This is a genomic window from Desulfosporosinus sp. OT, from assembly GCF_000224515.1.
GTDB lineage: Bacteria > Bacillota > Desulfitobacteriia > Desulfitobacteriales > Desulfitobacteriaceae > Desulfosporosinus.
Genome location: NZ_AGAF01000214.1, coordinates 1 through 57671 on the forward strand (window position 1 = coordinate 1; position 57671 = coordinate 57671).

Annotated in this window: 53 protein-coding genes (1 of these 53 running past the window's edge); 13 read left to right on the forward strand and 40 right to left on the reverse strand. The window is 43.0% G+C overall.

Annotation, left to right across the window (positions count from 1 at the left end):
- Positions 1–185 (forward strand): hypothetical protein (locus DOT_RS31460; protein WP_207637058.1); only part of this gene is annotated, 185 nt, incomplete at its 5' end.
- A gap of 197 nt (positions 186–382) precedes the next feature.
- Here DOT_RS31460 and DOT_RS19870 read toward each other — a convergent pair.
- Positions 383–631: a hypothetical protein gene (locus DOT_RS19870; protein ID WP_157998500.1), complete on the reverse strand. Its 249-nt coding sequence runs from the start codon at positions 629–631 to the stop codon at positions 383–385.
- A gap of 216 nt (positions 632–847) precedes the next feature.
- Between DOT_RS19870 and DOT_RS19875 the strand changes: the two genes are divergently transcribed.
- On the forward strand, positions 848–2047 hold the full coding sequence (locus DOT_RS19875; protein WP_009622704.1) for an N-acetylmuramoyl-L-alanine amidase: 1200 nt from the start codon (positions 848–850) through the stop codon (positions 2045–2047).
- Positions 2048–2495: 448 nt separating this feature from the next.
- Here the strand turns inward: DOT_RS19875 and DOT_RS19880 are convergent, their stop codons facing one another.
- Positions 2496–4109: a peptide chain release factor 3 gene (locus DOT_RS19880; RefSeq protein ID WP_009622705.1), complete on the reverse strand. Its 1614-nt coding sequence runs from the start codon at positions 4107–4109 to the stop codon at positions 2496–2498.
- 358 nt (positions 4110–4467) lie between these two features.
- On the opposite strand from DOT_RS19880, the gene DOT_RS19885 reads away from it, so the two are divergent.
- The gene (locus tag DOT_RS19885; protein ID WP_009622706.1) at positions 4468–4926 is read left to right on the forward strand and encodes a YbjN domain-containing protein; all 459 of its coding nucleotides are present in this window, start codon (positions 4468–4470) and stop codon (positions 4924–4926) included.
- 9 nt (positions 4927–4935) lie between these two features.
- On the opposite strand, the gene DOT_RS19890 is transcribed toward DOT_RS19885, so the two are convergent.
- Entirely contained in the window at positions 4936–5583 is a 648-nt protein-coding gene (locus DOT_RS19890) for a hemolysin III family protein (RefSeq protein WP_009622707.1), read from the reverse strand.
- Positions 5584–5914: 331 nt separating this feature from the next.
- Here DOT_RS19890 and DOT_RS19895 point away from each other — a divergent pair, with 331 nt between their 5' ends.
- A complete protein-coding gene (locus tag DOT_RS19895) occupies positions 5915–6121 on the forward strand; it encodes an alpha/beta-type small acid-soluble spore protein (RefSeq protein WP_009622708.1) in 207 nt (68 codons plus the stop codon).
- 98 nt (positions 6122–6219) lie between these two features.
- On the opposite strand, the gene DOT_RS19900 is transcribed toward DOT_RS19895, so the two are convergent.
- The 7 genes from DOT_RS19900 to DOT_RS19930 all read right to left on the reverse strand — a co-directional run bounded on the left by DOT_RS19900 (position 6220) and on the right by DOT_RS19930 (position 11749).
- On the reverse strand, positions 6220–6678 hold the full coding sequence (locus tag DOT_RS19900; RefSeq protein WP_009622709.1) for an aromatic acid exporter family protein: 459 nt from the start codon (positions 6676–6678) through the stop codon (positions 6220–6222).
- A gap of 90 nt (positions 6679–6768) precedes the next feature.
- Positions 6769–6966: a hypothetical protein gene (locus DOT_RS19905; RefSeq protein ID WP_009622710.1), complete on the reverse strand. Its 198-nt coding sequence runs from the start codon at positions 6964–6966 to the stop codon at positions 6769–6771.
- Between the two features lie 157 nt (positions 6967–7123).
- Positions 7124–7324 carry a cation transporter gene (locus DOT_RS19910; protein WP_009622711.1) on the reverse strand — a complete coding sequence of 67 codons (201 nt, stop codon included), beginning with the start codon at positions 7322–7324 and terminating at the stop codon, positions 7124–7126.
- A gap of 183 nt (positions 7325–7507) precedes the next feature.
- A complete protein-coding gene (locus tag DOT_RS19915; RefSeq protein WP_009622712.1) occupies positions 7508–10261 on the reverse strand; it encodes a heavy metal translocating P-type ATPase in 2754 nt (917 codons plus the stop codon).
- Positions 10262–10304: 43 nt separating this feature from the next.
- Positions 10305–10646, reverse strand: a complete 342-nt coding sequence (locus DOT_RS19920; protein WP_009622713.1) for a metal-sensitive transcriptional regulator — start codon at positions 10644–10646, stop codon at positions 10305–10307.
- Positions 10647–10902: 256 nt separating this feature from the next.
- Entirely contained in the window at positions 10903–11250 is a 348-nt protein-coding gene (locus tag DOT_RS19925; protein WP_009622714.1) for a cupin domain-containing protein, read from the reverse strand.
- Between the two features lie 181 nt (positions 11251–11431).
- On the reverse strand, positions 11432–11749 hold the full coding sequence (locus DOT_RS19930) for a YmaF family protein (RefSeq protein ID WP_040413038.1): 318 nt from the start codon (positions 11747–11749) through the stop codon (positions 11432–11434).
- Positions 11750–12025: 276 nt separating this feature from the next.
- On the opposite strand from DOT_RS19930, the gene DOT_RS19935 reads away from it, so the two are divergent.
- The gene (locus tag DOT_RS19935; protein ID WP_009622716.1) at positions 12026–13204 is read left to right on the forward strand and encodes an iron-containing alcohol dehydrogenase; all 1179 of its coding nucleotides are present in this window, start codon (positions 12026–12028) and stop codon (positions 13202–13204) included.
- 211 nt (positions 13205–13415) lie between these two features.
- The gene (locus DOT_RS19940; protein ID WP_040413040.1) at positions 13416–14486 is read left to right on the forward strand and encodes a CAP domain-containing protein; all 1071 of its coding nucleotides are present in this window, start codon (positions 13416–13418) and stop codon (positions 14484–14486) included.
- Positions 14487–14511: 25 nt separating this feature from the next.
- On the opposite strand, the gene DOT_RS19945 is transcribed toward DOT_RS19940, so the two are convergent.
- The 3 genes from DOT_RS19945 to DOT_RS19955 form a co-directional block, all read right to left on the reverse strand.
- A complete protein-coding gene (locus DOT_RS19945) occupies positions 14512–16782 on the reverse strand; it encodes a heavy metal translocating P-type ATPase (protein WP_009622719.1) in 2271 nt (756 codons plus the stop codon).
- A gap of 21 nt (positions 16783–16803) precedes the next feature.
- Positions 16804–17220: a metalloregulator ArsR/SmtB family transcription factor gene (locus DOT_RS19950; RefSeq protein ID WP_009622720.1), complete on the reverse strand. Its 417-nt coding sequence runs from the start codon at positions 17218–17220 to the stop codon at positions 16804–16806.
- Positions 17221–17369: 149 nt separating this feature from the next.
- A complete protein-coding gene (locus DOT_RS19955) occupies positions 17370–17669 on the reverse strand; it encodes an SHOCT domain-containing protein (protein WP_009622721.1) in 300 nt (99 codons plus the stop codon).
- Between the two features lie 412 nt (positions 17670–18081).
- Here DOT_RS19955 and DOT_RS31135 point away from each other — a divergent pair, with 412 nt between their 5' ends.
- The 4 genes from DOT_RS31135 (at position 18082) to DOT_RS19970 (ending at position 21318) form a co-directional block, all read left to right on the forward strand.
- Positions 18082–18252: a hypothetical protein gene (locus DOT_RS31135; protein WP_009622725.1), complete on the forward strand. Its 171-nt coding sequence runs from the start codon at positions 18082–18084 to the stop codon at positions 18250–18252.
- A gap of 188 nt (positions 18253–18440) precedes the next feature.
- Entirely contained in the window at positions 18441–19169 is a 729-nt protein-coding gene (locus DOT_RS19960; RefSeq protein ID WP_009622727.1) for a (Fe-S)-binding protein, read from the forward strand.
- Positions 19166–20608 carry a LutB/LldF family L-lactate oxidation iron-sulfur protein gene (locus DOT_RS19965; RefSeq protein WP_009622729.1) on the forward strand — a complete coding sequence of 481 codons (1443 nt, stop codon included), beginning with the start codon at positions 19166–19168 and terminating at the stop codon, positions 20606–20608. Before DOT_RS19960 ends, DOT_RS19965 begins: the two co-directional genes overlap by 4 nt.
- 14 nt (positions 20609–20622) lie before the next feature.
- On the forward strand, positions 20623–21318 hold the full coding sequence (locus DOT_RS19970; protein ID WP_009622730.1) for a lactate utilization protein: 696 nt from the start codon (positions 20623–20625) through the stop codon (positions 21316–21318).
- A 25-nt stretch (positions 21319–21343) separates the two neighbouring features.
- On the opposite strand, the gene DOT_RS19975 is transcribed toward DOT_RS19970, so the two are convergent.
- The 4 genes from DOT_RS19975 to DOT_RS19990 form a co-directional block, all read right to left on the reverse strand.
- Positions 21344–30028, reverse strand: a complete 8685-nt coding sequence (locus DOT_RS19975) for a glucoamylase family protein (protein ID WP_009622732.1) — start codon at positions 30026–30028, stop codon at positions 21344–21346.
- A 340-nt stretch (positions 30029–30368) separates the two neighbouring features.
- The gene (gene splB, locus DOT_RS19980; RefSeq protein ID WP_009622734.1) at positions 30369–31412 is read right to left on the reverse strand and encodes a spore photoproduct lyase; all 1044 of its coding nucleotides are present in this window, start codon (positions 31410–31412) and stop codon (positions 30369–30371) included.
- Positions 31413–31452: 40 nt separating this feature from the next.
- Positions 31453–33129 (reverse strand): AarF/UbiB family protein, encoded by a 1677-nt coding sequence (locus DOT_RS19985; protein WP_009622736.1) that lies wholly within the window; start codon positions 33127–33129, stop codon positions 31453–31455.
- A 93-nt stretch (positions 33130–33222) separates the two neighbouring features.
- Positions 33223–33513, reverse strand: a complete 291-nt coding sequence (locus DOT_RS19990) for an ATP synthase subunit B (RefSeq protein WP_009622738.1) — start codon at positions 33511–33513, stop codon at positions 33223–33225.
- A gap of 310 nt (positions 33514–33823) precedes the next feature.
- Between DOT_RS19990 and DOT_RS19995 the strand changes: the two genes are divergently transcribed.
- Positions 33824–34567, forward strand: a complete 744-nt coding sequence (locus DOT_RS19995) for a C40 family peptidase (RefSeq protein ID WP_009622740.1) — start codon at positions 33824–33826, stop codon at positions 34565–34567.
- Positions 34568–35024: 457 nt separating this feature from the next.
- Here DOT_RS19995 and def read toward each other — a convergent pair whose 3' ends face one another.
- The 16 genes from def to DOT_RS20070 form a co-directional block, all read right to left on the reverse strand.
- Complete coding sequence (gene def, locus DOT_RS20000; RefSeq protein WP_009622742.1) at positions 35025–35474, reverse strand: peptide deformylase; 450 nt, start codon at positions 35472–35474, stop codon at positions 35025–35027.
- Complete coding sequence (locus DOT_RS20005) at positions 35475–35711, reverse strand: helix-turn-helix transcriptional regulator (RefSeq protein ID WP_009622744.1); 237 nt, start codon at positions 35709–35711, stop codon at positions 35475–35477. It abuts the gene before it with no gap.
- 362 nt (positions 35712–36073) lie between these two features.
- Positions 36074–38302 carry a UvrD-helicase domain-containing protein gene (locus DOT_RS20010; RefSeq protein ID WP_009622746.1) on the reverse strand — a complete coding sequence of 743 codons (2229 nt, stop codon included), beginning with the start codon at positions 38300–38302 and terminating at the stop codon, positions 36074–36076.
- A 188-nt stretch (positions 38303–38490) separates the two neighbouring features.
- On the reverse strand, positions 38491–38823 hold the full coding sequence (locus tag DOT_RS20015) for a hypothetical protein (protein WP_139024258.1): 333 nt from the start codon (positions 38821–38823) through the stop codon (positions 38491–38493).
- Positions 38765–40276: a hypothetical protein gene (locus DOT_RS20020; RefSeq protein WP_009622750.1), complete on the reverse strand. Its 1512-nt coding sequence runs from the start codon at positions 40274–40276 to the stop codon at positions 38765–38767. The genes DOT_RS20015 and DOT_RS20020 overlap by 59 nt, the downstream gene beginning before the upstream one ends.
- Positions 40277–40642, reverse strand: a complete 366-nt coding sequence (locus DOT_RS20025; RefSeq protein ID WP_009622752.1) for a hypothetical protein — start codon at positions 40640–40642, stop codon at positions 40277–40279.
- Positions 40643–40655: 13 nt separating this feature from the next.
- Positions 40656–41279: a cytochrome b N-terminal domain-containing protein gene (locus DOT_RS20030; RefSeq protein ID WP_009622754.1), complete on the reverse strand. Its 624-nt coding sequence runs from the start codon at positions 41277–41279 to the stop codon at positions 40656–40658.
- Positions 41276–41728 carry a ubiquinol-cytochrome c reductase iron-sulfur subunit gene (locus tag DOT_RS20035; protein ID WP_009622756.1) on the reverse strand — a complete coding sequence of 151 codons (453 nt, stop codon included), beginning with the start codon at positions 41726–41728 and terminating at the stop codon, positions 41276–41278. Before DOT_RS20035 ends, DOT_RS20030 begins: the two co-directional genes overlap by 4 nt.
- 18 nt (positions 41729–41746) lie before the next feature.
- Positions 41747–42643: an NrfD/PsrC family molybdoenzyme membrane anchor subunit gene (gene nrfD / locus DOT_RS20040; protein WP_009622758.1), complete on the reverse strand. Its 897-nt coding sequence runs from the start codon at positions 42641–42643 to the stop codon at positions 41747–41749.
- Positions 42644–42787: 144 nt separating this feature from the next.
- Positions 42788–43363 carry a 4Fe-4S dicluster domain-containing protein gene (locus DOT_RS20045; protein ID WP_009622760.1) on the reverse strand — a complete coding sequence of 192 codons (576 nt, stop codon included), beginning with the start codon at positions 43361–43363 and terminating at the stop codon, positions 42788–42790.
- A 22-nt stretch (positions 43364–43385) separates the two neighbouring features.
- A complete protein-coding gene (locus DOT_RS20050) occupies positions 43386–45602 on the reverse strand; it encodes a molybdopterin-dependent oxidoreductase (RefSeq protein ID WP_009622763.1) in 2217 nt (738 codons plus the stop codon).
- A 33-nt stretch (positions 45603–45635) separates the two neighbouring features.
- Positions 45636–46205 carry a YeeE/YedE thiosulfate transporter family protein gene (locus DOT_RS20055; RefSeq protein ID WP_157998501.1) on the reverse strand — a complete coding sequence of 190 codons (570 nt, stop codon included), beginning with the start codon at positions 46203–46205 and terminating at the stop codon, positions 45636–45638.
- A 1-nt stretch (position 46206) separates the two neighbouring features.
- The gene (locus DOT_RS20060) at positions 46207–46737 is read right to left on the reverse strand and encodes a YeeE/YedE thiosulfate transporter family protein (RefSeq protein ID WP_009622768.1); all 531 of its coding nucleotides are present in this window, start codon (positions 46735–46737) and stop codon (positions 46207–46209) included.
- On the reverse strand, positions 46727–47647 hold the full coding sequence (locus DOT_RS20065; RefSeq protein ID WP_009622769.1) for a hypothetical protein: 921 nt from the start codon (positions 47645–47647) through the stop codon (positions 46727–46729). Before DOT_RS20065 ends, DOT_RS20060 begins: the two co-directional genes overlap by 11 nt.
- A 417-nt stretch (positions 47648–48064) precedes the next feature.
- Positions 48065–48247: a 4Fe-4S binding protein gene (locus DOT_RS32780; protein WP_083824206.1), complete on the reverse strand. Its 183-nt coding sequence runs from the start codon at positions 48245–48247 to the stop codon at positions 48065–48067.
- A gap of 260 nt (positions 48248–48507) precedes the next feature.
- Entirely contained in the window at positions 48508–51645 is a 3138-nt protein-coding gene (locus DOT_RS20070) for an FAD-binding and (Fe-S)-binding domain-containing protein (protein WP_009622776.1), read from the reverse strand.
- Positions 51646–52093: 448 nt separating this feature from the next.
- Between DOT_RS20070 and DOT_RS20075 the strand changes: the two genes are divergently transcribed.
- Positions 52094–52318, forward strand: a complete 225-nt coding sequence (locus DOT_RS20075) for a hypothetical protein (protein WP_040413055.1) — start codon at positions 52094–52096, stop codon at positions 52316–52318.
- A 78-nt stretch (positions 52319–52396) separates the two neighbouring features.
- Here the strand turns inward: DOT_RS20075 and DOT_RS20080 are convergent, their stop codons facing one another.
- From DOT_RS20080 to DOT_RS20105, 6 genes are all read right to left on the reverse strand, one after another.
- The gene (locus DOT_RS20080; RefSeq protein ID WP_009622781.1) at positions 52397–53251 is read right to left on the reverse strand and encodes an Mrp/NBP35 family ATP-binding protein; all 855 of its coding nucleotides are present in this window, start codon (positions 53249–53251) and stop codon (positions 52397–52399) included.
- 18 nt (positions 53252–53269) lie between these two features.
- Entirely contained in the window at positions 53270–53632 is a 363-nt protein-coding gene (locus DOT_RS20085; RefSeq protein ID WP_009622782.1) for a NifB/NifX family molybdenum-iron cluster-binding protein, read from the reverse strand.
- A gap of 66 nt (positions 53633–53698) precedes the next feature.
- Positions 53699–54622, reverse strand: a complete 924-nt coding sequence (locus DOT_RS20090) for an ATP-binding protein (protein WP_009622784.1) — start codon at positions 54620–54622, stop codon at positions 53699–53701.
- A complete protein-coding gene (locus DOT_RS20095) occupies positions 54619–55494 on the reverse strand; it encodes an ATP-binding protein (RefSeq protein WP_009622786.1) in 876 nt (291 codons plus the stop codon). The genes DOT_RS20090 and DOT_RS20095 overlap by 4 nt, the downstream gene beginning before the upstream one ends.
- Positions 55495–55536: 42 nt before the next feature.
- A complete protein-coding gene (locus tag DOT_RS20100) occupies positions 55537–55908 on the reverse strand; it encodes a NifB/NifX family molybdenum-iron cluster-binding protein (protein ID WP_009622788.1) in 372 nt (123 codons plus the stop codon).
- An 86-nt stretch (positions 55909–55994) separates the two neighbouring features.
- Positions 55995–56411, reverse strand: coding sequence for a MerR family transcriptional regulator (locus DOT_RS20105; RefSeq protein WP_009622791.1), 417 nt, complete (start codon positions 56409–56411; stop codon positions 55995–55997).
- Between the two features lie 351 nt (positions 56412–56762).
- Here DOT_RS20105 and DOT_RS20110 point away from each other — a divergent pair, with 351 nt between their 5' ends.
- Entirely contained in the window at positions 56763–57233 is a 471-nt protein-coding gene (locus DOT_RS20110; protein WP_009622792.1) for an HAD hydrolase family protein, read from the forward strand.
- Between the two features lie 95 nt (positions 57234–57328).
- Here DOT_RS20110 and DOT_RS20115 read toward each other — a convergent pair whose 3' ends face one another.
- Positions 57329–57671 carry the 3' end of an Mrp/NBP35 family ATP-binding protein gene (locus DOT_RS20115; RefSeq protein ID WP_009622794.1) on the reverse strand. 512 nt of this gene lie beyond the right edge of the window, so 343 of the gene's 855 nt are visible here — the last part of the coding sequence; its start codon lies beyond the right edge, outside the window — the gene reads right to left on this strand; the stop codon is at positions 57329–57331.

Genomic DNA, 57671 nt, shown 5'->3' on the forward strand with positions numbered 1-57671 from the left:
ATGGATGTCCAGGAGCGACCAAAGACCATGACTTGAACAGGGATGTTCAAGGTCAGAGCAGCGCCCGAAGACACTGTCTTCGACACGTATTAACCATCTTGCAGGATGGCTGGCTGCAGGTTTTTCTTAGCCACTTGGACCGGATCTTTATCTTAGCATTTTCAACTTGCGCTGTCAATGACTAATTTGCCTGATCCAGATTGACTAGCTCGAGGTTTCTACCCCTTACTTGTTCAATCGTTGTGCGTCTTTGTGGCGCTCAGTTATAGTACCATTTTCACTATATGATGTCAACTATTATTTCATAAGATCCTGCTTTTTATTCACCTTTTCTACTTAATTTTAAAAAACTTTTCTAAAAAAATGATTTGTTAGCAATATATTATACAGATACCATGTTTAGCGAGATATTAAAATAATCCATCGACACCGTACTATATCGTAAGGCAAACAACCACTTACCCTCATCGACTTCCTCCAAAGTCGCTGCCACTTTGCTCCTATTAATTGCCCACAAAAGTAAGCTCCAACTAGTATGGGAAATGTCGTCCAGTGCCATCCAAGGCCTAGCCAGATACGTAGAAAAACAATTACAGGCACCGAAAAATGAACGGCTAGAAGCCATTGCCATGAGAACTTGTTAACATTCTCTCGCCAATATCCAAATGGAATATTCAACAAAACTACCACCATAGAAACAACAATCCAAACTAAAACCATATGCACCCAACCCTCCATCACAAAGTATTCTTGGTGTAAAACAATTTCTTTTCTAAATTTATGTTTACTATGCACCTTCACACAATATACATAAGTGATAAACTTCGCGAGAGGAGCGTGCTGCAGAATGTTCCAGCGGCCGATCGTTCTATTTATTCGAAAAACCTGGTTTTTAGGCGCTATCATAACATTACTTATTTTATTAATTGGAGCCGGGTCACTTAGATTAAACTCTGTATTCTCTTCCGACCTAAAGAATAAAATTATTGTCATCGATCCTGGACACGGAGGAGCCGACCCAGGAGCACAGAATTCAGGACTCAAAGAAAAAGACATAAATTTAGATATTTCTCTACGTTTACGTAAGGTTTTGGAATCTAAAGGCTGCAAAGTTATTCTGACTCGCGAAGTGGATAAGGATTTTTTTCTTCCGGGATTTGTCCAAGGACGTATGGCAAAACGAGCAGAATTGAACCAAAGAATTAATTTAGCTTCGAAAAATAACGCCGATTTATTTATTAGTGTGCATACTAATAGTTTTCCTCGACGAAATACCTATGGGATGGAAACCTATTACCATTTAAAATCTGCAACGGGCAAAGCATTGGCAGAACTTATTCAAGAGCAGCTCACTCGCCTTCAATCTGATAACAAACGCAAAGCTAAAGCGGGTGACTATTACCTTATCAACCAAACGAAAATGCCGGCTGTGATCGTAGAAGTCGGATTCATCTCCAATCCCCGGGAAAGAAAACTATTGTTATCGAACAGCTACCGAGACTTGATAGCTGAAGCTATTGGGACAGGAATTGATCAATACTTCAAGGACTTCCCGCTAGGAGTACGCGAAATCGTGCAAACAGTATCATCACAAGAAGGTCCCCCCTCTGCTGGCAACGATACCTATAAACTCTACTTTTTAAACTCTGATCTAGAAAGCCTCGTTCCAGAAGATCGCCAAATTTGTCAATCAGTATGGGCAAAACTAAACCTTACCCAAAAAGCAAACCTCATTTTGGGTGAACTCCTTAAAGGCCCTCAGGGGGTCACAAATACGCGCACGCTTGCCCTAAAAACAAAAATCCTTTCTTTAACTATTCAAAAGGGTATAGCAACTATTAATTTAAGTAAGGATATCCAGGACGATTTCCCTGGGGGAGCTTTAGAAGAAGATATGACTATCAAGTCTATCGTCTGGTCGATGACGCAAATTCCTGGAATTAATGGCGTGCGTATACTGATCAATGGTGAATTTGGAGACACCATTGGCGGGCACATCTTCTTAGATCATACATTTAGTACTCAACCATTAAATGAAGTTAACTGAAGACTCTTGAGTATCCCCATTTTAAGCATTGTTGTTGTTATATTAATTTCTTAAGTTATTATAATCTTCAGAACAAATGTTGTCTTTTGACTCAACTGTAGTATAATACTACTAAGATATTATAGAGTGTAAGAAGTAGCAGCATCTAAATATGCAACCTACTTAATTATAGGATTTCAAGTAGCTCAGTTTCATATCCCCCAACCTACTTTCAGTGCCCAGATTGTGGTATTGCGCTTAATGCTTTACCTTCTAAACGCTTCCGACTCCACTTAATCCCCCTTCATTCCCTTTGTCTACGCCAGCACACCGTGGATTTGTGCTTTGGCGTAGATTTTTTAATTAAATTACTTCATGAAAACACGAAAGCCCGGGATTATCCCGGGCTTTCGTGTTAAAAGCAAAATATTTCAAAAGGTAATACTTGGAAATCAGAGAGCACTGATCGTTATTTTGCAGTCGATACATAATCTTGTGGTTGGATATAGAATTCGATTTCATAACGTTCACTTAACCATTTCGCCTTCCATTCATCCAATAACAAAACGGCATAATTTTCATCTTTATCCATTACTACCGTACTCATGCTGGACTCTGTAAGAAGCTTAATCGTCTTTTCGTTTTTCTCAACCCAACGCACAATTTCAAAAGGAAGCTGTTGAATATTAACCTGAACACCATATTCTTCACGCAATCGATATTCTAGCACTTCAAACTGTAATTGTCCGACAACACCGATAATCGGAGCCTCTACTCCCACATGGAGATCACGAAAAACATGGATAGCTCCCTCTTCTTGTAGTTCTTGAATCCCTTTGATAAATTGTTTGCGCTTTAAGGCATTCGAGATATTGATGCGAGCAAAGTTTTCCGGACTGAAGAAAGGCATGGCTTCAAACTGAAGTCCGTCTTTTTCAGTGAGAACATCCCCAATTCGTAATAGTCCACTATCATGAACTCCTATAATATCGCCAGCATACGCCTCATCGAGAATAGTTCGTTCTTGGGCAAACAACTGCTGAGGCTGGGCGAGCCGGAGCCGACGATGGGAACGCGTATGAATCACATTCATGCCTCGTTCATAGCGACCTGAACAAATCCGGATAAACGCAATGCGATCGCGGTGCTGAGCATTCATGTTAGCTTGAATTTTGAAGATATACCCAGAAAAACTTGGGGTCGCTGGATCTAACTCGCCCATATTCGTACTGCGAGGTTGTGGGGCGGGTGCGAGCTCTAGAAAACTGTGCAAAAAGTTGGGGACACCAAAGTTATTGAGTGCACTCCCAAAAAAGACTGGCGTCACCTCTCCATGATCTACTCGTTCCTGAGAGAAAGCATTTCCAGCCAAATCTAAAAGTTCTATTTCATCATTAAGCTGGTTAAGAAGGACCTCTCCAATACCCTCCTGTACATTTGGATTACTGAGGGCCCCGGATACAAGTGGTTTAGCGCTGGCTATGGACTTTTTATTTCCTTCAATAAATCGCTCGACCTGCCCTGTACGTCGGTCATAAATCCCTTTAAAATCTGGACCCATACCAATCGGCCAATTCATGGCATACGATTCAATCCCAAGAACCTTTTCCACTTCATCCATCAAATCCAGAGGATCTTTCGCATTACGATCAAATTTATTAATAAATGTAAAAATCGGAATCCCTCGTTTACGGCAGACGTGAAACAATTTTTTCGTCTGAGTTTCAACCCCTTTGGCGGCGTCAATCAACATGACTGCACTGTCGGCTGCCGTCAGAGTACGGTAGGTGTCTTCACTGAAATCTTGGTGACCGGGTGTATCCAAGATGTTAATGACGTACCCCTGATAATTGAATTGGAGAGCGCTAGATGTAATAGAAATACCCCGCTGCCGTTCAAGCTCCATCCAATCCGACGTAGCATAACGTTCCGCTTTTCTAGCTTTGACCGAACCAGCTTCTCGAATTGCGCCTCCAAAGAGAAGCAGTTTTTCCGTTAATGTCGTCTTTCCTGCATCAGGATGAGAGATGATAGCAAATGTTTTGCGGGAATTAATTTCTAAATTTAAATCCGTCTGGTTCAATTTGTTTAACTCCTTAACTTATCTTTTGCATACATCCTATTCGCAATATACACATTAGACTTCAAATATTGTAAGAATTTATTATACCATGTCTCAATGTATCTCCTCAATCGATTTCGTATTTTTCTACAAGACTATTAAACACTTCTTAAGTGAATAGTCAAAAAGACCCGAACTATCATTTTGCAAACCAATCTCAAAAATGGAAAAGCGCTCAGATAGTTGATCTGAACGCATTACAAAATATCCCTCTTTTGTTAAGCAATTTTATGGCGTCCACTTCCAAATATCAGAAGGAATTGATCATCTCACGTAGAATTTGTTAACTTAGCTAACGCAGATAAAGGAGGATGGGGCCATGTCTTTATTTGAGGCGCTGTTTGATATTCTAAGCCAAGACGGCTGGGAATTTGATTTTGACCAAAAGAATGAAATCATCAAACTTGAGATTTCTGGCGTTAACACTGACTTCCATGTATTTCTGCTTGTTGATGAGGAACAAGAGTCATTACTATGTAACACACACATCAAAAGGAAAATCCCACATGCCAAGCGTCTTGAAGTATGTGAATTTATGAACCGTGTAAATTATGAACTAGCCAATGGTAATTTTGAAATGGATATGGATAACGGAGAAATTCGGTATCGTACATTCCTGGACCTTGCTGACGCGGAGCCTTCAAAAGATCAGATTCAAAATATTGTTTGGAACGGTATACAAGGATTTGACACATATTATCCTGGAATAATAAAGCTCGTGCACTGGGATTACAGCGCAGAGGAAGCGATGACTTGTTGTACTGAGGATGACCCTTAAAAAAAGAGCCTATTTCATTGGTACAATATAAATAAATATCATAATGAAATGCAAAATACTGCCCGTTGCAATAAACAGATGGAATATTTCATGAAAACCAAAGCGTTTCGGAAAGAAATCAAAAATTTTAGTTGCGTATATAACAGCACCCATTGTATAAGCTACTCCACCTACGGCCATAAGAATTATTGCGCCGATCGGTAAATGTTTAATAAGTTGTAAGAAAGGAACCAACGCAATCCAGCCAAGCGAGACATAAAAAGCAGCTGAAACATAGCGAGGTGCATGGATAAACCAAATTTTCAAAGCCATTCCGACAATGGCTAAAGTCCAAACTGCAGAGAGCATCGCCCAACGCCATGCCCCTTCCAATCCGTAATAAAAAACTGGTGTATAGGAGCCAGCAATTAAAAAGTAAATCGCTATATGATCTAACCTCTTCAAGAGAAGCTCTCTCTGAGGTGTGGTCTGAACCCAATGATAGACCGAGCTAGCCCCATAAAGCACTATCACACTAAACCCATAAATCGTCATAATGACGAGTTTCGAAATATTGTTTTTACAAATTAATATTAAAAATACCAGCCCAATAATCGCTCCCACAAATGGAATGAAATGAGTCCAAGTGTTCACCGGTTCCTTCATTTTCAAACTCACGTTCCGGCCTCCTATACTGATCTCTCATATGTTAAATCCTAGTAATAGTTTAAACCTTATAGTAAGGAAAATCAACCTACGCATGGCTCTTGCCTATTTGATATTAAAAAATTACACCTAAATTCTGTGAACCCTTAACCCATTATTTTGAGATAAACTATATTCGTTTAAAGGTCTCTGCTTAACAAGCAAGACCTTTAATTGTTTTCCTTCTCATCCAAATAAGGTAAGCTCTCTATTTTGTAGCAATAATTACCTGACTAATTAAATCACTCTAACACATAATAAGAATGTTCCAGTACACACACAAATTTAAAGGAGGGTACCTATCATGGCAGGAGAAAGAAACACAAATACACCCGCAGCTCAAGGAGCCTCACAACAGTTGGATCAATTCAAGTATGAAGTAGCAAATGAAATGGGCCTTCAACTCGGGGGCGACCGAACAAGCCGCGAAAATGGTTCTGTTGGCGGCCAAATGACTAAGCGGATGATTCAATTTGCCGAAGAACATCTTAAAGGTGGCAGCAAAATCTAACAATAATCCGTTTTCCAAAAGGACATACGGATTACAAATAAGAGGGATATCGAAAGATATCCCTCTTATTATATTCAGGGCTATCTTAAACGAACAAGTTAAGAAGTGTCCTCATCACGCCGACGAGGCGGTGCAACCAAACGGTTCACTAAATAGGCTACGCTAATTCCCAAAGCTGTATCAATGATACGATTAAACGCATAATCTAACGGTTTGCCTTTGATATTAACCGAAATGGCAATAAATACTATACAAGCAATTGTCATTGCCTTTTGCCATTTTAAATATTTTAGAATTGCCATGGTTAGAATTAGCCCTAACCCTGTCCACAAGGGGCTTCGCACAGCCACCAGTGCAAATAGATAACCTGTTAGGGCACCAACGATCGTTCCTTGCATACGGTGAACTCCCGATATTAATGAACCTTCAACCGTAGCTTGCATTGCAATCACGGCTGCAATGGCACTATAAAACGGGTGCTGGAATTTAAATAATTCAGCAATCCAAATACATAAGGCAACTGCGATTCCTGTCTTAATAATTCTCCAACCAATCATTGGTGCTCCTTACTATAAAGTATTGGGTTCTTACGGAATTGTAATTTTTACTAATGTAAAATCAAAAAAAGAATAGGAGCCATGTCGCTCCTATTTAATCGTACCATCGGTTTCTTCCAGGTGTTTTTTCTTCGAGGCCAATTGAGCTTTAACATCCTTGATTTGATGTGAGCTAAGCTCTTCAGCATTTTCAGCTAAAAACTCTTCGTTTTTATGAATGTTTCGAAGGGTCAATTCAATCTTCTTTAACTCTTCATTCTTATCTTTATTGCCATCGTGTCTGGGCATGATCATCACCTCAAGCATAGTTTATCCAAAGATGATGTATTCATTCTCCTTGTAAAATGATGATTTCCAGCATAATAGTAAAGAAGCAAAGCAAAATAACAAAAAAAAGAACCGCAAGCGGCTCTTTGATTAAGACAGATTATTGTGCGGTTGTATGTTATCCTACAACGGAATACCCAGCATCTTCAACAGCTTTAACAAGACTCGCCCGTTCAGCGTCACCCGTTACAACGGCTTCTTTGGCTGCAAGATCGACTTTAACGCTTTCAACACCACTTACCCCTTGCAGAGCTTTCTCAGCTCTCATTTTGCAATGGTTACAAGTCATGCCTTCAACCTTAAGAATGATTTGGCTCATTTTTTTCACCTCCTTTATCAGAAGTCAGAGGTCAGAGGCCGAAGGCCAGGTGACAAACAACTTCCATAAATAACAAGTTTTATATCCTTCCTCTCAAGGAGCATGTTGCAACTTCAGAGAAAAACAAACAATGGATGGTTCTTTGCTATCATTCACTAACCCTATTGAAAGAACCCTACAAATTTAATCTATCAGTTTCTCGTCATACCTTCTCAACATCAGAGAACTGGTCACAACAGACACAGAGGAGAAGGCCATGGCTAGTCCTGCCCACTCAGGCGGTAACAGCTTCCCGGTTAAGGGATACAGGATGCCAGCGGCAATTGGAATACCGATGGTATTGTAAATTAAGGCCCAAAAAAGGTTTTGCTTAATTTTATGGAGTGTTTTTCGCCCTAAACGAATAGCCCTCTCCACATCAAGGAGATCATTACGAACCAAAACAACATCCCCTGTTTCCTTGGCAACATCGGTCCCTGAGCCGATAGCAATTCCAATATCGGATTGAGCTAAAGCCGGAGCGTCATTAATCCCATCCCCCACCATGGCCACCTTAAAGCCTTGTTCTTGATATTTCTTAATAATATTGATCTTATCTTGTGGCAAGATTTCGGCAATAACTTCATCAATCCCAACCTGATCGCCGACCAGATGAGCGATTTTTTTGTTGTCTCCCGTAATCATGAATGTCTTTAAACCTAACTGGTGTAGTCGATTAATGGCTTCTTTTGTGCTCTCTTTAATAACATCTGCTAGGGCAATTAGCCCAATCACGCGGTCGCCTAAAGCAATAAAACTAGTTGTTCTGCCCGATTCAGCCAGACGCTGAAAATCTATTTCCGCTTCTTGGACATTTACGCTGTGCAAGTTCATCAGCTTAATATTTCCAATGAGCAATGGCTGTCCTTCAAAGGTGCAAGTTACACCATAACCTCCCTCTTCTCTGTAATTCGCCACATCTTGGATTGCCAGGTGTTCTTTCTTGGCCTTTAAGACAACCGCCTGGGCCAACGGATGAATAGAGGGATTTTCAGCTGCTGCCGCAATTTTAAGAACATCTTGTTTCGTATAGGAGGCATAGGGTACAATCTCGGTCACTTCCGGAGTTCCTTTAGTTAATGTCCCCGTTTTGTCAAACCCAACAACTTGTAAGTGAGCAATTCCTTCAAGTACCGCTGCCGATTTAAATAAGATACCTCGGTTTAATCCTACCCCGCTGCCAACCATGATCGCCGTAGGAGTAGCTAGTCCCAACGCACAGGGACAAGCGACAACTAAAACAGCGATAGCAGCCGTGAAGGCAAAAACGAACGTACTATGCAACGCGAAATACCATACTAAAAAAGTGATGAGTGCTATAGAGACAACCGTTGGGACAAAGTAATTAGAAATGGTATCTGCTAGTCTTTGAATCGGAGGTTTTACCCCTTGGGCATCTTCGACCATTCTGATGATTCCTGAAAGCACCGTATCCTTACCAGTTTTGGTTGTCTTAACTTTAATACTTCCCGAACGATTAATCGTAGCCCCAATCACAGGGGCCCCCACGCCTTTGTCGATAGGAATGGATTCTCCAGTCAACATCGCCTCGTCTATACTGGCTTGTCCCTCGATAATTTCACCGTCTACTGGTATTCTTTCCCCAGATTTAACGATGACAATATCATCAATTTTCAAATCGGACGCGGCTATTTCCTTTTCTTCACCATTCACAAGCAAGTGGGCCTTATCAGCCTGTAACTCTAACAGGCGTTTTAATGCCTGACCAGCCCGCCCTTTCGCTTTAGCTTCGAGGTATTTTCCAAAGCGCACAAAGGTAATCAGCAAGGCAGATGTATCAAAAAAATTAGGTCCTTCGAAAAATATAGTTGGAATGAACATATGCAACGTCGTCATCAAACTATACCCATAAGAAGCTGTGATCCCCAACGCAACCAGAACATCCATATTGGCTGAACGGTTTTTCAAGGCGTGGTAAGCTCCACGATAGAATGTCCAACCAGCCGTAAACTGGACAATAGTTGCCAAAGCAAGGATCGTATACATTACAGTTCTCGACATAGGGAGATACATAAGAGGCATAATAGGCAAAGCCAGAACTGCACTAAAAATGAGCCAATTACGCTGTTTGATCGCAATTCGATCGTCTTGGTTTTCATCCTTATTCTCCATAGGGATATATCCAGCATCTCGCACTAGTTCGAAAATATTTTTCATATTGACGACACTTGGATCAAACTCTACAGCGACCGTTTCGCTCGCGAAATTAACAGCAACGCTTTGAATACCTTGGGTGGCTTTCAGCTTTTTCTCAATTGTCAGAGCACAATTTGCACACGTCATGCCACTCACTTTAAATTGTTGCTTTCCTCCATTTTCACTTTGAGCTGTATACCCCAGATCCTTGATCTTGGCAAGGAGGGCATCTTCCTCGACCAATTCAGGGTCCATTTCGACTGTTAATCTTTCCGAAGCAAAATTAACGGCAACTGCTTTAACTCCGGGCATCTTTTGGAGACCCTTTTCAATGGTTAATGCGCAATTTGCACAGGTCATACCACTAATTTTAAACTGTTGCTTTTGCGCTTCTGCGTTAGATGCGGAAGATGTCATAGGAATAATGCTAGGGGCTGGAACCTCTGATTCTCCCGGTTTCACAAAGTCTTCTGAGATATCCTCAGACTTCTCCTGTTCCACTTCAGTATCGGCCAGCTTTTCCAGCGAATAACCAGCTTCCTCAATTTCTTTACGGATGTCAGACAAATTGACCATATCAGGGTCCCAATAAAAGGTCGCCTTTGAATCGTCTAAGGACACACTGACCTGCTCCACACTCGGAAATTTTTCTAAAATTTTAGTGACATGGTTGACACAGTGCTGACAGCTCATTCCATAGACTGGAATTTCTTTTTGCTCACGAATCGCTTGTTTTGTCATTTTTATCCTCTCCTAAACGAGGCTTTTATTCTAAAAGACATCCCTATCGAATCATACGAAATATAGTTTTCAGGACCTCATCGACAACCTGTTCATCTCCGGCCTGAAGTTGTTCCTTAACGCAGGATTTCATGTGTTTTTCCAGGAGTAATCGGGCAGCTCCATCTAATGCAGATTGTGCGGAGGCAATTTGATTTAAGACATCATCACAATAAACGTGACGTTCGATCATCCCCTTAATCCCCCGTATTTGGCCTTCAATGCGATTCATTCGAGTCACAAGTTCTTTAATCGTTTTATCATCATGATGACTCGTCCGTTCGCCTTGATTCTCGCCATCACTCTGACAGAGAGAACATGAGTGGACTTTTTCTTCCGAATTCATTTAATCACCTCGCTAATTAATATAGTATACCCCCCTATACTATAAGTCAAGTTTAGTATATTAGTATTAAAGCACCTAATCTTCGCATGGAAGTTCGCTATGGCAAAAAGATTCATGTCCATGACATGAATCTTTCATCTTATAATTTTCTTATTGTGTCCATTCATTCTAGCTTTACACTATGCACCATTACTAATTTACTTTATACGTGCTATGTGACCGATGAATTTCTGATCCCCTTACTTTGACAGACTTTTTACTGTTCGCCCTCTTCCGGAACAATACAAATAAATGTAAATGGTTGATTTCCTTGGTTTGAAAACTGATGTATCTTATTCCCTGGAACGTAAGCATAAGAACCTGCTTCAAGCTGATGATCTATTCCATCCAAATGAAGTATACCTTTTCCATTTAAAATGTAATTAATATGAGGCCATGCATGGCTGTGTTTGGGCGTGTACCCGTCGACCTCTAACTCGAAGACCCGCATAACATTCCCCTCCCAGCCTTCCTGGGGAGAAATAAGAACTTTTTTAATGACATTTTTCAGGGAATCCCCTTCAAGTTTCACCCCTTGGACATCGCTCTCATGTGCAACAATCATTATTTATTCGACCTCCTCTTGATTGACTATTGCATACATTCTGCTTCTTTCCCAGAACTCCTCCCCGAATTAAAGCATTCAAAATATTTTTAGTGTTTATAACACTACCTATAATTTCCCAGTCACTTGTTAAAGCAGTACTGCCAGTCCTTAATTACCTTGTGATCCGTCTTTTTTCAACCTAAATTCCCGGCGCAGGCATATCTGGACCACTAATATGATGACAATGTCCAGCATCAACCGAAGTATAAAAGTCCCAATCATGTACATGTTGGTTATTGGGTAACGGAATCGCGGGTCCGGAAACCGCTTTATAGTAATGAGAATGTCCATGTTCGTACATTACCCAGCTTTCTGAGTGATGAACATGGCTTCCAACCATTGTCTGAACAGCTGGCCCTGTAATGTCCAGGCATTGATGTGCATGTCCCTGGTCACAGGACGTATGCGTGACACTCCCATGATTATGAGCAGGCTCTGATTTAACGTGTGAATACATTAAAATTCCTCCTTCTTACCGGTTCCATCTTTAATACTAGGTTAAGTACCATCCCAGTTTATGTTGAGAGCATTTATCTGGTGCAAAGGGCTTGCCTCGCTAAAATGTCCATCTGAAGGTTCTTAAAGAATTTAAAAATTATTTTTAAATTAATCGTTGAATTTCATAATTATTAAAATTTTTAGAATATATACTAATTCAAGCAATACACTTGTATAATTAATTGGTTTAAATACCCAATTAAGTCATCATATGTAAAGAGGGGGAAATAATGGAATGTCTCTACAGTGGTTTAGGATGCCGAGAGATGTGGTATTCGGAACAGGTACGTTAGAGTACCTGAAACAAGTTAAGGGTTCTAAAGCTTTTATCTCAATGGGCAAAGGTTCGATGAAAACTAACGGGGTATTAGACCAAGTGCTAAGTTATCTAAAAGAAGCGGGAATTGAGTCCACCGTATTTGACGGAGTCGAAAGTGACCCTTCGATAGACACTGTATATCGTGGGACAGTAAAGATGAAGGAATTCGCACCTGACCTAATTATTGGCCTAGGTGGTTGTTCTTCTATCGATGCCGCTAAAGCTATGTGGGTCTTCTATGAATACCCCAATCTTAAATTCAAGGATATTAAAGATCCCTTTACCATACCCGAATTGCGCAAAAAAGCTAAATTTATTGCTATTCCTTCTACTAGCGGTACTGGCACTGAGGTAACCTGTGTAGCTGTAATTACTGATAACCAAACAGGTATCAAATACCCCTTAGCTTCTTATGAAATAACACCCGACATTGCTATCGTCGATCCAGAAATTTGTAAGACGATGCCTCCTAACATCACGGCAGATACTGGTATGGATGCCTTGTCCCATTCTTTTGAAGCGTATGTTTCAACCATGGCCAGCGACTATACCGATCTTTTTGCCATAGAATCGATTAAAATGATTTTTCAATGGCTGCCAAAAGCGTATGACAATGGCGAGAATATCGAAGCTAGGACTAAAATGCATGTTGCCCAAAACTTTGCCGGTCTTGCCTTTAGCAACGCTATCTTGGGACTCGTGCATAGCATGTCCCACAAATGCAACACTAAGGTCCCCCTTTCACACGGACGGTGCAATGCCATCCTGATGCCACCTGTAATTCAATATAACGCTAAAACGGCCGGCTCTCGTTATGCGGAAATTGCTCGGAATCTAGGATTAGCTGGTTCTAATGATCAAGAACTCGTTGCATCGTTAGTCGAAACATTACGAAAGATGAATGCATCGTTTAGTATTCCATCAAACCTTAAAGAAGCAGGCTTATCCGAAGCTAGTTTCTTAGCCGAGCTGCAAGAAACTGCCGAAGCCGCGTTAGGTGATCCCTGCACTGGCATGAATCCAAGAAAACCATCTGTGGAGGATATTATGGAAATTTACAAAGCAGCTTACTATGGAAATGATGTAACTATCTAATTAATAAGTCCTTACTTCAACTAAGAGTAAACGTATTTCTAAGCCAATTGTGAATAGAACATCAGTCCAATACGAACCCATGCAGAGTGCCCGATACATGCACTTTACATGGGTTCGTTATTATCTAATGGTTAGTTTTATCGGAAGGTGGCTATCTTTTGTTTAGTAGGGTAATCTAGAAGATATAAATGCTTACTATAGGAGGATCACCGTGTTCAAACGTTTACTCTGGGTCATAACGTCAAGTTTGCTCATCTTGAACTTAGGCTGCAACAAAATATGGTCATCCTTACCTTTACCCAAGGACATCGCTCCCCCTCAATCTCAGTCTCAATCTCAGTCTCAACCTAAGTCTCAAACCTCATCTGATGCAAGCACTGTCCCACAAGGGCTCATTGGTCTTCCTCTGCCGCTTTCCCCATTTTCCAAAGTTACACCCGCTGATATGACTCAGCTTGAGCATGTCGTTGTTGACCTTATCAATGAAGACCGCCTCAAAGCAGGTCTTTCTATTGTCACCTGGGATGAGACGGCTGCCAAATCAGCCCGTCAACATGTCCTTGAAGAAGCAAATAACGGTTATATTAGCCACTGGGGAATGGATGGGGAGAAACCACAGCACCGGTACACTTTAGCAGGTGGACTCGATGCAGTGGATGAGAACGAAAGTGTTACGCTTTGGCTTGAAGGTGGCTTTCACGGCGTTTCCAAAGAGCAACTCAAAACAATCGTCTCTGAACATCAATCCGCCATGATCAACGAACAACCTCCCAATGACGGACATCGCCAAAACATTTTGGATCCTCATCACACAGGAGTAGGGGTAGCCCTTGCGGTCGGAAAATACGGTGTGGCGATGGCCCAGGAATTCACAAATAATTATTCTGTCATAACACAGCCTCCCCTGACGGCCACACCTGGTTCTACCATAACCCTCAAAGGAAAGATCAACCCAGGTTATAAAATCCAAGGAATTTATGGGGTTTGGGAATCACTGCCTAAGCCCATGACTCGAGAACAACTCATGCAAACCCATTCTTATTCTGATCCTTCTTGGGATAACCTGCATTTCTTTGCCAAACCACAGGGCAAGGGCTATTATATATCCACCCCCTCCGGGAACGTCTCTGCCCATGATATTAGTGTTGATAATCAAGGGAACTTTTCTATCCAGGTCCCCTTAGCAAACTTCCACGCGCTGGATTATCTAATGATTGAAATCACCCCAAATAATAAGCCGAAGGACACTTTCTACGCCGCTCAGTTTGTAATTAAACTTTAATTTTCCGCTAACTCGTATTTTTGCTTTATCTTGCAGTCAACCTGGCCTCCCCTAGGAAAGGCTCTACGCTTGTCAACGACGGGCTGGAATACCGATGCACGCGGGTTGCATTGAGAACAGCCAGCAGCGCCACACCGACATCTGCGAAAACTGCTTCCCACATATTGGCCATTCCCAAGATCCCTAACAGAATAAATCCTAGTTTAATCCCTAACGCGAAGAAAATGTTTTGCCAAGTGATCTTCTTCGTAAAATGGGCAATGTCAATTGCCGTTAAAAGTTTAGCTGGCTGATCTTGCATAAGAACCACGTCAGCAGCTTCGATGGCTGCATCCGATCCTAAACCACCCATTGCGATCCCGACGTCCGCTCGTTTCAAGACTGGGGCATCATTAATTCCATCCCCAACAAAGATGACTTTCCCTTTGCGGTCGCTTTCAGACATGAGTCTTTCCAGCCAACCCAGCTTATCTTGCGGCAATAAATCCGCATAATATTCATTAACCCCTAAGTCACTAGCCACCTTTTGAGCAACCCCTTGATGATCTCCCGTCAGCATGACAGTTTTTATGCCTGCTTTACTTAACCCTTCGATTGTATCCTTCGCATTAGACTTTATACGATCCGCAATCAGGATATAGCCCACATATTGACCTGATACCGCAACATGAACGATAGTTCCGGCCTTTTCCTGATCGCTATCCCCAGTAAACGAAATTCCGGCTTGCTGCAAAAGAGCAGCATTTCCGACAAGAACTTCTTGTCCCTTAATCTTAGCTTGAATGCCTCCCCCACTTATTTCCTTATAATCTTCAAGTGTCCCAACTTCGAGGGGGGATGAGTTATTCTGACGTATCGATTTGGCAATCGGATGATTGGAGTGAACTTCAGCCGTTGCTGCGATTTCCATAAGATATTCCGGACTAAATCCCTTTGAAGGTTGAAGCTTTATTACTTCAAAGACCCCTTGAGTTAACGTCCCGGTCTTATCAAAAACAACCGTCCTCACCTGAGTTAGAGCTTCAAGAAAATTAGCCCCTTTGACAAGAATACCGTGCCGCGAGGCCCCACCGATCCCACCAAAATACCCTAAGGGAACTGAGATTACTAAGGCACACGGGCAGGAAATAACAAGAATCGTTAAAGCGCGGTAAAGCCAATGACTAAATGACCCTGCCCCAAGAAGAGGCGGTATAATTGCGATTCCCAAAGCGGTTAACACCACTCCAGGTGTGTAATAACGCGAAAACGTCGTAATAAAATTTTCAGTCCGTGCTTTGCGCGCACTTGCATTTTCCACAAGATCAAGGATTTTTTGCATGGAAGACTCTGCATAGGGACGAGTCACTTGAACCGTTAGCACGCCACTAGTATTCATCATTCCAGACAATACGACGTCACCAGCTTCAACTTGTCGAGGAACCGACTCTCCTGTCAAAGCAGAAGTATCCACGAACGAGGATCCCCTCAGTACTTCTCCGTCCAGTGGAACCCGCTCCCCAGGCCGCACCAGGATTTGTTGTCCGACTTGGACATCTTCTGGTTCGACTTTCAGTACATCTAACTGGTGAATCAGATTCGCATAATCAGGTCGAACGCTCATTAAAGCCTGAATCGAGTGCCGAGAGCGATTAACCGCCAAGTCTTGAATATATTCACCAATGGTATAAAAGAGCATAACTCCAACTGCTTCAGGTAATTGGTGGATTCCAATTGCTCCAAGCGTGGCCAATGACATTAGAAAATTTTCGTCAAACAGCGCTCCGCGTGCCATATTTCGCATAGCTCTATATAACACTTCATAGCCAACTAAACCATAGGCGGTTAAATAGATGGTATATTCTAAAACCCAACTAGAGTTTGTCCAGAGCGTTGTTAATGCTAAACCAAACAAGAATAATGCACTAGCAACGATCATCCGCAATCTTTTCCATTCAGTCTGTTGGGAGTTTTCTTGCCGATCTAGATTCTTACTTTCCCGCTGATTGACAGGTCTTAATTTTACGCCCGGCTCAATTCTATCGACGATTCGTTGTGCCAGATCGAGAGCAGCTGGAGGTAAAAAAACAGTTTGGGTAGCAAAGTTCAAAGTCGTTTGTCCAATCGTTTCTTCAGCACAAAAGGCCTTCTCTATTTTAATGGCACAATTTGCACAACACAAACCATGCAAGCGATACTTAAGCCTCTTCTCACGATCTTCTTTTAGGTCATTTTTCTGGCTGCTTATTTTTTCCTGGACAGTCTGCTTCGAGTTTTTTAGTTGAATCGTTTGTTGCAGCTTTGTTGTTGTGCTCATGCTTTTCTCCTCCAACTATATTTATGAACGACCTTCTAAAATGTGCTCGATACCCTCACGATAAAGTGCCAAGACATGATCATCATCTAAAGAGTAAAACACCATCTTCCCTTCCCGACGGTATTTCACAAGATGGTTGCTCCGCAGAACACGTAATTGATGGGACGTGGCTGACTGGCTTAACTCCAAAAGTTCAGCCAGATCACAGACACAAAATTCACCTTTCGCTAAGGCATCCATGATACGAATCCGAGTAGGATCTCCAAGAGTTTTAAATAACTCGGCTAATTTATTAACTTGCTCTCCCGGAATGAGCGTTTTCTCAACCTCTTTGATCAACTCCTTATGGATACACAAGACCTCACAGACAGGACTGTCCGATGTTTCCTCAAGAGCTGCCATTGTGTTATTTTCAAGGTCTACTATCCTTTCAACCATCACAATCTCCCTCCAACGTATGATTATATGTTCATATGTCATTATATCAATTGACCCCCTTTAAATCAATTGCCTAGTATAAAAAATTAAAAAAAGTGCGACCCTCCTTTTGATAGAGAGTCACACTAGTTACCAATATATCAATTCTGTTATATAGCAAGGTCTTGTTTCCGACGGTTAAACTCCTCGGTGTCAATTTCCCCCTGAGCATATCGTTCACGAAGGATCAATAAAGCAGGATCATTTTGCTTATGAATGGCCCGAACCTTTTTACCGTGCCGTTTCAAGACAATAACAGCAAGAATAATAATAACAAGCATAAAGATCAACTGACAAGCAAATGGGATCAATCCAAACCACCCATGAGATCCACTTGCCATGAAACCTGGACCAAATCCATGCATTATATTACCGCCACCACGTATTACATTACTACCACCATACATCATCTTTAAATCCCCCTTATTTTAAGGCATTTTGGCGTTCGTTAAATTCTTCGGAGCTAATCTCGCCTCGTGCATAGCGTATTCGAACTATGTCGAGTGCATCTTGATGAGAATTTACCAATTTATGAAAATGACAGCCCTTCTGCTTACAGTGAAAATAGGCACCAATGCAAAGCAAAACTAGTAGAAACCCGAACATATAAAACATCCTTTCTCTCAGGTCTATTTTTCTTTTCATCCTGACCTAACTTTAGTATACAGATCATTTGCGAGCGATAGGTGAATATATTGTGAGTTTTACGTTAAGATTCATTAATGCGCCCTGATATTGACAATTCTCGCACCTCACGTATGATTGAATATAGATGAAAGGTAATAGATAAAAAGATACCTAGCTGAAAGGACGAGGCACGCGATGAAAGTCAAGATTTTCAGTTCCCCAGATTCTCGAATCTTAGAAAAGGAAGTCAATCAATGGTTAGAGGACAACAGCTGGCTTAAGGTGACCAACATCGCTCAGAGCACAGGAACCTCGACCGTTATTTCCATTTGGTACACTGAACCCAACGTCCCGATTCTCGGGTAAACTTTGTAAAATCCCAAGTAAGAAAAAGAGAAGCTATTGGCTCCCCGACTGAGCCAATAGCTTCTCTTTTTCTTACTTACCTGTGAAAGAATCCCCTGCTCAATCCGCATCAAAACCTACTTTATATGGTAATACTATTCTTACTAAACCAAGAAAATTGTTACAATTTTACGAAGGGACGGTAGTTTATGAAAGTTTCCCTCTTCGCCACCTGCCTCACGAATGCCTTCTATCCTGAAGTGGACCTGACAATGGCCAAAATACTAAAATACCTTGGGCACACTGTAGACGTTCCCGAGGGACAAGCTTGTTGTGGGCAAATAGCCTTTAATTCCGGTTATATTTCTGACGCTCGAGAGGTTGCCCGTACGCTCATTGATTCCTTTGAACACAGTGAAATCGTAGTCGGCCCAAGCGGCTCATGTATTGGGATGATCCATCACTATTACCCTTTTCTGTTTGAAAACGACCCTGTCTACCTAGCTAAAGCCCATGATCTTATTGGCAAAAGCTATGAATTTACCCAATTTCTTGTTGATATCTTGAAGCAACCCGATCTGGGCGCTAAGTATTCGGCGAAGGCTACCTATCATCCATCTTGTCACGCAACACGGTTTTTAGAGATCGTGGAACCTCCCTTGAAACTCCTTGAACATGTTAAAGGCTTGGAACTTCTTCCATTACCGGAAGCTCAACTCTGTTGTGGATTTGGTGGGACGTTCTCTGTGAAAATACCTAAAATCTCCGAAGCAATGGTCGCAGAAAAGGCTGAGCACGTTTTAGCATCCGGTGCAGATTTACTCCTAGGCCTGGATATGGGCTGCCTCATGAATATTTCTGGCTACTTAGAGAAAATCAACAAACCCGTTAAAACTATGCATATCATTCAGTTACTCGGGGAGGGAATGCAGGGATGACCATGTATAAGGAAATAGTAGAGAAACGAGTCGATAAAGCTCTGGCCGATGATTTTTTACGTAAAGCTACTCGTCGAGCGACAGACCGTTTGCGTCTTGGTAAATTCAAAGCAGCCCAAGATCTAGGGGATTGGGAAGACTGGCGCCTAGCCGGGGAGGCCATACGAACTCAGGTTGTCGCCAATCTTGACTTTTATCTTAAACAACTGATTGAGCAAGTTGAAAAAAACGGCGGGCATGTCCACCTTGCCAAAACGCCGGTAGAAGCCGTAGATATTGTTCGCAAACTAGTGCACGAACATGACGCTAAAAACGTCATCAAATCCAAATCTATGGTTTCCGAGGAAATCCACCTTAACTCTGCTCTAGAAAGTGAAGGAGTTAGTGTGATTGAAACCGACCTCGGAGAGTACATCATTCAAGTGGCTGGCGAACCTCCTTCTCACATCATCGTACCGGCAATGCATAAAACCCGGCAGCAGGTTGCTGATTTATTTGAACCCATCGCTGGCCACACTTTGAGTTCAGATACCCCTACTCTAACCAAATTCGTACGCCAGGAAATGCGAGAAAAGTTTCTTCACGGAGACATTGGCATTACTGGCTGCAATTTTGCCGTAGCAAATACCGGAAGTATTGTAATGGTTACCAATGAAGGCAACGGACGGATGGTTAGCACCCTCCCTCGCGTTCAAATCACCCTCATGGGCATGGAGCGCATTGTCCCCTCGTTTCGAGAACTCGACGTTTTGCTCAATTTACTAGGTCGAAGTGCAACAGGGCAACGACTCTCCAGCTATACAACGATCCTCACTCCCCCAAAGCATTCTTCGGATTCAGATGGCCCTGAGGAATTCCACCTCGTGATCCTGGACCATAACCGTTCGGAAATTCTGGGGGATACAACGTTTCGCAGGGCCTTAAACTGTATCCGCTGCGGAGCATGCTTCAACGTATGCCCCGTCTATCGTCAAATTGGTGGCCATGCCTATGGCTCTGTTTATGCTGGCCCCATTGGATCAGTGATCACGCCGCTATTAGAAAAAGATTGGGACAAATGGGGACACCTACCTTACTTCTCCACACTTTGCGGTGCTTGCACCGAAGGCTGCCCGGTTCGCATTCCTCTCCATGACCTCCTAGTAAAACTCAGAGCGCGCAAAACTCTCAGTGGGCATACTCCACAAATAGAGAAAAGAATTTTTCAAGGATACCGCTACATGTTTACCCACGAGAAAAGATTACGTCAAGCGCTTCGGATGGGTGCTCATTTACAGCGGCCTTTCGTTAAGCACGAACGAATCGTCGGCGGTCCACCCCCTCTCTCCAACTGGACTAAAAGCCGTACTCTTCCTATGGTTGCCTCCAAATCCTTCATGCAAATGTGGTCAGAACTGAAGCTCAGCGAAAAATCCTCCAATTCAGACCCAATTCAATAAGATGAGGTGAGAGCATGACAACTCCAAGCGATTTCATTAGTCAACTGGCGACAAAATTAGGGCGTTCTACCCCCTCTCAAACGCCCGACCCAGTGCCTATCCATGTTCCCGAATACCGATTGTCGGGCCCCGAGGAACGAGCGACGGTTTTTTTACACAATTGGCAAGCCTTGGGGGGCAAAGGAGCTATTGTTAAGTCAACAGACGAAACGGTCCAGTGCCTTAAAGAATGGTTTGGAGAGCTCCCTTTAGATCGCCCAGCCCAGCAAGCCATCGTAGCTTGGGACCTGCTCCCTACTATTGCCGAATCTGCCTTTACAACCTTAAACTGGCCTCTTGTCCGCTATCCTCAGTCTGCGTTGGATACGCGTGAGCGTTACGCAATCGCTGCTCAAGCAGAACTGGGCGTGACCGGTGCTGATTGGGGAATAGCTCTCTCCGGAACAGTTGTGATGAACAGCAATCCCCAAAGAGGACGGGCAGTAAGCCTGCTTCCTCCTCGCCATCTCACCTTTATCGAGACTTCTAAACTACAGGACAACCTTTTTGAGGTCCTAGAGGCAATTTCAGCCACAGGAAGTCCTCCCGCTGCAATCGAGCTGATCACCGGTCCCAGTCGGACATCCGACATTGAAATGGATCTCTCCATAGGTGTCCATGGGCCAGTTGAAGTTTGTGTTCTCTTAATTGAAGACGAATTAAAAGATTGAGCGTGTAATTATCCGATTCCCTAGTCTATAAAACCAACCTCACAACATGTTCTAAGCCGTCATCTATTAAGTTAATATAGAGTTCCGAAAGTTCCAACTCCCCTCCATCGAGCTCTAACCTACTTCCTCCGGTGTTCTTATGCAAAGGATTTTGAACTTGGATCTGATAAGTAGTCTGCTTAAATCGATAGGCCACTGAATACTCTCCCCAAGCCTTAGGAATACATGGTTTAAAATATAGACGTTCCCCACGACGCTGCAATCCTAAAATCCATTCTACCCCCGCTTGATACATCCAGCCCGCTGCTCCTGTGTACCACGTCCAGCCTCCCCTGCCAATATTAGGTTCAATCGAATAAACATCAGCAGCAATAACATAAGGTTCCACTTTATAACGCAAAACTTCACTGGGCGTCAGGGCATGATTAATAGGGTTTATCATTCGGAAGAGATCCCAAGCCTTATCCCCTTCTCCTAATTTAGCCCAAGCAATAATACTCCAGATTACACCATGTGTATATTGTCCACCGTTTTCTCGCACTCCAGGCGGATAACCTTGGATATAGCCTGGACTAGGATCAGTCTTTTCAAAAGGTGGAGTCAAAAGACGTACCAAGGAATATTCTCGATTCACCAGTTCTCGATCCACCGCCAGCATGGCAAGTTTTGCTTTTTCATAGGGTGCCGCTCCAGAAATCACAGACCAAGCTTGGGCAATAGCATCTATCTGGCATTCCTTATTTTCTGCCGAACCCAAGGGCTGTCCGTTATCAAAATAAGCCCTACGGTACCACTGTCCGTCCCAAGCCTTTTCGTTGAGATTGTTAGCTAATTCTTCAGCAATTTGACGATACTTAAATGCGCTATCTCCGGTCTCCCTGCGTTCACACAGTTCAGCAAATCCTTCTAGGATCGTATATAAAAACCATCCTAGCCAGACACTTTCCCCTTTCCCTTCACGCCCTACTCTATTCATACCATCGTTCCAGTCACCAGTCCCCATTAAGGGCAAACCATGAGAACCAAATTGCAAAGAACGTTCGATGGCTCGCAGGCAATGTTCAAAGAGAGATGCTCGTTCCGTCGATACTTTAGTTTCCGAATACCGTTCATCCTCATCCGGCCCCAAGGGGAGATCTTCCAGAAAAGATACTTCCTGAACTAAGAGTTCCTCGTCTTGTGTATGTTCCAGATAACGCAATACGCAGTAAGGTAGCCATAATAAATCATCCGAGAACTTCGTGCGAATCCCACGTTTTGTCTCTTCATGCCACCAGTGTTGCACATCCCCTTCTTGAAATTGATGGGCAGCATGGCGCAAGATTTGTTCTTTGGTCAGTTCTGGGAAAACATGTAGAACTGCTAAACTGTCTTGCAGCTGATCCCTGAACCCATAGGCTCCTCCAGCTTGATAAAAAGCAGACCTAGCCCACATCCGGCAACTTAAGGTTTGATATAACAACCAGCCATTGAGCATCAGATCCATACTCTTATCCGGAGTATCTACCTGCACACCCTTAACTAGTTGTGCCCAGAATTCCTGGACCTCTTGCAACTGTTTAGCCACAAACAGCGGTTCTGCATAGCTAGACGTAAGACTTCTCACTTCTTCACCTGAGCAGGCTTGCCCGAGAAGCACCAAGACCTGTTTTTCCTCCCCAGGTTCTAAGGTTAATGTTACTTGAATTGCCCCGCAGGCATTGTACATCATCCCACTAGAATTCGATAGAGCAACTCTAGAAAGAGCTGCCGGCTTTTTCAATGACCCATGGCGCCCCAAAAATTCGATACGATCCCCAGTCCAAGTCCGGTTGGGTTTTTCCCCCACCGTTTGAACCCAAAGAAAAGCCTTCCTGTCTGGGAATACTTCCTGGTAGGTGTTGCGAGCTAACAAAGCCCCCGAACTCTTATCGATCTCAGTGACGATAAACGGTGCATTGACCTCTCTTTGTACTCCCAACACCCACTCCACATAGTAGGTCAGTGAAATTTGACGAACCGCTTGCCCTAAATTTCTTAATGTAACCTGCCAAACTTTGAGGGAATCATTCAGGGGAACAAACACTAACCCTTCTTGAAAAATTCCATGACTTGTATGTTTGAAGCGGCTGTACCCCCAACCATGATAAACAGTATAGGGATCTTCCTCATGAATCGGGAAACAAGTCAGCGACCAAAATTCCCCACTGACTTCGTCTCGAAGGTAACATACTTCACCAGGCAGATCCATAACAGGATCATTGTTCCAAGGAGTCAGTTTGTTCTCCCGACTGTTTTCTGCCCACGTGTATCCTGCCCCTGATTCCGAAACCTGAGTCCCAAACGAAGGATTGGCTAAGATATTCGACCAAGGAACTGGAGTTAACTTGCGATCATTTAGGTAAATAGCGTACTCATGTCCCTCCGCTACGAATCCCCCTAATCCATTAAAAAACGCCAAGTCCTTATCGTAGTCGGGTGGCCCCTCCCGCTCCGAAGTCCAACAACTCTCTAGAGGCACAAAGGCTGCAGGTAGATTACTCTCTACTTTAGGGGCTGTCAGTTGTTTAGCCAAGTTTCCGCCGTTTGCTTGCAAAGAGATGCGAGCTACCGTAGAAAAGAGAATTTTATCTTCAATTGGCATAATGTTGGAAGAGCGAATAAAGACTCCTCCTGGCCGATCTAGAAAATCACGATCTGAACTAGCAAACACCAAGTGGCGCAAGGCCTCTGTGAGCGGTTGTTCGTAGCTCCCTACAAAATCGTTGAGGATCAACAAATCAACTTTAAGTCCTCTCAGTCGCCAATATTCATGGGCTAATAGAACAGAACTCACAAAATCTAGATTCTCTATCTCCGAGACATGAATAAGCACCAGCGGTATGTCCCCAGAGATGCCGTAGCTCCATAAAGCTGATTGTCCCTTTCGGTTGCGCATGATACTTTGTGCCCGCATCGTCCTCAAGGGGTTAAAATAGAAAATCTGGGAGAGCATCCACTGGTAGATGTCCGCTTGTCGAGTCGACAAGTTCAGATACCTCAGTTCAATCCTACTCCTGTTCCAAGCCAATTCCAAGGTATGCTCAACTTGATGGGGGGAGGAAAGATGCTGAACCATCGTTAGCACCTGTTCTCTAGTTTCGGCAACCCCTGTTACAAAAGTTAGGCGAACTTTTTTGCCCGGAGGGACTTCTACTCGCCTTCTCAGCGCTAATATTGGATCAAGCACTGAGCCTAGCGTTCCAGAGAGCCGTTGGTTCTCCACCACCGCCTTCGGACGATCATAGAATTGACCTCGCCCTAGAAAACGGGCCCGATCAGTCTCATACTCCAAAGGACCTACAGTCTTCCCTTCAACGCTCACTGAGTGCGCCAACCAAGGAAAGTGATCTCCAGGGGTTCTACCTCTCCGTTGGGCTAACAGAGCTTCTGGCTGATCAGAAAACTCTGTGTGGATGAAGAGTTTATTAAAAGCAGGGTGGGCATCATCCGCAGCCTGAGGTGCTAAAACAACCTCAGAATAACTTGTCACCTCCAAGATATGAGCTTCCTTCCCTTGATTAGTAAAGGTGATCCGACGAATTTCAGCATCCCATTCTGGCGAAACTGAAATTTCCGTAAGGGTATGAATTTCATCGTTCGTCCTAGTATAGGTCACCTTCTCTAACGAGAAACTCATCTCATCGCTAGCAGACCTATCATGGCAAGGTTGATAGGTTGCCGACCAAATCTTTCGTTCCGTAAGATCATTAATATAGAAAAAACTCCCCCAGGGATCTTTAGCCGGATTCTCTCGCCAACGAGATACTGCTAACTCTCCGAAGCGGCTAAACCCACTTCCACTACTTGTCAACATAACCACATAGCGACCATTGGATAGAATTCTGGCTTCAGGCATAGGAGTATCAGCACTGTAAAATTGTCGTTCAAACTCATGCTCATCCAACGCCCGCTGAGGTCTCGGTGCTGTCCATTTCCAACGTTTTAAAACTACGGGTTTCTGCGAGATTCGTTCCTGCAAGAGTAGTTCTATGGCCTGAATTCGCGGATCCGCATGAAACCGGCTACTCAAGGGGCGATCCAGCAATAAGTGACTCAAAGCTACCAAACTCATACCTTGATGATGGGCCATGAAGCTCTTAATTGAGACGTTTTGCTCAGCTTCCGGTAAGCGCTCCTTGGTGAAATCTAAAGCTTCGTAAAAGCCATACTCTCCTCTGGCCCCTAATTTTTCAAGGACATTCAAATTTTTAAGAGCCGCTTTGAAATCGATCAAAGAGGCTAATACAGTGGCATACGGTGCGATAACCCGTTCATATCCCAAACCACGTTTAAGTCCTAAAAACGGTACTCCAAAAGCCTGATATTGATAATTCATCTGAAAATCAAACGCGTAAAAACCAGACTCCGATATCCCCCATGGCAATCCTAACTTAGTCGCATAAGATATGTGCTTTTCCACAACAGCCTTGTAAGTTTCATCCCAAAGCGTATCCTTATAGCAGTTCATCAAAAGTAGCGGCATCAAATATTCAAACATCGTTCCAGTCCAAGATAACAAAGCTGTATTCCGTCCTACTTTAGTTAAGGTACGGCCTAAAGCAAACCAGTGTTCTGTCGGCAGTTGACCGAGTGCAATCCCCATAAAGCTAGCCTGCCTAGCTTCAGAAGCCATCAGATCATAGTATGAGTTATCTCGCTGTTGAGTGGAGACATTATAGCCAATTGCCATAAATCGGATCTTTTCATTATACAGGGGGCGGAAATCTGGTTCGATTGCCAACCTTTCCAAGCGTGTCTGCAACGTTTGAATTCTAGCTAAAAAATTCCCTTGAGAAATAAGGTTTTCTTCTAGGGCTAACCTCCACTGCAAAGCAAGCTCTCCAGTCATTTCCTCGCATAGTTTTAAGCTATCTCTGCTTATCGCGGCGAACTCTTGTAAAGTTCGCGCTGCCTCCCAAAGTGACCTTATTCTTTCCACTCGTTCCTGGGTGCTGGCAACTTCTTCATTCTCCTGTCCAGTACCTGCGTAACCTTCAAGCTCATTCGTTGCCCTAAAATCCAGCGTCCCCAGTTGTTCAATAAACTCTATACTCGGGATCAATTCCTTCAGATCTTGAAGCGCAAGATGCACTCTTTTCTGTATTAAGAGGGGAAACTGCTCAACCTTCGCTTCCAAAAGCAACCGATACCAGCTTACACAACTTATCGTCTGTTCTTGCAACGCATCTTCAAGCTTTTGTTTCCAAGCCTCTAATTCCACACTCCCTTTGATGTCATCTGAACAAGAGGTCAAGGGAGTACCATATAAGTCTGGTACTAAATCCACACAAATCTTGCTGCCATCCTGTTCTTCTTTCGTAATCCGATCTAACATTCCCAGGATCGTAGTTCGATCGACAAGCAGATTATTTCCCAACTCCTTGACTCCTTGTTTTACAGTTAACAGGTAAGCGACCAGATTACCACTATCCACTGTGGACACATAGAGAGGTAAAAGAGGTTCTAATGAGCAGGTATCATACCAGTTATAGAAATGCCCCTGCCAACGTTGCATCGTTTCCAGGGAATCCAAAGTATGTTCCAGTCGATCCATGAGTTCCGTAGTCGTTAAATAGCCCAGATCATAAGCTACCAAGGTTGATCCCAAGAGTAACCCGATATTAGTAGGAGAGGTCCGATGAGCGATACCCCGTGGCGGATCGACCTGTAGATTATCCGGAGGAAGCCAATTGTCCTTTTCCTGCACAACGACTTCAAAGAAACGCCAAGTATCATAAGCCAAGGCACGTACGTAGTTTCGCTCGTCAGCAAGCATTTCGGTCTTTTTATCAAGTTGCGGTTGACTAAGCCAATACGCCAGAAAGGGACCAAACATCCATACCAAAGCAATTCCAAGACCTAGCTCAGCGATATCTCGTTCGGAAATAAAGGTACCCAGTAATAAAAGCGCCACAAAAAAATACCCTTTGCTTAAGCGGCATATGAAAACACGCACTGTTTTTGGGGCCTGTCGTTCGACATCGGCCGCCGTAACCCACTCCAATAAATGTTTCTTGGAGAAGAGCAACCTATAAAGTGTTCGGAAAATGGCATCCAGCAAAATCGCACTCTTAAACGGCAGCATCACGGCAGTGACCGCAATTTGTCCCAGTGTTCCTAAAAGATTTCGCCATCTCCACCGCCACTTTAACCTTTGGCTAATATTATTCAAGGAATGGATAAAAAAAGGAATCCCCATCGTTGAAGAAACAATGCCTAACCAACCCATTTTCCAGCCCGGCAATCCTAAAAGACTAAAGATTGTTAAACCTAATAAGACGGGACCGAGTAGACTACGTCGCAGATTGTCTAACATTTGCCAGCGGGTGATGATTGGCAGATCAACCCAAAGACGCGTCCCTCTTCGGTTTCGTACCTTCGGAGAAAACCAGCGCAATAATTGCCAATCACCACGTACCCAGCGATGCATGCGCTGAAGGTAAGCATAGTAATTTGAAGGAAAATCATCCATTAGCTCTATATCAGTTACAAGACCTGCTCGTAAAAACCCGCCTTCCAACAAATCATGACTTAAAACAGTATTGTCAGGAAAACGATGGCTAAGAATTTTATCAAAAACTGTTAAGTCATAAATACCTTTCCCCGTAAAAATTCCATGCCCAAATAAATCCTGATAGGGATCGGAAATTGCAAATGTATACGGGTCTATCCCTGTCACTCCTGCAAACCAATGCGCCAGCCGTGAACGATACAAGCTCTCATGCTTCACCAGGATTCTGGGTTGTAACAAGCCATAGCCGCGAACAACTCGGGTTTGCTCATCATTAAGCAAGGGGATATTCAGAGGGTGAGCCAATGTTCCGATCAAATGTTTAGCAGCATCCTTTGGCAACTCTGTATCCGAGTCTAGGGTGATGACATACCGTATTTTGGAGAAAACATCTGTATTTCCTATGATATCTGTATAACTTGTCGTCTGATCCCCCAGTAACAGCGCATTGAATTCTGTTAATTTTCCGCGTTTGCGCTCCCACCCCATCCAAACCCCTTCTTTAGGATTCCATAGACGTTTGCGCATCAAAATATAAAAGGTTGACCCCTCCGGACAAGAATATTTCATATTCAATTTCGCGAGTTCTTGGCGCGCAAACTGGATTATTTGACCATCTCGGGGTAAGGTTTCCTCAGTGGCGTCACGAAAATCCCCTAAGATTGCGAAATGGATGTTTGGATCCTGATTGGCTAAATGATGGATCTCCACATGGTGTAACAACGTTCGAACGTCAGTCTCACTCGCTAAAAAAGAAGGGATGACCACCATAGTTGCCGCCTCAGGGGGCACTCCCTCTTTGAACTCTAACCTCAACAGAGGTTGCGGGGGAAAGCAATGTTGAATGAGAGAATTAACGATGCTTAAGCTCCACTCACTTGCAGGAACAAGTAAGACTAGGCTCAAAGCTACGCCCACCCATAAATTTAGATTATCCGACCCTCCAACGACTTGCCAAAAGATTGCTAATGTAAGCATTGCTAAACATATGACAGAACTTAGGAATGTGAAGGTAGGATGCCGCTTTAAGTACAGTAAAGGCTGAGACCAAACATTGTGACGTGCTTGTAAGGCCTTATAAAGCTCGTCTTTACCTTGATCGACAAGATAATAACCCACATGTTTTTGAGGAACATTTTCGCTAAGGGGCGATACTGAGGACTTCTCTGCTAATGTAACGGCTGTTTGGGCAATTAAACATTCTTGCATCTTAAGACCTTTAGCAATATGTTCAACCGCGTGTCTCAACTGATCTCGACTAGCGAAATCCATTAACAGATAAGTCCTGCTCGGGTCATGCTCTAAAATCCGTTCTACGGTACTTAACGATTCAAACTGTTCCTCCCATTTCCAACGCGATACGTTGCGCAAGCTGTTGATTAGATTTCCAGCAGTAACCCGATAGTTTGCTTGGAGCTGGTGTTCATGACCCATTAATTTTTCGATGCCTTCTGTTTGCAAACTAATTTTACGTTCAATCCATTGACGAATAGGAATGCCCTCTTCGCCATAGTCTCGGAGCCGACCTATTAGATAAACGACAATCACTGTAGGGAGAACGCTCAGATCACTTGTTGTTCGATCAATTTCAAGTCTAAGTTGATCTGGATCAGCGAGATAAGGCACCCATTTTTGAAACAATTCTTCCGCCTGTTTACGGGCTTTATGACGTTCAAAAATCTCATCAAAAAGATCCCCCAGTTCTTCTAATAAACTGATTCGCAAAAATAACGGAATTGACCACAGTTCCCCCATCGTTAGGGTAGAAATATCTTGAAAAGCCCTTATATACAGGGTAAGCATAGGCAAACTCGCCTGTCCACGCATATTTTGCAGAAATTTTTGTAGAATTGTGGAAATGCGAGTTTGTGAAGATTTGTCATCCCATTTGGGTAAACGTCGATAGTATGACGGTGGAAGATTATTCTCAACATTAAGGTTCTGTTCCTTAAATAAATCAATATGGTCCATCAACCATTCCATCGCAGGCAATAAAGGAAAACCCGCGCTTTCGTCAACTTCAAATTCATGACTATATGCTTCTAGTTGCCCGACGATCTTTCTTAATTTACGAAACGGGGTAGCTCCTCGCCTGTGATAAACCGTGATATTTTCGAGAGCAAGGGTATGGGCTTGTTGTACGAGTTCATCGGCGTTCAGTACATTTTGTTCGAGCACTTCATCATCACCTCGTTTTGAATTCTTTCAACGAGCCTCAAGTCTACACCTTACACTATGGAATCTTTTGATAAAACTTTAATAACTTGGTTAATTCCCACTTTAACCTAAACATTCTATATATTATTATTTTTTCCTTCTATGTACCATTAGGCCATAATCATATAATCTTATATCAGACGAATACACCTACCTTTCTGTTTAATCATGTATTAGTTTCTTATTCAAACCTCTGGAACTGACCAGTATAAAAAAAGGAGTACCTCTTTTAAAACCTCGATAAAAGTGTAGGTGACTGAACCAAACACCCGAGGTAGAAATGAGGTACTCTATTAGAAAACTAAATAAAATACTCTACGTGGGCTAAGGGAAAATAACATTTCGCTTGCGCATGGAAAAACTCTTTCATTTCCTTCATTTCTTCAGGTCGATAAATATATTTTCCATAGCCAAACTGTCCATATTTAAACTTACGCATCTCTTCTTCCATGGGTAAGGAGGAATTCGGAAAAACTCCCAAAATATTAGTCTTAGCTTTCGAAGTAAAGCGATGTGAGATAAACTCTAGCGTTAATTGCTCTGAGGACCAACCAGACGGAGCCCTTTTTGCTAATTCTTCCGCTGAACGCTCCATTAGGCGTCGATATGCCTCTTGCCACCCTTCAAACCTAAAAATAGGCGCAATGATAAAACCTAAAGGATAATCAGCTTCTAAGATTTTACCTGAAGCAATAATCCGTTCTTCTGGAGAAGGCGTCCCATGTTCAAACTTGTCCACTATCTCTTCACAATTCAAACTAAAGCGGAAACGCGTATGCCCTTCATGTTGGGCATCAAGTAAACTATCAACGTCCGTATACTTAGTAACAAAGCGAAAACGACCATTAGGCTCACGCCCAAAAAATTCGATTGCCTGTTTCAAGGCGCCAGTATACCGCTCTACTGGAACTGGATCTGAGGTTGCAGCTCCTTCAAACTGGGTGATCTCTGGCAATCGTTCCTGGATCAAGCGTGAAGCCACGCCTAGGATCTCTTCAAGATTGACATAAACCCGGACATAGGGTTTCTTTCCCAAGGTTGTTGCCAAATAACAATATTCACACATCCCCGGACAACTCGTGACTAGGGGCAACTGATAATGAGCAGACGGTTTACATGATTGAAACATCTCACTGCGCCGTACACCAATTACCAATGTTCGCTTAGCTTCCCGATACGCTGCGGCCGGAGTATTTCCTGGAATTCCTGTAATCCGATTATGGGAGGCAGTGGGAGTCACCGTCACCCCCATACGTCGGAAACGTTCCACTAAAGTTTTCCCTAAAGGATAATCAAGAACGCCTGGCTCGTAAAATACACGAGTGGGGATGAATTCAAACGACATTTTGTTCACCTCAGGATTAGCTTAACCCAAGGGTGATGAACTAAAACTTCCCAGATTTAAAAATAGAGATCAACAACCAAAGCAGCATGAGAGTAGCCACTGTAAAACCGACCTCAATGACCGGGATGTGCCAAAGTAAGATAGGTTGGTGGCCTAAAGCCGAAGCAATAATGATCCCCGCCATAACGATGCTAAACGAAAGCAAGACAATACTGAAAGAAAGTTGGTTCGTGATCCGGTCCAATTTTCTCAGAAAAATATCAAGTTCCGGAACACTGACCTCTAAATGAATTCGCCCTCGTAATAAGTCACGCATTAAATCCTTCATTTGTTTCGGAAGATCCACTAAAAGATCCCCATAATCCGAGATGTTATGCCAAACCCTGCCTGCAATCGTACTTGGACGGTAGCGTTCCTTGAGGAGTCGGCGACCAAATGGTTCGGCCATATCCATAATACTAAGCTTCGGATCAAGTTTTTCTACGATCCCCTCAAGAATCAGTAAGGACTTTGCTACCATGGTAAAGTCTGCGGGAATGCGTATTTGATGTTTAAAGGCAACTACAAAAAGGTCACTAACTGCCTCACCAAGGCTAATACGACTCATGGGAACATCCATATACTTTTCCCTTAATTCGTCCACATCGTTGGTTAGGAGCGGTAGTTTGACTTCATCGGGAACTATCCCTATCCGAAGGATAGCTTTAATCATACTTTCCGTACTTTGACGCATCATGGCGATGACCAATGAAGCAAAATTATTTTTCATATCTGCGGTAAGCCTTCCGACCATGCCAAAGTCGATAAAAGAAATCACCCCGCCGCTTAAAAGAAAGATATTTCCCGGATGGGGGTCAGCATGAAAAAAGCCTTCGATTAACATCTGATGAAAGAGCGCCTGAACAAGCTGTTCCGCAATGGCTTTTCGGTCATAACCCATTTTTTTGATTTCCTCAAACTGATTAAGTTTCTGACCATCAACAAACTCCATTGTGAGAACGATACGGGTAGAGAAATCCCAATAAATTGATGGAATATGAATCTTCGGATCATTCTTAAACTGCTTAGCAATTTTCTCAGCATTTCTAGCTTCAATAGAATAATCTAACTCATTACGCAGTGACTTGGCAAACTCCTCAACAACCTCTCGTAATTGCAGACGTTCCATCCGTTCCATCCGGTGTTCTGCCAACGTGGCTAAGTCCAGAAGAATTTCTAAATCAGTTTCAATCATTGCCTTAATTTGAGGGCGCTGCACCTTCACTGCAACTACCTCTCCCGTCCGTAGTTGTGCACGATGAACCTGACCAATGGAAGCTGCCGCGATAACCTTCTCCTCAAATGAAGAAAAAATATCCCCTATTGGAGAGCCCAGTTCCTCTTCAATGATTCTGGCGACTTCCTCGAAAGAAAAAGGGGGAACATTGTCTTGTAATTTTTCCAATTCGTGGAGGATATCTTCCGGAATGATGTCGGCACGAGTACTAGCAATCTGCCCGATTTTGACATAAGTCGGACCTAACTCCTCGATCACCTGGCGAATCCGTTCTCCGACTGACATAGGATCACTCTCTTCCATATCCGTGAAGAGTCGCTTAGGCAGAGAAAGCATATGTAAAAGCCCCATCTCCTCCACAAAGAAACCGAACCCATGGCGTGCTAGTACTTTAGCCACATCCCGATAGCGTTTAATATGGCGTATCCTTTTCCCAATCATAGAAATGTCCCCTTCATACATCGATGTTCGAGTATCGCCCAGCACACACAGGTTTACTGATGAGGGCCTGAACTATGTTCAGGCCCTTTTGATCTATTGTTTATTTTCCAATTCTTGAATCCGTTTTTCCAGACGCTCCAGGTCAGCTTTAGTCGGGATATTTAGGTCCTTCAAAAACTTTTCTAATTGTTCTCGAATACGGGCATTCATTTCTTTCTTCTCCGCTTCCCCTTTCTCAAACAACTCACGCATCAAGTCTTTCGATTCTGCAGAGGAAACTTCGCCTTTCTTAACCATCTCGTCAACAAATTTCTCAATCTGTTCTTTACTAACGACTGCAAGTCCTAAACCAAAGGCCAATCCTTTATTTATTAGGTCTTTCATGCCATCTCCCCCTTTGTCTTTTTATTATACACCTGTAAATGGAAAATCACCTAAATATAATGATATAACTTGTCGAACTATTCTTAGCTTCATAATAATTATTTACCAAAACGCCTGAAGTTATTTAATAGATATTTTGCGGGCCTTGACGATTGACCTAGGAACTCGTTTCGATTTCCATTTTCAGAATAACTTACCAAAGACAAGCCTAAAAATATCCTCTATACTTAAGACAACTTCGCTATCGTAATGCCGTTGTCATTTCAGAGGCCTATTCAAACCCCTTTCTCCTTCAAAAAGTATTGAAAGGATGAAGAATATGAAGAATATGAAGTGGTTTCTTCTCTATGTTCCCGTCATTGCTGTATTCTTATTTGTGACAATTATCACAGCAGAACCTGCGAAAGTATCCGGTGATTTATATCCAAAAGCAATAAAGAACGCAATGGGGTATTTATACCCTCAACCACTACCAATACCAAAATCTGCTCCCCCAGAAGTAGCAAAAAGTATTCCAGCACCTAAAACTATAGTTCCTGCTAAAACAAGTACGCCTTCCCCTACTAAGTCAACTCCAGCTAAAACAAATACTCCTGCAGCTACAACAAAACAGGTGAAAACACAACTTGCAAAGTCATCAAGTTCGCTAACCACACCTTCTTCATCTACCAAAACAACTACTGAGACTTCTAAAGCAAGTGCCGTTATCGCTACAGCTAAGCAATATATTGGGGTTAAATATGTGTACGGTGGAACGACACCCTCAGGATTTGATTGTTCAGGTTTTGTTCAGTATGTTTTTGCTAAACATGGGATAAATCTCCCCAGAGTTTCGCGTGATCAATATAAAATTGGTACTTCTGTCTCTTTTATCAATCTAAAGGCAGGAGATCTAGTCTTCTTTTCTCTAGCAAAAAACGGGGTCGTTGATCACGTGGGAATCTTTGTCGGTAATGGACAATTTATCAACGCTTCGAGCTCTAAAGGCGTAACCATTTACACGTTGGGATCTTATTGGCAGTCCGTCTTCCTTGGCGCAAAACGAATATTATAACCTGAATGTAAAGAAAACTTGGCTGGTGCCCACACGAAGACACTGTCTTCGCACGTATTAGCCTTCTTGTTAGCCTTGGCGAAGGCGGCTGCCTAATTGCCCTTATGCGCTTGCCGTGATGGCGAGAAGGGGCCTTCCTAAAAGTATGAAATATAAAGTTATACTTTCTGACTTGATACTATAAGGGAAGCTAATTCACGATTATATGAATTAGCTTCCCTTTTTACACGTCGAACCTTTAGATTTGACTCCGGAAGGCGCCCACTATTTTACAGCTTAACCTACTTCTCCGTTTTTTCAATTATTATGGCTCGGACGGTATTACCATTGTCTCCCTGGATCGTCTGCCATCTCGTTAACAGTCCTTTGTGGATAAAGAAGCCCATTTCAGAGTCGTTTTATTAAATCACGAGATCATAATAATTCTCCTTGTATTCTTTAAGCTGCATAAGATCTGCTATCTTATATATTCAGTAACTAAATCAGTAAAAAGAATACCTTCTAAATGGTCTATTTCATGACAATAACACTTTGCCAAATCTCCTTGGCCAGTCAAAATAATTTGCTCGCCATTTTCATTTAAAGCTTGAACCATTACCTTTTGAGGTCTTTTTAATTTTCCTAATATATTAGGAATGCTTAAACATCCCTCTACAACTTCTTGAGTTCCTTCCTGCTGAATTATCGTTGGATTAACTAATTTAATAAGCCCTTGTCCCATATCTACAACAACCAATCTCTTCAATATACCTATTTGCGGGGCTGCTAAACCTCCGCCGTGTTCTTTGTACATTGTATCTGCCATATCATTTAATATTTGTCTTATTTTATCATCAATTAAGTCAACAAACTTGCACTTCTTTCTTAATATATCATCATCAAAAAACCTTAGTTGTCTCAGTGCCATTTATCCTACTCCTTTGCTTTGCTGTGCCCTCGATTTTCTTTCACTTTCTTCAAAAAGAAAAACCTCCTCTATGGAGCTATTAAATACTTTGCAAATATCATAAGCAAGCCATATAGACGGTTCGAATTTTTCCGTTTCAATAGCGTTAATCGCCTGTCTCGATACCCCAACAAGTTCTCCTAAATGTTCTTGAGTTAACCCAAGCGATTCACGAAGTTCTTTTAATCTATTTTTCATTATTACTCTACTCCTGTAACGTTAACCTTACAGAATATTTATATCATTATTTTAGCCTCTGTGTCAAGTTAACCTTACATAATCCATTGTGAAAAATTAACTCATCACTGACGACTGGTTTCCGCGGTTTAAGGTGCTGTTGCCGAGCTAATCGTGCTATTAACTAATCGTTATCACATTCTTTTTCAGCATGACTCAAGTATAATCTATAATATAATCTTCTAAGACAAGTTGTGTAAGAAATAATAAATTTTATAAGGAGGAAATAAGATGGGTGCCAAGATATTAGGCATATCAGGAAGTCCTGTACCTAACAGCAATACTGATTAGTCATGCAAGTATTGAAATCAATGTTTTGATCATTAAAGCAAGGGACTCTTATCTCCTTTGTAATAAATAACCAATCGATGGAGTGCTCGAGTACAGGCAATGTACAGTAGTTGTCTATCAAAATCACTTGCATAGTTTTCCTTATTAACATCGTATACGATCACAACATCAAATTCTAATCCCTTTGCCATATAAGTTGGAATGACTAAGGCACCTTTTATAACTTCTCCGCCTCGAGGTTTAATAAGTGTTAGTTGCACCGATTTTTTCAAGCGACTAAACACCTTTTCTGCATCCTCTTGAGTTTTGCATACGACAGCAACGGATTCATACCCTTGCTCTGTATATTTCGCTATATCTTCTATGATCGACTGATCGATCGCCTCTATTGTTTCTTGATGGATAAGCCGGGGTTCCTCACCATACCGTTCAATAGAGCAATAATCGTGTTGAGTACCTTCACCTAGTAGATCCTGTGCGAAGGTGTTGATTTCACATGTTGATCTATACCCTTTATTTAAAGACAGCTTTATCGTCTTACCTTTATTGAGTATCTCAGAAATATTGTCATATAGTGAACAGTCTATTGGTTTTTCAATCGTCTGATGAATGTCTCCTAGGACAGTATAAGTTGCATTTTTGTACAAAATCTTAAAAATCTCGTATTGTAGAGGACTATAATCCTGGGCTTCATCAATGACCACATGTTTGATCCCGGAAACCACATCATTCCCTTCGACTTTTAACTTCAGATAAAGAAGGGGAGCGTAATCTTCATAATGCACTTGCCCCTCTCGCAGATTTTGAAGAGTTGTCGAAATAATTTCTTGAATAGTCTCTGGAAGTTTGAGACCTTGCGACAACTTGAGCAAAAGCCCACGGTTCTTGAAAAGCAGTGTGTATAAGTGTCCGTAATCAACGTTCGTGAATTTTTGAATTCGCTCCCGAAAAGCTACGGCTTGTTTAATGGCTAATAATCGGCTGAATGACTTAATTTCAAACTCATGCCCTTCACTTTTCTCCACAATCTTTTCCAAACGCTTAAGTCTCTTTTTCTGTAATGGATGAACCTTTTTCATAAGGATTCTTTCGATCATTTTGAGCTGTTTTGCAATCGGAGTACCAATTTCATTGTGTAGAAAACGGTTCTTTAGCTGTTGCCTCGTCGCTAGAATTGTTCCGTTATAATAGACATCCTCAAAGACAATAAGCCGATGCGCGTAATACCATAATAGTCTATCAAGAATCTGCTTAAATACCCTCGAACCCTTAAAATCGATACTTTGCTGCCTTCGGTCATCACCAGTCTTCGCTCGGGAATGTATCAATGATTCAAGCTGCATATCCCGTGTTTCTTCCCCAAATCGACCTTGAAAAGCCTCTAAGACTAGATCGTCAAAGATGCTTTGCCTTACGTTTTCTTCCCCCAGCTCAGGGAGGACACTCGAAATATAATGACTAAAAACGGAGTTAGGAGATATTATGATGACATCCTTGGATCGTAGATTGGAATTAAGACCTTCATAGAGGAGGTAGGCAATTCTATGCAGAGCAATCGATGTTTTGCCACTACCCGCTACACCTTGGACGATTAACAGCTCATGATCCCTATCCCTAATAATTACGTCTTGTTCCTTTTGTATCGTTTCGATAATATTTTTCATTTTGGCAGAGGTATTATGACTTAGTACTTCCTGCAGTATTTCATCGGTAATCCTGACACTGCAATCAAAAAAGTATTTCAGCTTTGAATTTCGAATTTTATATTGCCTTTTCAAGGAAACATCTCCCCGACTAATGCCTGCCGGAGTGTCAAACATTACTTCACCTAGTTCATACCTATAAAATATACTTGAAATAGGTGCGCGCCAGTCATAAACGTAGACTTGACCAGTATTCCTATCCAATAGATTATAAAGGCCAATATATATCTTTTCTTTTTCACCAAAACCTTTTTCTATAAAGTCAAACCGGCCAAAGTAAGGTGAGTTTATCAATTTCTTAAGGTTCTTGATACGCTGGGGATTGTAACTTGAGATATGATTATTAACTTGCATAAGATGCAGGTTTATATCGATAAGACTCTCAAAGTCACTCGAAACATGAACGGTATTTTCATACATATCCTTTCTAGCGGCAATTAAATCACTCTTTTTCTCTTCTAACTTCTTCGCTTCCTTTTCCACTTCTTCATTGATAAAAGCCAATGTCTTCCTAAGATAATCGATCTCCTCCTGATGATTTTCTTGGTAACTGTCCATTGGATCACCCTCCTAAACTAAAGAATCTCGGAAAAACCATTTGACATTCCTATAGTCTTTGTGATATGATACTAGTAAGAGGTATCGATTACACTTGGTTATGTGTCCATTTCTTATTATATACTAAATACGTCTTCAAGTATAGTGAAAGTTAAAAAAGCCAGTTTCGAAATGACTTTCCCCTATTTTCATCCCATTCTTAAATTTAAAAACAAAATGCGTTGTGTGAGAATTTCAATCTTCTCATCCAACGCATTAAATATTTCTTCGCCAAACTCTTTAAGTAGCGAATTCCTGCTGTTTATTGTCTCTAGGATTTCATCAAACCTTTGTTTCATAAATTTTTGGTCTGTAGATTGGGCAGACCATTCTCCATTTCTACCGAAAATACCCCCGTTCCACGTTGTACCCGTACTTGTCGTCTGCTTTGAGTTAACTGTTCTCGAATCATTTTGCAAGAGTTCACGGATGCTGGGCACTTTGGTCATGACATTTATGGCACGAATCTGCTCCTTGCTCATCGAGGGTTTGCTCACATTTACTGCCATAAACTAAAGGCACATTAAATGTTTTCCCTGTAATACGACTGCTTTGAATCCAATTATCTCCTTTATGTCGCAAGAAAGGCAATTCTTCGTCTTTAACAGTCCTTACGATTTCATCCCCAATCTGCAATGCTGGAAATTGAGAATTCGTTATTTGCTCTTCAAAGGCCAGATCATTCAGATTCTCAATTTTCTTAGTTAAGGGAAGTCTTTCTTTTGTACCGTGACAATCAAGACATTGCAGATGAACAGCATCATATTGAGATGTATGCAGCTTGTCATCTCCCATGACATCCCGTCTTGTATGACAATCAATACAATCAAGACTTACTTCACATCTTGCGAAAATCTCACCCGGCAAATAGTAATCGCTCAAGCGATCCGCCCAAGTCGTATCTCCTGCTTTCCAATCACTCACAACCTTAGCCATATCAGAACGAACGGAAAAGCTCATTTTGAGGGCATCATGGTTCCCTTGGTTATGACATTGATTACACTGAGTGTACGGAATTTGTGTCGTTAAACGATGGACCATTCCGTGGCCAATATCATTTGCTTTAATGGTCGTATCATCCCCGATATATGTATGAGTAGGGTTGGTCAAGACGTGACATGCTTCACACCCATTACCTTGTACTTTGTCATTATCTCCGTTCTGCCCGTTGCTCTTAACTTGAGCAGTTCCTTGTTGAGTATTAGATGAAGTTAGACCTTGGGGTACAGGCAGATTTCCTTCGCTTTGATGACATTGACTTAGGCAGTCCTCTTTAAACCCTCTTTCGCTGGGTTGCCCCTGGAGAGGATGAGGATAAAGTGAGGCCACTTGGCCCTTCGCGAGTCCGGGAACATCTTTAGTTTTGTCTAGGCCAAACATCATACGGACGACACTTAGCTCTCCTGCTTTAGTAGACATAATTGAAGTTTTAACTAAATCAACTTCATTTTTTGCTTGTTCTTGGTTATTAGCATGACAAGATATTCCATTTCCTCCTGTCCCTCCACAACTTAAAGAAGCTACATTTAATGAGCCCGGATGACTGCCGCCGTACATTTGAGCGTGAGCAGTCGTTTCGTCAAGTGACAGAGGATTTCCACCATGGCAAACCACACACCCAAACGTATTGCTCGGATGGGAGCTTGATATTTCTTCAATACCAATATGGCAAGTTTTACAGCGTTCAACCTTACCATTTGGCAGAATAAGATCAATAATCTCCGGCTTGCGATTTTGATAACTTGCTATTTGTAGCTCAACCTGCTTTTTCTTATTTTCATTATCAATAGCTCCAAGTTGAACTTGCAGCTCCGAAATTTGCTCGTTAAAATATTCTTTTTGATAATCGCTCCATTCGGGAGTCCTCCCCTGCTTCAGGGTTAGAATAACCATCAGGATCAGAAAAAGGCTGGCCAGCAGGAATGTTTTCTTCATTTATATCCACCAAAATTCTTTCATCATAAACCAGATCAGCAGGAGAATAACCGTGCCGCAGAGAATCATAAAAATCCTCTGACCTGACTTCACACCCCAATAATCAACAATCCAAGGTAGTCCAGCGAGCCCTGCGATGAAGATCAGAGGGAAAACAAGAGCGCCTAACCACGGTGGGAGATAGAGCAATAGGATTTGAAACGGACCAAAGATCCACGGAGCAACTGCATGCGCAACAGAGGGCGCCTGATTGCTTGTTCCGATTCCTGCCGCAAACTTTAAAGCCAGGACCTGACAAAAAACAAGAAAAAATATCGAAGCTATTCCCTCTTTTTCGATGAGATGTTTAATTGGCGAACGGGCCATTATGGACTCCCCCCTAGAGCGGGCGTACTCCCCCGTCACGACGGATACGCCAAAAGTGATAAAGTTGTAAGAACAGAGCAAATATAGGTAGGCCAACACAATGCCATACATACACCACTAGGGTACTTCCGCTTAAAGCAGAAGGTTCTCCAAACATAATCTGCGCAAGTCCCTTCCCCATACCAGGAATTAATCCCAATATATTAACAGCGACTGTCGCTGCTGCACCACTTTCTTGTGACCCAATAAGCAAGTAACCAGTAAAATCCAGAACCAAGATTAGAATCAGTAGGGCCACACCTATAAGCCAATTCAGTTGCTTGGGAGATTTATAGGAATGAGTCCAAACGACACGCAGCATATGGAGATTAACTGTGACAACCATGAGCTGACCCGCCCAATAATGCAAATTTCTAATCACGCTACCATAGGGAATTACAGAGGCTATCGTTAGTATGCTACCGAACCCAGTACTATCTCCTGGCTGATAATGAAACATCAGAAGGAAACCAGTAACCCCAAGTATCACAAAAGCTAGGAAAGATAACCCTCCCAGGCAGAACGTATAAAGTATTGTGAGGACTCCATCAGGAATGAATCGTGGCCTAATATGGTTAACAAAGTTTTGATCTTTCATGCCCGATAATCCATCTCTACTTGTTGAGCGGTATTGATCATTAACGATCCATCCGGTTTGATTTCCACGGCCGCTCTCTGCAAAGCTTTAGGGGCAGGCCCTGAAAGGGGCCTGCCCTCGACATCATAAACACTCCCGTGACAGGGGCAAAGCCATTCTTTTCTATTCGGATGATAAGTAACCTCGCAGCCGAGATGCGTACAGGATGCTACCAAAGCCATCGCTCCTCGAGAATCTCGCTTGACCCACACCCGAGCAGTGGCTGCACTTTGCCAGTCACTGTTTTTATCAAGCGGTTTGTTATAAACCACTAAAGGAGACTGCAGTTGGTCTTCTTTACTCGTCAGATATTTAACTAGAGGGTCAATTGACAAGGTACTAGCAGCGATAATTCCGAACCATCCTAAGCGTAACACCGCTCGTCTCGTCCATTCTATTTGTTTTGGCATCAGATTTCCTTGCCTCCTCTAGTTAAACCAACCACTCCATTGTCCCGCATAGGTAATTACGAAACGCACAAAAAATCCTCCAAATAAGACCAAAAAACTACTGCTAATGGTAACCGGCAATGCCCACTTAACAGGAATTTTGTCCTTAAGTTCCATCAACTCCAACGCTAACGGAATAATCAGACCTAACCCTACAATGAGCAACCAGAAAATCCAGGCAAAAGGTCCAATTAACAAATTGCTAAAGGCAGACGATACACTGAGTGAGTTCGTTCTCCCCATGACTATCATTGTTAGTATAATCAAACACTCCAGGATTATCAATATCGCATCTGCCTTAGTTAATAGGTGTAATTCCCTATGCCTAGCCCGTTGCCAAGGGCTGAGAGCAGCAATCAAGATCACGGATGCCACACCTGTCGATAAAGCAGAAACCAAAAACAGCACTGGAAGCAAAGGGGCCGTCCAGAGCGGGCGAACTGCAGCATTAAGCAGGACACCCGTGTAAGAGGCAACGCCCACGGACAAGACGGGCATGAACTTTGCCAATCTTTTTTTCCACGTTTGAGGATTTCTCAATCCAAGGACTTGATAGTTTTCTGGAAGCCAAAGGTAAAGGTAGATGACACTTAAAAAGGTAAAGAACAGAATTGCCCAACTCCCGTAGGACATCGGAGACCTTACTTGCAGAGTAAGAAATAGCCGATAAAAGTTAAACGGACTACCTAGATCAAGTAGAAGGACGCCTAACCCCAAAGAAATCGGGAAGGGCGAAATATAGGCACCGAAGCGACTAACACGCTCAAATTCTTGGCCACCATAGAGAAAGGCAAAATTGGACGTTACCATTGCCCCTGCACTCAGCCCTGCAGTGAAGAGGTAAATAACGATCATTAGTCCCCAAGTTAATTCCAAGCAGCATACCTCCTAAACATTTATCCACTTCCAAGGCACCCACTACGATAAGTGGGTGTTCCATGATCTGCCTCGATTCAGGTAGACTCCACCTGCGCCGCCAAGTGTTCCTTTTAGAAGGTGCGGCTTTGGCGAAACCCTAGTTCACTCCCCCTGAGGAATTTCTGGAACGGCTTCATCAATATAATAAATATTTGGGCCAGTTCCCACCTGTTTTAACAATTGCCGAGTCGGATACTTGGCAATCAATTTTGAGACGATACTATTCGGGTCGTTGAGGTCTCCTGCTTGGCGCGACTTTCCTAAGCACGTTTGAACGCACGCCGGTTCTAACCCTTGCTCAAGGCGCTGCCAGCAAAAAGTACACTTATCGGCCTTTCCAGTCACAGGATTAGGAAAACGGGCGTCATACGGGCAAGCTACAATACAATATTTGCACCCGATACATTTACTGTTTTCGACTATTACGATACCATCTACCCGTTTTTGAGAAGCCCCTGTTGGACAAACCTTTACACAAGGTGGGTGCTCACAATGCATACAATTACCCGGTTGAAAAATTTCCTTAACATTAGGAAACTGTCCCTGAACTCCGCTGCTTTTTACCCAATTACGCTTATTTCCGAGTGGCACATCATTTTCCGCGCGACAAGCCACCATACAAGCATCGCAATCGATACAGCGTGAAGTAATAATGACGAATCCCATGCGAACAGCCATATTTTTTCCTCCTACGCCTTCCCTATGCCTTTCTCACCGTTACAAAGGTTTCACTTAAGGAAGAACCCCCTGAAATCGGATCCGTTACGGTTTTGTGCAGGGCCGAATCACTCGCTCCAAGGCCATAAGCGAACTTAAGCCCTTTGCTTACGTGCCCAAATCCTCCGACCATAAAAATGCAATCAGGTCGTATACCCTCGGTTACATAAGCTTTAATGCTAACCTTTCCAACCTCGCTCTCCACAACCACATCATCATCCGTCTTGACACCAATCTTTTTGGCAACCGATGTATGCAACCACGCACGATTGACAGAAAAAACTTCCAGTAGCCAGCGATTGTTCTGGGTGAACATTTGCGAATGCTGAGCCGTCTTCCCCGTTAAGAGGTAATATTGACCTTCCTCTGGCCGTGGCGGCTCATTCCAAGTCGGTACAGCCTTCTTACCCATTTGAACCATTATACCCGATGAGATTTCGATTTTCCCGCTACTCGTTTGGAACTCGAAATCTTTGGAATGGTCCTCTTGGAAGTTTTTTACTTCATAGTGCCCAGCACGCTGTAAATCCTGTAAACTCACTGGAAAAGGCTTGAGTTGCCTAGACAAAAGATCCACTTCATCCTTATATGGCAGGAATTCTCTCAAGCCTAATTTTTCGGCCAATTCCTTATAAATAATTAAACTACTTTTGGTGTCATAAAGGGGCTCGATCACTGGCTGACGAATAAAAATTTTATTTCCAATTGGAATCAAGCCGTCATATCGTTCGAGATAGCTGGATTCAGGCAAAATCACATCAGCATAATACGCTGTATCACTTGCTTGAATATCGATCACCGCAACAAAATCCAACTTCATAAGAGCATTGATAGTTTTTTGTCGTTCTGGAATGGAAAGCACTGGATTTTGCCTGGAAATCAACCACCCTTTAGCCTCATAGGGTTTGCCTGTCAAAATATTATCCCGCATCGTCTGAATAACGCCATAGGCTAAAGGAACCATGGGATACTGCCAAGGCACTCCATCCAGACGCATCCCCTGAGCCGGTGGAAAAGGGGGATGAGACAAAACTCCAAGCTTGGCCGTACTCATTTCTTGATCGGGAATCAGTCCACCGGGCTGTGCCCAATTACCTATAAGGGCATTGAGCACGGCAATCGCCCGCTCGTTTTGGAATGAATTAGTAAAATTAGAAGTTCGCCAGTTAGGATGTGCTATAGCCGCGGGAGCAGCAGCAGCAAAGTCCCGGGCAATACGCCGAATCGTCGTCGCAGCTACTTCACACTTTTTCTCCGCCCATTCAGGGGTATAGTCTTTCACTTCTGTGACTAAATCTTCAAAACCTTGAGTATAACGGTTGATAAACGGTTCATTGTACAACTTTTCCGTAATGATCACATTAATCATCCCTAAGAAAAAAGCGGAATCCGTTCCAGGACGAACTGGCAACCATTCAGTAGCCTTTGCGGCCGTCTTACTAAAACGCGGATCAAGGACTACTACCTTGGCACCCCTGGCCACCATTTCGATCATTTCCTGAGTTTCATTATTCGAAATCCCTTCCGCCAAATTTCGCCCCGTAAAAATTATATACTTGCAATTGCGATAATCAGTGCCTGGTTGAGGCATACCGTACGTATACAGAAACCCCGTCGTCATGGCATTGAAGCATAAACTTCGTTGAGTTCCGTAATTAGGGGTGCCATAAGCTTTAAGAAGAATTTCGAAAAATGGTTGAGAGAGGTTGTCCGTGGAATTAAACATCATCGCCTTAGCGCCATAATTGTCTTTAATCTTCTTCATTTGCTCAGCAGTATAACTTAAAGCCTCATCCCAAGAAGTCCTGCGCCACAAGCCGCTCCCTCGTGCTCCTGCTCGGATGAGTGGAAATTTAATTCGATCCGGACTATACAACGTTTCAATGCCGGCATTCCCACGCGGGCACAATTTCCCTAAATTGTTTGGATGATTTGGATTACCTTCCAACTTTTTCACGACGCCGTTTTCAACCTTAGCAACTACTCCGCACCGCCATACACATTGCTCACAAATGGTGGTAACATGCTTTACACCCTTAGCTGGTGTCTGCGCAGGACTATCATTTATTCCCAAACTGGATTCAGGTGCCAGTAGACCTATTCCAGCAGTAGCTGAAGCGCCAAGGGCTGCCGTAGCGACTGTTCCTTTGATAAACTGACGGCGGCTGAACAATTGGTCCCAGGTATAAACTTTGGACACATTGTCCCCTCCTTTCATTCAGCATTTGATGCTTTAGGATTCTATAGAAGGTTTTTTTTCCGATTCCTTAGAACTTTCCGCAATTTTTGAACCTACATAGAAAACGCCTGTACAAAGAACAAAGAGTCCAATAAATAGCCAGTGGTTGACATGCCAAAGCTCCGCGAGAGTTTTTTGTCCATAGTCACCAATGGTCGAGATTTTCAAAAAAAACGATTGATAGGTAGCCCCAAATAATATACCACCGGTCAAAAAACCCAAAAGTCCAGGAATCAAGTAGTCTAAATTACCCTGACCACAACCTGTGATCAATGTACCCGGTCATGTGCCGGCTAAAGCCATTCCCACCCCAAACATGAGTCCGCCCAGTAAATTACCGAAAATATAAGTGGACGAAACTTGATCCAACTGGATAAAACCTAGATCTTTCAGCGTATAGAGACAAACTAGTCCCACGGAGATCCCCGTCATCATAAACTTCATGACCGTATTATCTTTAAAGCGGAATTGATTGACGATTTTATGATAGTGTCCTAGCCCAGCCTTTTGGAGGGCAAAGGAGAAGAAGAAACCAATAACTATGGGGACAACGTAAGTCATCATCTTAATAATCCCCCCCATACAAAATCTTAGTCGTAATAATTCCCGACACGAACAACCCGCCAATGAAGATTAGCCCCGCAGGAGATAGTTGCATTGTACCTGAGATAGCTAAGCCACTGGTACACCCACCGGCAATACCTGCGGAATACTCAATGATAATCCCACCGATAAAAATCATGCTCCAGCGTTTGAGCTTACTTGGTCCAAATACCTGCGTCCATTGCTGATCCGGCATCATTCTAAATTTGAAGTCTTTGGACCAGATACTGGACGTAAAAGCACCTAGGAGCATTCCTACAAACAACAAAATCTGGAAGCTCAAGACCGGCGGCATCTGAAATTTAAAATACATCGAATTAGCCAAGCTTGAATGAAATAGTTTCAAGAGCATACTATCAATGTTTTCTAGCCCACCCGATGAGCCAATTGTTTTGTCCACCAAAACATAGGAAGCAGTGGCCGTCAATCCCAAAAGTACCCCTGCTGCCCAAGGGGACCATATTTTTAGCTTCATTTTTTCATTAAAGGCCAAGGTGCTCTCCCTCCTTTACATTCTTCATGACATCACTCAATGAAGATAAGGACTTTAGTTCATTTTCATTGAACCTTTGAAGTTGTGCTTGTACCTTTTCGGGCAAGTGCGACACGGCCTGTAATAATTGACGGCCTTGTTCCCGTTTGAGAATTTCTTGCAGGGCCAAGACGGTCTCTATATCTCCCTCTAATAACAGGGAGAACACTTCTTGCGCTTCAGGAGGAAGGGAATGATAGGGAACATTGTTTTGTCTTCCTTTCAAGAAAGACCATGGCCAAAACCCTTTTTTCCATCTCCAAATAAGAACCGCCAAAAGCATAAGAATAAACGCATTTATTATGCCAATAACCCACGCTAGCCAAGGGACCATATCACGTACATTAAAATCAATTAAATCAAAATTAGGATTAGCACTGGGCGGAATCTGGGTAGCAGCCTCGGACGGAGTAATTGCTCCAGCCTCGGAGGAAGTTGCAGAGGTTCCGGGTGCGGGTGCTCCTGAGGCAGAAGTTGCGCCTCCAGTAGAATTTGAACTACCAGTCACCGTGCCGCCATATTTAGCAACCCGGGCCGCGCTATCCGAGGGGTGGCACGAGGCACAAGATTGGTCAGGTTGAGCTAAAGGCTTTGCCACGACTCCAACATGAGCTTTTGCTTTATCAGTCTCTGTGGCCACTCCCAGATGGCAGGCTTGACAAAAATCCCCAAAGGCATGCTGGATATGCCAATTGCCCTTTTTCGAGACAGGATCTTCTCCCTTAACCTCATGGCAGGTTTTGCAGGAGGAGGTGGATGCACCACAAGCGGCCTCGGTAACTTTTGGCGTTAAAAGCCAAAAAGACCCAACAAGCACGACACTGAACAGGCCAAAAAATAAGGCTAATAAAGACCATTTCTTATTATTCACGTTTGCTCCTCACCTCACAAGTTAAATTTCAGTTGCTAAAGCTCTATTGTCTAAGTACCACCTCCATAGGCCATTTTAAACGCCATGCATTCCTCCCCCCGGGGGTTGGGTTGGATATCGTTTCACTTAGAATACAACGAAATAATCAATAGGTCAATATAGATTTACTAATGTATTTTATATTTCTGAATATTAAAAATATTTTCCGTATGCTCGTTTAGCTAGAGCTGAACATCGAGACTTCTGGGGAGAAGTCTTCTAGGAGTCTGCCTCCTCAGAAACAGAATAAGGAACATGAATCTAAAGGGTGGGAGTCTCCAATAAAAAGAGGAACCTCTTAATTAAGTTCCTCTCACTAGTCATAGTCAATACCCCAGCCATGGACAATTTTTAGCTTGTCACTGGGATATTACTATCTTATATCGCTTGCAATGCTCCCATCGGGCAATATTTTACACATTTCTGGCATTTAGTGCATTTCTCATCGTCTATGGTCGGCGCGTCAACTCCATATTGTCTAATAGCTGAAACTGGGCAAACTCGAATTGCAGGACATGAATGATTCTGAGGACATCTTTTTTTGTCGACCGATATTTGCATGAAAGCCACTCTCCCTATAAAGATTGATTTCTTGTTTTTCTTTCAATAACTTATATTCTTCATCCGATCCCCCTATACCCCCGGTAGGTATATATGAAGTTTAGCTCAATCCTAATTATTTGTCAACATAGAATTTGTGTCAGAATTTGCCACCATATACTGTAATGTTTAAGCACTAATAAAAATAGGGCCAGGATAGTTTTTATACTCCCTGACCCATTGTTCCAAAGCCGACTATACTGTTCAAGTATATCAAAATGCTACTTAGCTGCTATTTTTTTGTTTTTAGTTGCGGAAGTTTCGGCGACCGAAAAAGCTGCAGCGGGGATCTGCCCGGTTTTAATATATTCGATCATCATAGGAGTTATATGAGGTACGAGTTGAGGCAGCAAGTTTGACATTAAGGAATCCATGGTTTTTGGCAGCAGGTCTGGCATCAGTTCCTCCATATCCTTAGGCAGCGGACCGACGCGGCGGGAAACCTCAGCCAGCATATCAGGCATAACCTTGGGCATGATCCCGGGGACTAACATCGGCATCATTACAGGCATCATTTTTCCCATCAAGGCCAAGCCGCCGGGGATATATTTCATAGCATTCATCATTGGCACCATACCTGCAGGCATGTTAGCAAACATCTGCGGAAGCAAGGCTCCCATAATCTTAGCCATATTTTCAGGATACATAAGAATGATAAATTTCTCGAAATAGCCCCACATTTCCAACGAGAATTCAGTTTTATCTTCGGTTTCAAAGCCTAACCCTTTAGCAATAAACCGAGCCAGGTCAGTTATCGGGATATTCATATTGTTGGCCTTGGCAGATGCCCTCAACTGAACTTGACAGCAGGGACAAAGAGCTAATAGGGCATCAGCATCTACATCTATAGCTTCCTGAATCCGCATCCCACCGAGTTTGGGAGCGACTGGCATTTCCCCGATCAGGGTTAAAACAGAACCACAGCACAGGCCGGTTTCACGGTTATGCTCCATTTCCACCAGTTCTACACCGGGGATAGCGGCAATCAGTTCGCGTGGAGGTTCATAGATCCCCTGAGCACGACCGGCATGGCAGGAATCATGGAAGGCAATCTTGGCTTTCACCTCATGTTCAAACTTCAGATCCCCTTTGGCTAATGCCTCAGCCGCTACTTCGGAATAATGCTTGATTTCAAAAGGAAAGTCTATCCCTTTTTTGCGTGCCAAACCGGCATAAAGCTCTTTCCAGGCCAGCCCACAGGCCGGACAGGAAGTAACGATAGTTTTCGCACCGCGCTTTTTGGCTTCAGCTACATTGTGCTCAAAAATTTCTTCGAAGAGATCCCACTTCCCGGCTATCTTCATCGGAATACCGCAGCAGGCTTCATCGGTGCCCATATAACTAAACTCAATACCCGCCTTATCTAAAATGCGTACGGTTGATATCGCCACATCACTGTTTACCATAGATGCTGTACACCCGGCAAAGTACAGGACATCGGCTTTTTCTTTAATCTTAGGCTTAATCTCTGCGGGAATCCAGTTCGCTCTTTTTTCCCGTTTACCGGCCCAGATATTCTTTTCTCCTCGGAGAGAGGACGCCATCATTTCAAAGGGCGGGAAGGTCATGCGCTTTTCTTCAGTAATTAACTTACCGCGCAAAGCCATCCAGTTATGCTCGACAGGAATGTTTAGCTGGCAACGGGTATTGCAGACCTCACAAGTGGTGCACAGGAGAAACTTATTGACCATCTCTTGGTCAAATTTTTCCCGACCCGCCAGTACTTCTCTCAAGTAGGCGTATTTGCCGCGGGGAGAATGGGACTCCCAACCACGGCCCGAGAACTGCTCACAGGTGGATACACAGTAGCCACAACGGGCACAGGCAGTAGCGAAGAAAGCAACACTTCCTGGAATTCCGTTTTGCTCTTTGGTTCTGGCAGAGAGATCACCGGTGGGAGCGGTAGCGGCATTGGCAATGGGGCGAATCAAAGGCTCAAAGGCGGAAGCCAAACCCATAATAGTATTGATTAGACCGGAGCCAATTACCTTATTGGGATTAAATAAGTTTTTAGGATCCACTTTGGCTTTGTAACTCGTCAGTTTTTGATAGCGTTCTACACCCAAAACGTTCTTGGCTTCCCCTTTGAAATACAAACCTGTGGAGTAGGCAGTACCGCCGTATTTCTTGGCAATGTTAATGACCGACAGGGCCAGAGCATAAGCTGGGTTAAAAGCAAAGGAACGTTCATCATGTGGAATAAAACCCAGGATAGTTACTTTATCACCTTTACCCACCATCCCTTCAGCAATAAAGGGTTGTTTGATTTTCATGGCAATATCGTTTAAAACATCTGTCAAGTTTTCTGTTGGCACAATAACTTCAGTGGTAATAATGGAAGGGCCAATCCGCTTTAAACGCATAGGGGCAAACCGCAGATCCCATTCGTGCTCAGCTACTTCTGAAGATAATTCTTCACCTTTATTGGCCTTGATGATTGCCACCAAAGCGGTATCGATGACTGAGTGGCGATTTTCGGGATAAGCTATGATCATCACATAGGATTCCGGGAGCCTAGGAGCAACATGCGAATTAGCTTCCTCGTAGGGATGGCCATGTTTGTGGGGGAGTTTTTTCTTCAACCGCAGAGATTCCGGATTGAGAAAAGTGATGGACCAGATGGGCAATTTTTTTTGTGAAATAGTCTTTAGGGCATCACCTAATGATTTGGCGTCTTTAAATGCAAAGGCCCTGTGTACCTCCAGCATTAAATCACGAACTCTGAGAGTCACTTCGGCTATAATACCGGTAATACCCTCGGCATCCGCAATATAATCGGCCAAATCCTGGCCGCTAAAATTCTGTACTTCTCCGGAAGGCATAACCACTCTGGCTGCCAAAACATTTTCCTTAAACTGGCCGTACTCATAAGAGCCAAATCCGGAACCACCTTGGGCCAACCAACCTCCAACGGTTGAGGCCGGCAGGGAGGTTGGATAAAGACGTAAATCCAATCTTTTTTTATTGATTTGTTTTTGTAGTTGCTCCCAAATAATACCTGGCTGTACGCGAACGATTTTTTTAGCGGAATCTACAGCAATAACCTTGCTCATGCCGCTCAAGTCCACCACAACAGCTCCCTCAGCCGGCAAAGCCCCACCGTAACCTGAAGTGGAAGAGCCTCTAGGTACGAGCTGAAGTTTTTCCTGTACAGCCAACCTTACTAACTGAACAATTTCGACTTCTTCTATGGGTCTAACCACCGCACCTGCTATCCCAACGGGTACAAATGGCTTAATTAGGGAAGGCAGAGCTCCAACGTCATAGGAATACAGTTTCCGTTCAATCATGTCTACCTTCATTCTGTCACCAAAAATCTGTTTAAGCTGGGAGGTAATTCTTTGATTCATGACTGACATACTCTTCACTCCTTGTAATATTATAATTCCGCCTCTTACAAATTCACTGAAGGCTCTACCCTAATCCCATCGCACTTTGGACAAGTTATCTCTTTCACATTCAGCCCTACCGTTTCTAAACTTGGACTACAATGTGAATAATCCGTTATGCCCCCCCCTCCCGGTTGGGGCTTTGCTTCCTTAAGGATACAACTAAACTATAACGAGGTCAAGACATATTTTCTCATATATATCTCTTTTTCATCTTTTTTCGACATTATATTCGCCTGTTGAGTTGGCGGAAATATGCTACTCCATAAGTATAAATGATATGAACTATGCCCAATCGTCATAATAATCCAACAAAACATAACTAAAAACGCATTGACCAATCGATCGTTTAGATGTATTCTAAAGAAAAACCCCACCCCCAGGGGGTGGGAATAAGAAAGAGGGCTGAGTGAGCATTATGGAGGATTTGTCGAAATTACGTATGGAGGATTTAACCCGACGCTTACGGAAGTTGTCTGAGGAACTCGATGAATTGGAAGAACAAAAAGGCTTTGTTTTAAAGCAAACTGGGATACATCTCCCTGGTCATGTGGTTAAAAAGTTTGAAGCGGATACGATCGCATTAACGAAGTCTATAGCAGAGTTGAAAGCGGAATTGGAACAACGGAAATCTAAACTGTAATAAACAACACTTCGAAAACAATAACTGGCCCTCGCAAAAGCGAGGGCCAGTTATTGTTTATGTGTATCCATTTATGACTTAAGACAAATTCTTAACACTATTCTTCTTAATTTCTTCAGCTAGTCGTTGAGCAATTTGATCAAAAGCCGAGGATTGATAATCTTCAAGTTTACCGTCATCCGATAAGGCTGTTAGAACCGGGTCAATCGGAAGCGCTCCCAAGTAGGGAATAGCATTGCGCTGCGCTTCTGCTTGGCCTTTTGGCTTACCAAAAATCTCTATCTGCTTTTTGCAATCCGGACATTGCACATACGCCATATTTTCTATCAATCCATAAATTGGAGGTTCATATTTCTGCGCCATTTTGACCGCTTTTCTTACAACCATATTCGCTAAAGCCTGAGGACTTGTCACGACAATAGTCCCATTTACGGGCAATGACTGGAATACAGTGATCGGCACATCTCCCGTCCCAGGGGGTAAGTCAATCAACAGATAATCTAAATCACCCCAAATTACATCCTTCCAAAACTGATTGACAAGTTGAGCAATCATTGGTCCTCGCCATATTACTGGGTCATCTTCGTTTTCTAACAAAAGATTTAGAGACATTACTTTAATACCAGAACGGCTTTTCGGAGCAATTAGTCCCGCCTCACTGCCATTCGCTTTTCCCTTTACTCCGAAGATTTTAGGAATACTTGGACCTGTAATGTCAGCATCCAAAATCCCAACTTTATACCCTTGCCTCATCAGACTTATGGCTAACATGCTGGTTACAGAGGATTTACCAACGCCTCCCTTACCACTCATAACTGCAATGACCTTGTGAATATGGTTTACTTTTTGAGCCTCTGTCATTTTAGGTTCATTAGAACAACTGTCAGTGGTACAAGTACCCGCTGAGGAACAACTGCTACATGCCTCGCTCACACAAACTACCTCCCTTACTTAGTGATGCCCATGATGTCCATGCTCTTGGCAGACTGACCCAGTACTCACAAGCGTTCCATTAGCATAAGACTTTGCCACATCAACTACTCTTCCTGAAGCCCCTGTTATCACTCCCAGTCCGACCGAGTTGATACCTGCGATCATACCACCGCCGATACCACCACAGATGAGCACTTCTACACCATTACGTTTAAACATACTGGCGAGTCCTTCATGCTGATGCGCGAGTCCTGCTGCGCTTAGAATTTCCACTTTGCGCGCTTCTTGACCCTCGATTTCAAACACGGTGAATTCTGCAGCTCGTCCAAAATGAGCATCTAAGACTTCACCGTTCGTTGGAATGGCTATCTTTTTGAACATATTTTCTCCTCCTATTTTGAAAACCTATATCTATAATATTCTAAGACCTTTTGTACCTCACCTAGCTTAAGACGATAGCTGTTGACCCCCTGAAGATTCCGTCAATACAGGGGAAATTTTGGCCCAGATCTCACGAATCGCCCTCGCAGCTGGACTTTCATAACGGGTAATCGGGTACCCCAAAGCGATTGCTTTGGGTACCATCGGATCGAAGGGAATTTTGCCAACTACTGAAACACCCGACTGAGAACAAGCATCCTCAATCTCCTGTGAGACCTCTATGTTGATATCCCATTTATTTATAATAACTTGTGTTGCAATCCTAAAATGAGCTGTTAATTTTAAGACTCGCTCTAAATCATGCTTTCCAGACTGAGATGGTTCTGTGACGACAAGTACCTGCTGACAGCCAGTGATGGTGGAAATCACCACACATCCGATCCCCGGAGATCCATCGATTAGCACAGCCTTGTTCTGGCATCGTGCCTCATCCCTAGCCAAGCGCCGCACTTCCGCCACTAACTTGCCCGAGCCATCCGCAGCTAAATACAACTCCGCATGAGCGAAATCTCCCACATTCGTTTCCGACAGAAATACTTTACCGGTTGCCTCTGGGCAAAGCTGAATCGCTTGAGTTGGACAAGCATAAACGCAGGCTGCGCATCCTTCACAGCGCTTAGAATCAATATAAGGGAAAACGGTCTCTCCCTGAAGACCCTCCACTGCTTGAACTTTCTCTGAGACCGCATCATAGCGACAAACTTCCTCACAGCGACCGCAATGAGTACAGTGACTAAGATTGATTCGAGCTGTCTGATTACCAACGTATTCGGCTTCTTTTTTGACATGGTGCGCCAGAACTAAATGTAAGTTGGGAGCTTCAACATCGCAGTCTGCAACAATCATTTGTTCAGCAAGCTCAGCGAAAGCTGCTGCCACCGTTGTCTTACCGGTCCCCCCCTTACCTGAAATGATGGCCATCTGCTTCATATTATTTCCCCCTCGGTTTTCCTCTGCTTGACCTCAGTTACAATCCGCTCGCCCAGCGTCTTGAATAAGTCATTCCACTTGCGATCTTGCATCAAGGATTGGCCTCGGGAATAGATTTTTGCAATTTCCAAATCAAAAGGAATACTACCTAAGAGGGTAATGCCCTCTTGAGCACAGTACTCTTGAATCAGGGTACCTTGATCATCTTTATTTTGAATAACCCCAAAATCCAAACCCATTTCACGCATGAGTCCAACAGCAATCTTTAAATCATGCAGACCGAAGAGAGTGGGCTCCGTAACTAAAATTGCTAAGTCACTTCCTTCAGCGGAATGGATCACACTGCAAGAACTCCCAGGAGGACAATCAGCTACGATTATCTCCTCCAAACTTGAAGAATGTTCCTTCTCCCTGCGATGCAAACCTCTAATCACTGGGCCAGCAAGGGATTCACCTTCTTTTAGGACACCTTGTAAGCATAGCAGACCGTCTCGTTCTCCCTCGTCAATTTTCCCAAGTGGCCGTTCCACTTCATCCACCGCCCCAACAGGACAAACGATGCCGCAGGTTCCACAGCCGTGACAAAGTTCTGGAAAAACCAAAACTTTTCCTCCGACAACAGCTAAGGCATGATATTGGCAAGCCTCGCTGCACTTTCCACAAAAAGTGCACGCTTTATTGATTTCTGGATACGGTAAAAAGACTGTTGAGGTGTCTCGTATTTGCGGACGCAAAAATATGAAACCATTCGGTTCTTCCACGTCGTAATCAACATAAGTTGTTTTTCGATAAGGAGCCCAACTTAGAGCCAAATTCACTGCTACAGTTGTTTTGCCGGTTCCCCCTTTACCACTAAGCACGGCTAACCTCATTCATATTCCTCCCTAGACAAGGCCATTCTCAGACCATTCCCTCTAACGTTCTCCGGCGTGCGCGGCTCCAGCTTCAGTGATCTGAATCAGGCGCCCCTCTTTCCAAGCCAAAATAGCCTCGCTAAGTGTCATGTCTTCGCTTGCAGTGTAGGCTGGTATATTCGCTCCGTTGATCACTCGCAGGGCATTAGGACCTAAACTACCCGTAATTAAAACCTCTACCTTTTCCTTAGCCATATATTCTGCAGCAGCGATACCTGCCCCACCGGTTCCTGATAACGCCGGATTGTCTTTATACTCCGCCGTGCTCTGTGGATCTTCAGAATCACAAAAAACAAAATACGGGCAACGTCCAAATCGGTCGTCAACAAACTTGTCGAGACCACATCCCCCTGTTGAAATTGCTATACGCATCCTAGTACATCCTTTCTTTAAAGCAAAGTAGCTATTATAATTTAATTTTGCTCAATTATTTTATTGATGTTTTAAGCAAAAATTTTTTATGTATTGCAACCACTACAACCACTGCAGCTCCTTAACATGGCACAGGAATTGCACATTTCTGCCTTATCACTTGCTACGAGACAATAAGTCCCTTCAATCTTCCAGCAAGCTTTAGATTCATTGACTGGAACAGGACTGTTTTGAGTGGCACCCCCTTTGCAATTTTGCTTATACCAGCAGAAATACATGGAAGTCAAGTGCTTTACACCAGCGATGTTCAAGCCTTTTTCATTCATAAGATATTTGATAAATTTTAGTCTTCTAACATCATTGCTTGAATATCTCCGTTGATACCCTTTCCGGTCAGGACGTATAAGGTCATTTCGCTCCCAAACCCTTAGTGTCTCAGGATGTTCTTCCAGCAACTCCGCAACAGTACCAATTGTATATAGTCCTTGGTCTTCATCAAACATAGTTTTACCATCCAAACTATTTATTTATCTAGGATATACGCTCACTCTCTCTTGAATGATTAATATGTAATTTATTATATATTGTAATTTAATATATTTCAATTATTTTATTGATGTTTGGAAACGTTTTCCGACATTAATCTGGTACCTTCTCCTTATCTGCTTGGTTGTGGTGAAGCATTCATGTATAATCAATATAACTTGCTGATTTGCCAATTCTGGCAAGAGTTGGTTCTCTATCTATTGCTTTGATGTTCATTTCAAGGTTGTTTCTCTACTTCGACCGAATCCTCTACTCGGACAGTACCTCAGCAACCATTTTTCGGTTAATGCAAAAAGGTGGTATCGTTTATGATTCAAGTGACTATTCCGGGCAAAGGGACCATGACCTTAAAAGTATTGGTCTTAGATTATAACGGGACGTTAGCCTTAGATGGAAAAATGTTTGAATCCGTTAAAGATAATCTCCTTCAGTTGTCATCATTTGTTGAGATCCACATTCTCACGGCGGATACCTACGGTACAGTGGCACGTCAATGTAAAGGATTGCCTGTTGAGGTAAAGGTGTTGGAGAGTTTAGACCATACTACCGAGAAAGCAGACTATTTATTGCAGTTTAATAACCAGGAAATTATCGCTATCGGAAACGGCGCTAACGACCAGTTGATGCTAGAACGAGCGCATTTGGGCATCGCCGTCATCGGGCTCGAGGGGGCCTCAATCCAAACTCTCCTGTCAGCTGATTTGGTTGTAAATAGAATTGAGGACGCCTTCGGCTTGCTCATAGTAACCCAACGTCTTAAAGCGACTTTAAGACGTTAAAGAATTCGACAAAGTTATCCCATAGCTACATGATTGCAAATAAAATAAGGGCCAGGAATATATGCAAAGAGCAACTCCTGGCCTTACTTTATTAATTAGGCTAGATTCTTACCGCTGTTCGTTCTAATCTGTTCAGCTAAACGTTTCGCAATTTGATCAAAGGCTGGGGATTGATAATCTTCAACTTTACCAGCATCTGATAATTCAGCTAAGGCCGGGTCAATCGGAAGTTCTCCCAGGAAAGGAATAGAATTACGCTTTGATTCTTCCTCTCCTTTTGGTTTCCCGAAAATTTCTATCCTCTTTTTACAATCTGGACATTGAACATACGCCATATTTTCAATCATTCCGTAAATTGGAGGTTCATAGTTTCGTACCATTTTAATCGCTTTACGTACAACCATATTCGCTAAAGCTTGCGGACTCGTCACCATAACG

Bases quoted from the DNA above. Each gene is read 5' to 3' on its own strand.
- DOT_RS19970 (WP_009622730.1), top strand. From the start codon at position 20,623: ATGACAACTCCAAGCGATTTCATTAGTCAACTGGCGACAAAATTAGGG.
- DOT_RS19885 (WP_009622706.1), top strand. From the start codon at position 4,468: ATGTCTTTATTTGAGGCGCTGTTTGATATTCTAAGCCAAGACGGCTGG.
- DOT_RS19935 (WP_009622716.1), top strand. From the start codon at position 12,026: ATGTCTCTACAGTGGTTTAGGATGCCGAGAGATGTGGTATTCGGAACA.
- DOT_RS19875 (WP_009622704.1), top strand. From the start codon at position 848: ATGTTCCAGCGGCCGATCGTTCTATTTATTCGAAAAACCTGGTTTTTA.
- DOT_RS19910 (WP_009622711.1), bottom strand. From the start codon at position 7,324: ATGAGCCAAATCATTCTTAAGGTTGAAGGCATGACTTGTAACCATTGC.
- DOT_RS20100 (WP_009622788.1), bottom strand. From the start codon at position 55,908: ATGCGTATAGCAATTTCAACAGGGGGATGTGGTCTCGACAAGTTTGTT.
- DOT_RS19870 (WP_157998500.1), bottom strand. From the start codon at position 631: ATGGCAATGGCTTCTAGCCGTTCATTTTTCGGTGCCTGTAATTGTTTT.
- DOT_RS19950 (WP_009622720.1), bottom strand. From the start codon at position 17,220: ATGGTTGAAAGGATAGTAGACCTTGAAAATAACACAATGGCAGCTCTT.
- DOT_RS19900 (WP_009622709.1), bottom strand. From the start codon at position 6,678: ATGATTGGTTGGAGAATTATTAAGACAGGAATCGCAGTTGCCTTATGT.
- DOT_RS19930 (WP_040413038.1), bottom strand. From the start codon at position 11,749: ATGTATTCACACGTTAAATCAGAGCCTGCTCATAATCATGGGAGTGTC.
- DOT_RS20035 (WP_009622756.1), bottom strand. From the start codon at position 41,728: ATGCCAAAACAAATAGAATGGACGAGACGAGCGGTGTTACGCTTAGGA.
- DOT_RS19945 (WP_009622719.1), bottom strand. From the start codon at position 16,782: ATGAGCACAACAACAAAGCTGCAACAAACGATTCAACTAAAAAACTCG.
- DOT_RS20020 (WP_009622750.1), bottom strand. From the start codon at position 40,276: ATGAAGAAAACATTCCTGCTGGCCAGCCTTTTTCTGATCCTGATGGTT.
- DOT_RS20045 (WP_009622760.1), bottom strand. From the start codon at position 43,363: ATGGCTGTTCGCATGGGATTCGTCATTATTACTTCACGCTGTATCGAT.
- DOT_RS32780 (WP_083824206.1), bottom strand. From the start codon at position 48,247: ATGCAAATATCGGTCGACAAAAAAAGATGTCCTCAGAATCATTCATGT.
- DOT_RS20030 (WP_009622754.1), bottom strand. From the start codon at position 41,279: ATGAAAGATCAAAACTTTGTTAACCATATTAGGCCACGATTCATTCCT.
- DOT_RS19965 (WP_009622729.1), top strand. From the start codon at position 19,166: ATGACCATGTATAAGGAAATAGTAGAGAAACGAGTCGATAAAGCTCTG.
- DOT_RS19915 (WP_009622712.1), bottom strand. From the start codon at position 10,261: ATGACAAAACAAGCGATTCGTGAGCAAAAAGAAATTCCAGTCTATGGA.
- DOT_RS20105 (WP_009622791.1), bottom strand. From the start codon at position 56,411: ATGTTTGATGAAGACCAAGGACTATATACAATTGGTACTGTTGCGGAG.
- DOT_RS19925 (WP_009622714.1), bottom strand. From the start codon at position 11,250: ATGATTGTTGCACATGAGAGCGATGTCCAAGGGGTGAAACTTGAAGGG.
- DOT_RS20070 (WP_009622776.1), bottom strand. From the start codon at position 51,645: ATGTCAGTCATGAATCAAAGAATTACCTCCCAGCTTAAACAGATTTTT.
- DOT_RS19895 (WP_009622708.1), top strand. From the start codon at position 5,915: ATGGCAGGAGAAAGAAACACAAATACACCCGCAGCTCAAGGAGCCTCA.
- DOT_RS20025 (WP_009622752.1), bottom strand. From the start codon at position 40,642: ATGGCCCGTTCGCCAATTAAACATCTCATCGAAAAAGAGGGAATAGCT.
- DOT_RS19985 (WP_009622736.1), bottom strand. From the start codon at position 33,129: ATGATTGGGAAAAGGATACGCCATATTAAACGCTATCGGGATGTGGCT.
- DOT_RS20010 (WP_009622746.1), bottom strand. From the start codon at position 38,302: ATGGACAGTTACCAAGAAAATCATCAGGAGGAGATCGATTATCTTAGG.
- DOT_RS20005 (WP_009622744.1), bottom strand. From the start codon at position 35,711: ATGAAAAATAGATTAAAAGAACTTCGTGAATCGCTTGGGTTAACTCAA.
- DOT_RS20075 (WP_040413055.1), top strand. From the start codon at position 52,094: ATGGAGGATTTGTCGAAATTACGTATGGAGGATTTAACCCGACGCTTA.
- DOT_RS20085 (WP_009622782.1), bottom strand. From the start codon at position 53,632: ATGTTCAAAAAGATAGCCATTCCAACGAACGGTGAAGTCTTAGATGCT.
- DOT_RS20090 (WP_009622784.1), bottom strand. From the start codon at position 54,622: ATGAAGCAGATGGCCATCATTTCAGGTAAGGGGGGGACCGGTAAGACA.
- DOT_RS19960 (WP_009622727.1), top strand. From the start codon at position 18,441: ATGAAAGTTTCCCTCTTCGCCACCTGCCTCACGAATGCCTTCTATCCT.
- DOT_RS19905 (WP_009622710.1), bottom strand. From the start codon at position 6,966: ATGCCCAGACACGATGGCAATAAAGATAAGAATGAAGAGTTAAAGAAG.
- DOT_RS19990 (WP_009622738.1), bottom strand. From the start codon at position 33,513: ATGAAAGACCTAATAAATAAAGGATTGGCCTTTGGTTTAGGACTTGCA.
- DOT_RS20110 (WP_009622792.1), top strand. From the start codon at position 56,763: ATGATTCAAGTGACTATTCCGGGCAAAGGGACCATGACCTTAAAAGTA.
- DOT_RS19920 (WP_009622713.1), bottom strand. From the start codon at position 10,646: ATGAATTCGGAAGAAAAAGTCCACTCATGTTCTCTCTGTCAGAGTGAT.
- splB (WP_009622734.1), bottom strand. From the start codon at position 31,412: ATGTCGTTTGAATTCATCCCCACTCGTGTATTTTACGAGCCAGGCGTT.
- def (WP_009622742.1), bottom strand. From the start codon at position 35,474: ATGGCACTGAGACAACTAAGGTTTTTTGATGATGATATATTAAGAAAG.
- DOT_RS20015 (WP_139024258.1), bottom strand. From the start codon at position 38,823: ATGAGCAAGGAGCAGATTCGTGCCATAAATGTCATGACCAAAGTGCCC.
- DOT_RS19955 (WP_009622721.1), bottom strand. From the start codon at position 17,669: ATGATGTATGGTGGTAGTAATGTAATACGTGGTGGCGGTAATATAATG.
- DOT_RS19995 (WP_009622740.1), top strand. From the start codon at position 33,824: ATGAAGAATATGAAGAATATGAAGTGGTTTCTTCTCTATGTTCCCGTC.
- DOT_RS31135 (WP_009622725.1), top strand. From the start codon at position 18,082: ATGAAAGTCAAGATTTTCAGTTCCCCAGATTCTCGAATCTTAGAAAAG.
- DOT_RS20095 (WP_009622786.1), bottom strand. From the start codon at position 55,494: ATGAGGTTAGCCGTGCTTAGTGGTAAAGGGGGAACCGGCAAAACAACT.